The organism is Raoultibacter timonensis (genome assembly GCF_900240215.1).
Classification (GTDB): Bacteria; Actinomycetota; Coriobacteriia; order Coriobacteriales; family Eggerthellaceae; genus Raoultibacter; species Raoultibacter timonensis.
In genome coordinates this window covers 2,459,446-2,517,116 of the sequence record NZ_LT964679.1, presented here as the reverse complement: position 1 = coordinate 2,517,116, position 57,671 = coordinate 2,459,446, and the positions used below count along the sequence as shown (strand labels likewise).

At 58.9% G+C, this 57,671-nt stretch carries 45 protein-coding genes and 1 tRNA gene (1 of these 46 running past the window's edge); 34 read left to right on the top strand and 12 right to left on the bottom strand.

The features are described 5' to 3' along the window. Nucleotides 1-878, bottom strand: the 5' portion of a protein-coding gene (locus C1722_RS10960; protein ID WP_219724297.1) for an FAD-dependent oxidoreductase. It extends 1,012 nt beyond the left edge of the window; only the first 878 of its 1,890 coding nucleotides appear in the window; its start codon is at nt 876-878; the stop codon falls past the left edge of the window. 284 nt (nt 879-1,162) lie between these two features. On the opposite strand from C1722_RS10960, the gene C1722_RS10955 reads away from it, so the two are divergent. Beyond that, entirely contained in the window at nt 1,163-2,638 is a 1,476-nt protein-coding gene (locus tag C1722_RS10955) for a helix-turn-helix transcriptional regulator (RefSeq protein ID WP_180995159.1), read from the top strand. A gap of 89 nt (nt 2,639-2,727) precedes the next feature. On the opposite strand, the gene C1722_RS10950 is transcribed toward C1722_RS10955, so the two are convergent. Beyond that, a complete protein-coding gene (locus tag C1722_RS10950; RefSeq protein ID WP_102379265.1) occupies nt 2,728-3,162 on the bottom strand; it encodes a hypothetical protein in 435 nt (144 codons plus the stop codon). Between the two features lie 198 nt (nt 3,163-3,360). Here C1722_RS10950 and C1722_RS10945 point away from each other — a divergent pair, with 198 nt between their 5' ends. The 6 genes from C1722_RS10945 to C1722_RS10920 all read left to right on the top strand — a co-directional run bounded on the left by C1722_RS10945 (nt 3,361) and on the right by C1722_RS10920 (nt 11,860). Further along, nucleotides 3,361-3,726, top strand: a complete 366-nt coding sequence (locus C1722_RS10945) for a hypothetical protein (RefSeq protein WP_102379264.1) — start codon at nt 3,361-3,363, stop codon at nt 3,724-3,726. A gap of 744 nt (nt 3,727-4,470) precedes the next feature. After that, nucleotides 4,471-7,323 (top strand): InlB B-repeat-containing protein, encoded by a 2,853-nt coding sequence (locus tag C1722_RS10940; protein ID WP_180995158.1) that lies wholly within the window; start codon nt 4,471-4,473, stop codon nt 7,321-7,323. 273 nt (nt 7,324-7,596) lie between these two features. Continuing rightward, entirely contained in the window at nt 7,597-8,742 is a 1,146-nt protein-coding gene (locus C1722_RS10935) for a GGDEF domain-containing protein (RefSeq protein ID WP_180995157.1), read from the top strand. Between the two features lie 181 nt (nt 8,743-8,923). Next, nucleotides 8,924-9,010, top strand: a tRNA-Leu gene (locus tag C1722_RS10930). A gap of 73 nt (nt 9,011-9,083) precedes the next feature. Continuing rightward, nucleotides 9,084-10,313, top strand: a complete 1,230-nt coding sequence (locus C1722_RS10925; protein WP_102379261.1) for an ornithine cyclodeaminase, nickel-pincer nucleotide-dependent — start codon at nt 9,084-9,086, stop codon at nt 10,311-10,313. Between the two features lie 233 nt (nt 10,314-10,546). Next, complete coding sequence (locus C1722_RS10920) at nt 10,547-11,860, top strand: NCS2 family permease (RefSeq protein ID WP_102379260.1); 1,314 nt, start codon at nt 10,547-10,549, stop codon at nt 11,858-11,860. Nucleotides 11,861-11,989: 129 nt separating this feature from the next. Here C1722_RS10920 and C1722_RS10915 read toward each other — a convergent pair whose 3' ends face one another. Further along, the gene (locus tag C1722_RS10915; protein WP_102379259.1) at nt 11,990-13,387 is read right to left on the bottom strand and encodes a GGDEF domain-containing protein; all 1,398 of its coding nucleotides are present in this window, start codon (nt 13,385-13,387) and stop codon (nt 11,990-11,992) included. A gap of 321 nt (nt 13,388-13,708) precedes the next feature. Between C1722_RS10915 and C1722_RS10910 the strand changes: the two genes are divergently transcribed. Beyond that, nucleotides 13,709-16,681, top strand: a complete 2,973-nt coding sequence (locus tag C1722_RS10910) for an EAL domain-containing protein (RefSeq protein ID WP_146040654.1) — start codon at nt 13,709-13,711, stop codon at nt 16,679-16,681. 132 nt (nt 16,682-16,813) lie between these two features. On the opposite strand, the gene C1722_RS10905 is transcribed toward C1722_RS10910, so the two are convergent. After that, nucleotides 16,814-18,349, bottom strand: coding sequence for a helix-turn-helix transcriptional regulator (locus tag C1722_RS10905; RefSeq protein ID WP_102379257.1), 1,536 nt, complete (start codon nt 18,347-18,349; stop codon nt 16,814-16,816). Nucleotides 18,350-18,511: 162 nt separating this feature from the next. On the opposite strand from C1722_RS10905, the gene C1722_RS10900 reads away from it, so the two are divergent. Then, complete coding sequence (locus C1722_RS10900) at nt 18,512-20,194, top strand: FAD-dependent oxidoreductase (protein ID WP_180995226.1); 1,683 nt, start codon at nt 18,512-18,514, stop codon at nt 20,192-20,194. Nucleotides 20,195-20,307: 113 nt separating this feature from the next. On the opposite strand, the gene C1722_RS10895 is transcribed toward C1722_RS10900, so the two are convergent. Beyond that, entirely contained in the window at nt 20,308-21,474 is a 1,167-nt protein-coding gene (locus C1722_RS10895; protein WP_102379255.1) for an ankyrin repeat domain-containing protein, read from the bottom strand. 453 nt (nt 21,475-21,927) lie between these two features. On the opposite strand from C1722_RS10895, the gene C1722_RS10885 reads away from it, so the two are divergent. Continuing rightward, a complete protein-coding gene (locus tag C1722_RS10885; RefSeq protein WP_102379253.1) occupies nt 21,928-22,989 on the top strand; it encodes an NADH:flavin oxidoreductase in 1,062 nt (353 codons plus the stop codon). A 280-nt stretch (nt 22,990-23,269) separates the two neighbouring features. Beyond that, entirely contained in the window at nt 23,270-24,436 is a 1,167-nt protein-coding gene (locus tag C1722_RS10880) for a 3-phosphoglycerate dehydrogenase family protein (RefSeq protein WP_102379252.1), read from the top strand. A gap of 107 nt (nt 24,437-24,543) precedes the next feature. Here the strand turns inward: C1722_RS10880 and pdxR are convergent, their stop codons facing one another. Further along, entirely contained in the window at nt 24,544-26,067 is a 1,524-nt protein-coding gene (gene pdxR, locus C1722_RS16995; RefSeq protein WP_180995156.1) for a MocR-like pyridoxine biosynthesis transcription factor PdxR, read from the bottom strand. A 150-nt stretch (nt 26,068-26,217) separates the two neighbouring features. On the opposite strand from pdxR, the gene pdxS reads away from it, so the two are divergent. The 3 genes from pdxS to C1722_RS10860 all read left to right on the top strand — a co-directional run bounded on the left by pdxS (nt 26,218) and on the right by C1722_RS10860 (nt 28,517). After that, nucleotides 26,218-27,141 carry a pyridoxal 5'-phosphate synthase lyase subunit PdxS gene (gene pdxS / locus C1722_RS10870; protein ID WP_102379251.1) on the top strand — a complete coding sequence of 308 codons (924 nt, stop codon included), beginning with the start codon at nt 26,218-26,220 and terminating at the stop codon, nt 27,139-27,141. 7 nt (nt 27,142-27,148) lie between these two features. After that, complete coding sequence (gene pdxT / locus C1722_RS10865; RefSeq protein ID WP_102379250.1) at nt 27,149-27,814, top strand: pyridoxal 5'-phosphate synthase glutaminase subunit PdxT; 666 nt, start codon at nt 27,149-27,151, stop codon at nt 27,812-27,814. Between the two features lie 340 nt (nt 27,815-28,154). Beyond that, on the top strand, nt 28,155-28,517 hold the full coding sequence (locus tag C1722_RS10860; protein ID WP_102379249.1) for a response regulator transcription factor: 363 nt from the start codon (nt 28,155-28,157) through the stop codon (nt 28,515-28,517). Nucleotides 28,518-28,589: 72 nt separating this feature from the next. Here C1722_RS10860 and C1722_RS10855 read toward each other — a convergent pair whose 3' ends face one another. Next, nucleotides 28,590-29,813, bottom strand: a complete 1,224-nt coding sequence (locus C1722_RS10855; RefSeq protein WP_102379248.1) for a hypothetical protein — start codon at nt 29,811-29,813, stop codon at nt 28,590-28,592. Between the two features lie 427 nt (nt 29,814-30,240). Between C1722_RS10855 and C1722_RS10850 the strand changes: the two genes are divergently transcribed. The 17 genes from C1722_RS10850 (at nt 30,241) to fdhD (ending at nt 49,223) form a co-directional block, all read left to right on the top strand. Beyond that, the gene (locus C1722_RS10850) at nt 30,241-31,911 is read left to right on the top strand and encodes an amidohydrolase (RefSeq protein WP_180995155.1); all 1,671 of its coding nucleotides are present in this window, start codon (nt 30,241-30,243) and stop codon (nt 31,909-31,911) included. Between the two features lie 357 nt (nt 31,912-32,268). Then, nucleotides 32,269-32,835 carry a DUF4256 domain-containing protein gene (locus C1722_RS10845; protein ID WP_102379246.1) on the top strand — a complete coding sequence of 189 codons (567 nt, stop codon included), beginning with the start codon at nt 32,269-32,271 and terminating at the stop codon, nt 32,833-32,835. 485 nt (nt 32,836-33,320) lie between these two features. After that, nucleotides 33,321-33,806, top strand: coding sequence for a 4Fe-4S dicluster domain-containing protein (locus tag C1722_RS10840; protein ID WP_180995154.1), 486 nt, complete (start codon nt 33,321-33,323; stop codon nt 33,804-33,806). 14 nt (nt 33,807-33,820) lie between these two features. Further along, entirely contained in the window at nt 33,821-36,007 is a 2,187-nt protein-coding gene (gene fdhF, locus C1722_RS10835) for a formate dehydrogenase subunit alpha (RefSeq protein ID WP_102379244.1), read from the top strand. Nucleotides 36,008-36,037: 30 nt separating this feature from the next. Further along, nucleotides 36,038-36,628, top strand: coding sequence for a 4Fe-4S dicluster domain-containing protein (locus C1722_RS10830; protein WP_146040653.1), 591 nt, complete (start codon nt 36,038-36,040; stop codon nt 36,626-36,628). After that, a complete protein-coding gene (gene hyfB, locus C1722_RS10825; RefSeq protein ID WP_102379630.1) occupies nt 36,625-38,652 on the top strand; it encodes a hydrogenase 4 subunit B in 2,028 nt (675 codons plus the stop codon). The genes C1722_RS10830 and hyfB overlap by 4 nt, the downstream gene beginning before the upstream one ends. Nucleotides 38,653-38,663: 11 nt before the next feature. Next, complete coding sequence (locus tag C1722_RS10820; RefSeq protein ID WP_102379242.1) at nt 38,664-39,593, top strand: respiratory chain complex I subunit 1 family protein; 930 nt, start codon at nt 38,664-38,666, stop codon at nt 39,591-39,593. A gap of 36 nt (nt 39,594-39,629) precedes the next feature. Beyond that, nucleotides 39,630-41,069: a hydrogenase 4 subunit D gene (locus C1722_RS10815; protein ID WP_244411577.1), complete on the top strand. Its 1,440-nt coding sequence runs from the start codon at nt 39,630-39,632 to the stop codon at nt 41,067-41,069. A gap of 8 nt (nt 41,070-41,077) precedes the next feature. Beyond that, entirely contained in the window at nt 41,078-41,731 is a 654-nt protein-coding gene (hyfE, locus tag C1722_RS10810) for a hydrogenase 4 membrane subunit (RefSeq protein WP_102379240.1), read from the top strand. A gap of 3 nt (nt 41,732-41,734) precedes the next feature. Beyond that, complete coding sequence (locus C1722_RS10805) at nt 41,735-43,303, top strand: hydrogenase 4 subunit F (protein WP_102379239.1); 1,569 nt, start codon at nt 41,735-41,737, stop codon at nt 43,301-43,303. 9 nt (nt 43,304-43,312) lie between these two features. Further along, nucleotides 43,313-45,049 (top strand): hydrogenase large subunit, encoded by a 1,737-nt coding sequence (locus C1722_RS10800; protein WP_102379238.1) that lies wholly within the window; start codon nt 43,313-43,315, stop codon nt 45,047-45,049. Between the two features lie 12 nt (nt 45,050-45,061). Beyond that, on the top strand, nt 45,062-45,589 hold the full coding sequence (locus C1722_RS10795; protein WP_102379237.1) for a formate hydrogenlyase complex iron-sulfur subunit: 528 nt from the start codon (nt 45,062-45,064) through the stop codon (nt 45,587-45,589). Continuing rightward, nucleotides 45,586-46,368: an NADH-quinone oxidoreductase subunit B family protein gene (locus C1722_RS10790; protein WP_102379236.1), complete on the top strand. Its 783-nt coding sequence runs from the start codon at nt 45,586-45,588 to the stop codon at nt 46,366-46,368. Before C1722_RS10795 ends, C1722_RS10790 begins: the two co-directional genes overlap by 4 nt. A 1-nt stretch (nt 46,369) precedes the next feature. After that, on the top strand, nt 46,370-46,801 hold the full coding sequence (locus tag C1722_RS10785; RefSeq protein ID WP_102379235.1) for a formate hydrogenlyase maturation HycH family protein: 432 nt from the start codon (nt 46,370-46,372) through the stop codon (nt 46,799-46,801). After that, a complete protein-coding gene (hycI, locus tag C1722_RS10780) occupies nt 46,794-47,282 on the top strand; it encodes a hydrogenase maturation peptidase HycI (RefSeq protein WP_244902530.1) in 489 nt (162 codons plus the stop codon). The genes C1722_RS10785 and hycI overlap by 8 nt, the downstream gene beginning before the upstream one ends. An 11-nt stretch (nt 47,283-47,293) precedes the next feature. Beyond that, complete coding sequence (locus tag C1722_RS10775) at nt 47,294-48,463, top strand: iron-containing alcohol dehydrogenase (protein WP_102379233.1); 1,170 nt, start codon at nt 47,294-47,296, stop codon at nt 48,461-48,463. Nucleotides 48,464-48,470: 7 nt separating this feature from the next. Then, a complete protein-coding gene (fdhD, locus tag C1722_RS10770) occupies nt 48,471-49,223 on the top strand; it encodes a formate dehydrogenase accessory sulfurtransferase FdhD (protein ID WP_102379232.1) in 753 nt (250 codons plus the stop codon). A 171-nt stretch (nt 49,224-49,394) separates the two neighbouring features. Here fdhD and C1722_RS10765 read toward each other — a convergent pair whose 3' ends face one another. The 3 genes from C1722_RS10765 to C1722_RS10755 all read right to left on the bottom strand — a co-directional run bounded on the left by C1722_RS10765 (nt 49,395) and on the right by C1722_RS10755 (nt 51,507). Next, on the bottom strand, nt 49,395-50,702 hold the full coding sequence (locus C1722_RS10765) for a trigger factor (protein WP_180995153.1): 1,308 nt from the start codon (nt 50,700-50,702) through the stop codon (nt 49,395-49,397). A 179-nt stretch (nt 50,703-50,881) separates the two neighbouring features. Next, on the bottom strand, nt 50,882-51,268 hold the full coding sequence (locus tag C1722_RS10760) for a type II toxin-antitoxin system VapC family toxin (protein WP_244902529.1): 387 nt from the start codon (nt 51,266-51,268) through the stop codon (nt 50,882-50,884). Beyond that, nucleotides 51,241-51,507: a type II toxin-antitoxin system RelB/DinJ family antitoxin gene (locus tag C1722_RS10755; protein WP_102379229.1), complete on the bottom strand. Its 267-nt coding sequence runs from the start codon at nt 51,505-51,507 to the stop codon at nt 51,241-51,243. The genes C1722_RS10760 and C1722_RS10755 overlap by 28 nt, the downstream gene beginning before the upstream one ends. A 274-nt stretch (nt 51,508-51,781) precedes the next feature. Here C1722_RS10755 and C1722_RS10750 point away from each other — a divergent pair, with 274 nt between their 5' ends. Both C1722_RS10750 and C1722_RS10745 read left to right on the top strand, forming a co-directional pair. Continuing rightward, on the top strand, nt 51,782-52,318 hold the full coding sequence (locus tag C1722_RS10750) for an AmiS/UreI family transporter (protein ID WP_102379228.1): 537 nt from the start codon (nt 51,782-51,784) through the stop codon (nt 52,316-52,318). Between the two features lie 124 nt (nt 52,319-52,442). Beyond that, nucleotides 52,443-53,447, top strand: coding sequence for a formamidase (locus tag C1722_RS10745; protein ID WP_102379629.1), 1,005 nt, complete (start codon nt 52,443-52,445; stop codon nt 53,445-53,447). Nucleotides 53,448-53,584: 137 nt separating this feature from the next. Here C1722_RS10745 and C1722_RS10740 read toward each other — a convergent pair whose 3' ends face one another. Beyond that, nucleotides 53,585-54,361: a hypothetical protein gene (locus C1722_RS10740; RefSeq protein WP_146040652.1), complete on the bottom strand. Its 777-nt coding sequence runs from the start codon at nt 54,359-54,361 to the stop codon at nt 53,585-53,587. A gap of 311 nt (nt 54,362-54,672) precedes the next feature. Between C1722_RS10740 and C1722_RS10735 the strand changes: the two genes are divergently transcribed. Continuing rightward, nucleotides 54,673-55,209, top strand: coding sequence for a glutathione peroxidase (locus C1722_RS10735; RefSeq protein WP_102379226.1), 537 nt, complete (start codon nt 54,673-54,675; stop codon nt 55,207-55,209). 230 nt (nt 55,210-55,439) lie between these two features. Here C1722_RS10735 and C1722_RS10730 read toward each other — a convergent pair whose 3' ends face one another. After that, the gene (locus C1722_RS10730; protein ID WP_180995152.1) at nt 55,440-56,999 is read right to left on the bottom strand and encodes a GMC family oxidoreductase; all 1,560 of its coding nucleotides are present in this window, start codon (nt 56,997-56,999) and stop codon (nt 55,440-55,442) included. Between the last annotated feature and the right edge of the window lie 672 nt (nt 57,000-57,671).

The following is a 57,671-nucleotide window of genomic DNA, read 5'->3' as shown; positions in this document are numbered from 1 at the left end:
CCGACGATGCCGACAGCTTCTTTGAACTTGAAGCCCGAATCGACGAGCCAATCGCCGAACTCCTTCTCGCGCACCGTCACCTGATGGGAGTTGTCGAAATCTTCGCAGTCGGGAAGGTTGTATTCGACGGATTCGAGGATCGTCGAATCGAAGCACCGCGTTTCACCGGATGCTAACCAGTCGGCCCACTGCTGCTTGAGCTCGTCGAGGTAGGTCGCGGGAATGGCCGATTGCTCGGCGGCTGCGATCTTCGCGTCGACCTCGGCTTTCTGCGCGTCGGTCATGGTCGGACGCAACTCGACGGGCGTTTCAGGGTACTCGAGGTAGCCGCCGCAGACGAGGCCGTTGCCGCCGATGTTGCAGCTCTTCTCCACGACGATCACCTTGGCGCCCCGTTGCGCGCAACAGACTGCTGCCGCCATGCCCGAGGCGCCGGCGCCGGCAACGACGACGTCGGCTTCGAGATCGACGACCTCGGTCGACTTCGCAGGCGCTTCGTAGTTCGCTTTGAGGGCCTTCGCATCGCCGCCCGCTTGCTTCACGCAGTCTTCGGCGGCGGTCAGAATCGCCATACTCGTGAGCGTGGCTCCCGTGATGGTGTCGAGGTTGAGCGTTTGGTGTTCGGCGATGAGTGCGGGGATTTCCTCGATGGCGCGATCCGAGATGTACTCGGTTTCTTCGTGCTTGGCTACCTTGGCGCTTGCGATGCTGTCGCTCTCGAACGTCATCTCGACGGTAACGGGTGCAAATTTGCCCTGGGCCGAAGCGGTGTAGGTGCCCGCCGTGAAACTCGTCTGCTGCTCGCTCGTTGCGGCGGGCGCACAGCCGGAAAGCCCGAACACGGCTATCGATACGCCGGCTATCGTTGCTGTTTTCATGAACGTGCGACGGCTCATCGGCGTTCCGTTTGAAGCTGATGAATGGTTTGATTCCATAATGTCCTCCCAAGTTGATGCGGTGCAATTCCTGCCTCAGCCGAACGGCCGGCATCGGCAAGCCGCAGTATGCAGACAAATCGAATTGCGCACATCTCCCCATGGCGCAGCGTGGGGTGTATTTTTGTAACCCGCATGTAAACCGCTGCTCGAAAACCCATCCCTCTGTATATAATGCTTGCGGGGGTGGGAGCGTGCGAACCGAGACAGTGCAAGACGATAGAGCGGTGAACAATGATGATCGGCCTTTCGCTACCGGGCGAAAGCTCGGCGATCTCAAGCACTTGTCGCTGTGCTTTTTCGGATTCGCTTTCATCCGCGCATGGGACGATATGGCGTTCTACCGATTTTCAGCGCTGGTGCCCGGTCAGGCGTGGATCGGGCAGGATCTGTTTCTCCTTGCGATGATCGCCGTGTTCGCGCCGCTGGCCGTTTTCGCGCGCAAGGTCGCACCGCTCTACGAGAAGCCGTGGTCTATGCCTACGGCAACGGCTGCGCTCATCGCGTCGACGGTGCTTTGGGTTGCAAGCGGCGTTGGCGGCGATGCGGGATTCGCGCTCATGATCGCCTCGATCGTATGCGCGGGTGCGGGCGCGTCGCTCTCCATTCTTATGTGGGCGGAGCTCCAGAGCTGCTTCAACCCGTTCCGTGTGGTGATCTACGTGTCGGGTGCGTTCTTCCTCGGCGCCATCATGGGGTGGCTCTTCGTGGGGATGGGCCTTGAGCGGCTATCGTTCGTGCTGGTTGTACTCCCGCTGCTCTCGCTCGTTTGCCTGAAGATCGGGTTTGCGAAGATCCCGAAGGCCGATCTGCCGAAGCGGACGTGGGGCAAGATGCGCTTCCCGTGGGGCCTTATCGTCGTGCTCGGCATCTACCAGTTCATCTTCGGATTCCATGCGGCCGACGATATCTCGATGGTGAGCCCCTCGGTATGGGGCACTATCATCGCGGCGGGCGCGCTGTTTCTGGCCACGTACCTCTTGTCTCATCGCTTCGACTTCACGTTCATCTACCGTACGCCGTTCGTTCTCATGACGTGCGGTCTGCTCATAACCCTGCTCGCCTTCTCGAAAAGCAATGTGGTGGGAAGCCTTTTCATATCGACAGCCTACACGTCGATGTTCTTGGTAATCACGATTCTCCTGTGCGACATATCGCATCGCTACGGCATATCGGTACTCGTTCTGTGCGGCATCCAGGAGGTTGCGACGGTAACCGTGGTGGGGGGAGATCTGCTCGAAAGCTCGATGAACGCAGGGCTTCTGCCCGTGCGCGCCGATGACACCATCGTAATCGTGGTGCTGACGATCCTCGTGGTCATTGCAACGGTAGCGCTCCTGTTCGAGCGGAAGGCATCGGAGGAATGGGGCCTCGCGTTCTTCGGCGCCGATAAGATCGCCGAAGACGGCGACGAGGCGAGCCGCTTTGCGCTGCGCTGCGCCGAGATCGCCGACCGCTATCGGCTTTCGCCGCGCGAGAAGGAAGTGTTCTGGCTGCTCACTTCCGAGAAGACGCTTCCCGAAATAGCGAAAGAACTCTACATTGCAACGGGTACGCTCAAATCTCATACGCGTCGCATCTATCAGAAGCTCGATGTGCACAGCCGTCAGGAGATGATGGATTTGATCGAGGTCGAGGCCTATGACGGTGCGGTCGACGGCAGCAAAAAGCCTGCGGGCAAAAGCGATGCCGCGCAGGTTTGACGGCCCGTAAGCCCGTAGGTCCGTAGGTCCGATGCGTTGTGATGGCTTGAATTCCCAGTTCGGCCCCAAGGCCGGGGGAGCGGATCGGGCTAGAAAGCTCCGAGCGCTTTGCGAGATGCGAGCACTTCGTCTTGCTGGTTCAGCACATCTTTGCGCATGCGCTGGAAGTTCCAGATCGTCAGCACCAGGCACGTAAAAGTATAGGCGAGGGTGACGATGCTCTTCTCTGTTTCGAACAGCGGGACGATGTTCGCCTTGCTGGCGAAGGCGTACGCCATGATCAGCAGATAGGGAACCAGCAGCAGGTATTCGAACCGGTAGTACCGGGCTACGATGTAGGTGCAGTTCTTGAACAGGCGTTTGCTGATAATGAACAGCGCGATACCGCAATGCATGGCGATAAGCGCACCGAAGAACCAGGGCATGGGCGTAAACTGGAGCAAGGTAATGAAACCGAACGTGAGCAGCGCGGCAAGTGCGAACAGCGCAAGGCCCGTGTTCGTGGTGCGTGGTAAATCGGCCATGTCATCCCTTTCTTGTCGATCAGAGAAGATATACCCTTTTTCGGCTTTGTTCCATGCACCGCTCGTCTGATATCCGCGAAAAACGCATCATTCATCGGGATTTACCCTTGCCATGACGTAACGTCATGGGGGTAGAGTGCTTCGTCGCGCAAACATGATCTTTGCGCTTGCATATCGAGAAGCGAGGAGAAATCGAACATGCCCGTACCCGTAATGATCGGAGCGCTGCTTGCCACGACAGCGCTTATCCTGTACACCGTCGGCATCTTGATGACGGTGATAACCGGGAAGGTGAAGAAACGCAACGTCATCATGCAGACCATCGCCGTCGTATGCGATGCGATTGCGACGGTCTGCATGATGATCCAGGCGCAAGGTCTTATTCCGGCGGATTTCCACGGATGGATCGGCTATACCGCGCTCGCGCTCATGGTGGTCGATCTCGTGTTCGTGATACGCCATCGCGCAGATGGCAAGGCGTCGAGCCCGATGCGCATCTACGCGGCTATCGCTCTCGTGTTCTGGATCGTGTCGTACTCGCTCGGTTTCATGAAGATGGGATAGCTTCGAGGCTGTTGACGGCGTCCGCGCGCTTGCTGGTTGGCAGGTGGGCGTGCGGCATTCGATTGGAGTTGGGGTCGCGGGTTTGATGTTGCCAGAGGCCCGTCTCACCTACGACCCTGTCGGTCGGATTGCCATGAGGTCGAGCAGAAGAGGCAACTCGACCCGAGGTCGGTTGGGATGCAGCACTCGTTCGGGTCGAAGGCGAACCCGCCGAGCGGTACGGTGCCGCTACCAAACCCTGCAGGCCGAGAATCGGCTTTCGCACCGCTGCTGGCATGGACGCGTTGCGAGGAAAAAATCGAAAATCTCTGCCAAACTCGAGTGGTTTTACCGAAAACCCCCGTTGTGCGTGTTCCGGTGAGGCAGCGGGAGCCTTGTCGGTTTTGCTTTGGCAGCGAAAGGGCGGCTTCTGGAGTATGCTCGCAAGAGCGCAGTACCGTCGGTCTTCGCACTCGCAGCGGCGCGGCATCTTCGGCTTCCTTCGCTTGCGGCAGGCGGTATTCGCCCAGTTCCTCCTTGCGGTGGCTCAATCCGGCTTTGCGATCAATCCAACAACCAAATAACCAAATAACCAAATAACAAGCTCTCAAATTGCGATCTTGTCGGTATCATAAAGGAATATATTACATAATAATTGTGGAATATATTACAGTACTAGTTTGGTCACGTATTATGAGAACTTATTACATACCTGATGCGCCAAAGCACGGGTGTAGAACGGTTATGCGAGAAAAAGGATTGCGTATGCGAACGATGAGAGGCATATCGAATGCCCTGGTGGCGGCATTGCTGGCGTTGCTTCTCGTGGCGGCTTTGCCTCTGGCTGCCGCTGCGGAGGGAATTGCTGATTCCGCACGAGGGCAGCGAGCCGAAGGTGCTCAGGCCGAATCAGGTGACGGCTCCGATGTGGCGCCGCAGGCAGGCGAGCCGAACGGTAGCGAAAGCGGAGCAGATGCTGAGGGCGGGGCGTCCGGCGAGGGCGCGCAGAGCGATACCGGAGCACCGAACGGCGAAAGCGGTGCGGGGGCTGGCACCGAGTCCGACGGCGGTACCATGCTGCCGGAGGCGAGCGATGCGATGCCCGCCGACTCCCTTTCGACCCAAGGTGAAAAGACCGACGATTCCTCGCAGGCTGCCGATCTTCGCGAGCAGCCCGATGCCGTTATTTCGATCGATGCTTCGGGGGATACGATGCTCGAGCTCAAAGACGACGGAACGTACGAGCTGACGGGAGCGGTTACGGGGTCGGGTTCGTACGACGCATCGACCGTCCTTGCAATGGCTTCCGATTCGGCGGGAACCGTGACCCTCAAGGGTACGGGCTCGCTTGCGAGCGCAATTTTGATGGAGTGGCCCAACATGGGATGGGAGCCTGCCGGGTTCAACCTCGTCGTTGCGGCGGGCGCATCGGTTGCCTTCGGCGACGTGGTGGAATGCATGAACCTGACCGTATACGGAACGCTGAGATCCCAATGGTCGTTTTCGGGTGACGATCATCGCTGGTACGCCGTTGGGTGCTACGGGGCTTTGGTGATCGATGGCGGATCGATCGACGTGGCGGTTAAGCAGGGTTCGGTCAACGTCGATCCGGTTGTGAGCGTCGATTCGGGATACGGGCTCGATTACGACGAGCCCGTTGTCCCCCAGTCTCGTATTGCGAACGGCGGCAGCCTTTCGATCGCGAATATGGAAGGCGAAGGATGGGGCAATCTCCTTTCTTTGAACAATGCCGATCTTCTGATCGAGAACGGCTCCCTTTCTCTGGTGGCTTCGGACAGCTCGAATATGAGCGGTATCGGCGGATACAGCAGCAAGCTTACCGTCGACGGTGGGAGCGTGAACATCGATGTTCCGAACGGGAGCGGTGCTTCCCTTTACGATATGGTCCTCGGCACGGAAGCATCGGTTGAAGTGACTGCCGGGTATAGCGGCATTGCCCTCGCCACTCTCCAGATCGGTGCCGAGGACGCTCCGAGCAGGGGGACCATTTCAGTGAGCTCTATCGGAACGGGTCTGGAAGTTACCGAATCGACGGAGATATTCGGCGCAGGCAAGGAGCACACGTCGATTACCGTTGCGGCGGGCGATCCTGAAGAGTACGGTTGGATCGGCGGCATATTGCGGGGCGCTCGCATCGCCGATACGAAAATATCGTCCAGTATCGTTTCGAAAGAGGCGGTCGGCCTGCTGATTTCGTGCAATAGGCAGATAATTCCAACGATGGCCACCGCAAGCATCGATTTGCGCGATGAAGCCGAACCCGAACCCGAGCCTGAAATACCGACGGTGACCATCGATAACTCGACGATTATCGCACATGGGACCGAGGTTGGTTTGGAAACCGAAGGAGAGCGATTCCTGATCTCCGACACCGATATCGAAGCGGTCGCCTCGGGTGACGCCCTCGAGGGTCTTGTTGCGCCGCTGGCGACCCCGGTGACCTACCCGTCTGCCGCCATTCGCAGCAGCGAGGGGCAGATCGATCTCTCCAATACGACGGTCGACGCCCTGGGCACCTATTATGGGTGGCTCGGCATAAACTACACGCAGCCCGAAATTCCCTACGATCCTTACGATGTCGGCGACGAAGACGGCGACGACGAGTGGGACTGGGGCAATACGCGCATCTTTGCGCACGACGGTTCTCGCGTGAATGCGGAAGGCGATATCGCGGGCATTGCGCTGGCGGGCTCTCTCGCAGCCACATCGGCCGCGAGCGTTACGGGAACCGCCCGTCTGACCGACCCCTACGAGCCGGAAGCAAACGATGTTGCAGCCATCGTGATCTCGAACTACAAGGCGGGTAAAAACGAGATCAAGGCCGACGGCGGCACGGTGACCGAGCGCTACGTTGTTCCGGTGAGCGAAGCGATAGCCGACAACGAGGCCGATGCCTTCAACCCCTATGCCGGGGCGTGGCACATGGCGAGCCCTGCGCATTATTCGTGGACAGCCGACCATCCCGCCGTACTGCTGGCATCGAACGAGAGCGGCGTGTACACGACGTCGGGGACGGGCAATGCCGAAACCGGCCTTTCGCTGACCGCTGCGAGGACCGCGCCTGAAACGGGCGAGAAGGTGGTGCTCGGCCCGCAGGGTTCGGCGCACAACGTGGTTTTGCTCGGCGACATCAAGCCCCAGGATACGGTGAAGTACCTCGTGCGGTTCGAGCCGAACGGGGGTGCGCCGAAGCCAGCCGACCAGACGGTCGCGCGTGGTTCGGTAGCCGCCGAGCCGACCGGAGCCGAAAAGCCGGAGCTCGAGGGGTACACGCTCGAAGGCTGGTATACCGATCAGGCGTTGACGACGAAATGGAGCTTTGCCGAAGCGGTCATGGGCGATATGACGCTGCATGCCAAGTGGATCGAAAACGATGTGCCCGTGCCTCCGGGGCCGGAGGATCCCGATCCCGAAGACCCGAAGCCGATCGATCCGAAACCGGTGGATGCGAAGCCCGCGTCGACCGGCAAGACCCTGGCGCGTACGGGGGACAGCCCTGTTCTGCCGATCGTTGCAGGTGCCGTGCTGCTTGGTGCGGGCGGCGTTGCCCTCGCCCTTGCAGCGAACTCCAAAAGGGCAGGTCGCATGAACAGGTAGCCGCAAGCAGTCCCGACCGATGCGATCGGGACTGCTTTGATTGCTCGGGCGTTCGGCGTGCTCGCTGCATTGTCGGGTGCGAAAGCCTTTGCGTTTACCGTAAAGATGACCGGTTAAGACATATTCAATGCGGCACGGGTGTAGAATTCGGAAGGACGCGCGTTCGCTTGCGGCTTCTCGGAGTTCGGCTGCGCGCGTTTCTTCTGGGCGAACCCGATGGTACGGTTCTGCCGCGCGATGAGAGCCTGCGTAGCAAGGGGTGAAACGCCGCTCGTGAATATCGATAGCAGCATAGCGCTCGATCTTCTTTCCATCGTCTTCATGCTTGTGACGATGGGAGGTCTGAAAGCTTCGCGTACCAGGAAAACGTCGGGCCGCCTGTACTTCGGACTGGTCGTATTCGTTATGGCGTTTCTCTTGCTCGATATGCTCTATCTTGTTTTTTCGGGGTCGTCCGAAGGTCTTTCGAGGGATGTCGCATTCGCGGCGAAAAGCGCGTACTTTGCCGTAAATGCCGCAATCGTTTGGATGTGGGCGCGCTATGTCGATTGCGCGCTGTTCGGGCGAGGCGGCAATCGCGCGTTCAGGGCATTCTACACGTGCGTGCTGGTGATAAACGAGGGCATCGTGCTGGTGAATCTGGCCTCGAAAGACATGTTTTTTATCGGCCAAGACGGCAGCTTTGTTGTGGGATTTGCGCTCATGTGGGCGTTCACGCTGCTCAACTACCTGAGCGCGCTCGCCGTAATCGCGGTGCTCTTCTCGCAGCGCAAACGGGTTAAGCGTGGAATCATTGTGCCGTTCGCTTTGTTCCCGCTGGTTCCGTTTGTCGCCGAAGTGGTGCAGCTGTTTGATCGGAGCGTCTCGCTTGCCTGCGCATATGCGGTATCGGCGCTCATGATCTATCAGGTTTCGCAGAGCGATCTGATGTACACGGATGAACTGACCGGACTGGCTACTCGCCGTGCTCTCGCGGATCGACTGGACAAGTGGTTTTCAGGCGCGCGGCATGCGACGTTGCGCGGCGTTATGATCGACCTCGACGATTTGAAGCGCATCAACGACACGTTCGGCCATGCGTGCGGCGACGAGGCGCTGAAGACCTTATCGGCGATCATCCGCGCAAGCGAACCGAAGGAGGCCGTTTCGGCGCGCTACGGCGGAGACGAGTTCATCATTGCTTGGAATGCGGGGGATGGGCCGATGGCGTCTGAGGTGATCGCCCGCTTGGAGGCGGGCAAGGCCAAGGCGAACGAACATCCTGCGCCGTGGGGGAGCATCGACTTCAGTGTAGGTGCGATCGAGTGTGCGGCCTTCGACTGCGACGGGGCCGATAGTTTTCTCAGGCAGCTCGATGAAAGCATGTACGAGGAGAAGCGGCGAAAGAAGACGGGCATGGAGACGCGGGATGGGGCATGAGACGTTTTTCGCGGTTTCAGGCGGTTTTCCGATGGCTTGCTGCTTGAGAGGGAAAATTTGACGGCGATTCGAATCTTGCGGAGGACGGGCCGATCGGAATTGCATCGTTGTTTCTGCTTGCCAGCGAAGGTCAACTGGGGTATCATTTTCACTTGCTTTCGGCTGAGGCCGGAAAGCGCATGCGGGTGTGGCGGAATTGGCAGACGCGTACGGTTCAGGTCCGTATGGGGGCAACCCCGTGAAGGTTCAAGTCCTTTCACCCGCACCATTCAAGGATAAAAGCCAGGTCTCGTACCTGGCTTTTTCTGTACGGTTCGCAACCGTTGCGGGAGGGATGAGCTATGCCAGAACAACGACGCCTGTACGAAGACGTGACCGCCCAAGGGCATCTGATCGATTCTAACATCCTGTCGAGCATCATGAACGGGATCGTCGAGCTCGACGGCGAGTTCGAGGTGCTTTCGCTCGATATCGGACGCGGCAACGAAAATCCCTCCAAGCTGACGATGCGCGTGTTCGGGCGCGACGAGCAGCACCTCTACGAGATATTGAGAAGCATTCACGAACACGGTGTCGTGCCCGTCCACCTTGAGAACGCCCACGTGGAGCCCGCCCCGGCTGACGGCGTGTTTCCCGAAGGCTTCTATTCCACCACCAACCTCGAAACGTATATCCGCATCGGCGGACATTGGGTGCACGTCGAGGGCACCGAAATGGATCTGGGTATCCGCGTCGACGAAGTGACGCAGACGGCCTGCGGCGTGCCGATCTCTCAGGTGCGTGCGGGCGACCGCTATGTGGTCGGCCAGGCGGGGCTCCGCGTGATCTCGCAGGAGCGGCCCCGTGAGAAAACGGCGTTCGAGTTCATGAATTCAACGGTGAGCAGCGAAAAGCCCAAAGCGCAGACCATCAAGCAAGTGGCATCGCTCATTCGGGAGGTGCGCGACGATGGGCGCAAGACCATTGCCGTGGCAGGCCCTGCGGTGATCCATACGGGTGCGGCCGAGCACCTTGCGCGTTTGGTGAACGCGGGGTACGTGAGCGTCCTGTTCGGCGGTAACGCTGTTGCGACGCACGATATCGAGGTTGCTCTTTTCGGCACCTCGCTCGGCATCGACATGAAGAGCGGAGTTCCCGTCCCCGGCGGTCACGAGCATCATCTGCGCGCCATCAACCGGATCAGGGCTGCGGGAGGCATTCGCGATGCGGTTGAGAAGGGCGTGCTCGCAAGCGGGCTCATGTACACGCTCGTGAAGACCGGCACCCCCTATATCCTCGCGGGGTCCATCCGCGACGACGGTCCCTTACCCGACGTTATCACCGATGTTATCGAGGCGCAGGATGCGATGCGCGCCTGGTGTCGCGAAGCGGGTGCGTGCATCATGCTTTCTACCATGCTCCACTCCATCGCCACCGGCAACCTCCTGCCCGCTTCGGTTACTACCGTGTGCGTGGACATCAACCCCGCGGTCGTCACCAAGCTCGCCGATCGGGGCAGCTTGCAGACGATCGGCGTGGTAACCGATGTCGGGTTGTTCCTGAAGCAGCTCGCCGACGAGCTGGGCTGCTGAGGCTCTCGCCACGCAGAGCTGCCGCCCGTGGTGCCTGCATGGGCAAAGGAGGCGGTAGCCTGCAGAAACACATGGAATCGCACGCCGCCGCCTTTCCGATGCGGGGGTCGGCAGAAAAAGGCATTCCCTTACCTCTTTGTCGGCCCAAATTTTGCTTTCGGTGCTATCATTTTCGCATTGTTGGCTTATTCCCGCTGTCGCAGGCGGGACGAAGGATTGGTGGGTGATTCTGGGTGGATAAGTTTTTCAAGATTTCCGAGAGGGGTAGCACGGTCTCCACGGAGATCATCGGTGGCTTGACGACGTTTCTCGCCATGTCGTACATCATCGCCGTGAATCCGGCAATGATGGAGGCGGCGGGAATTCCGTTCAACGCCGGTTTGACTGCAACATGCTTCGGCGCTGCTATCATGACGGTCGCGATGGGCCTGTTTGCCAACCGGCCCATCGCGCTCGCTTCAGGTATGGGAATCAACGCGATCGTGGCCTACACGCTCTGCTTGGGTCTTGGCATCGACTGGCGCGTGGCGATGGGCGTTATTTTCCTCGAGGGTATCCTCATCCTCGTTCTGGTGCTCTGCGGTTTGCGCCAAGCGGTCATGGATGCCATCCCCGTTTCGCTGCGTCGGGCGATTGGCATCGGCATTGGTCTGTTCATCGCCTTTATCGGCCTCAAGGGCGGCGGATTCATCGCTGCTGACGAATCGACGTTCATCGTGCTCGGCGATCTGACGAGCCCTGCTGCGATCGTCGCCGTCGTCTCGCTCATCGTCGCGGTGATCTTCACAGCACTCAAGTTCAAAGCGGGCCTGCTCATCTCGATCATCGTTGCTACCGTTGTGGGCATTCCGCTCGGCGTGACGCCCCCGATCACCGACTTCACGTTCGTACCGGACTTCTCTGCTTTCGCGGCACCGTTCCAGATGACGCCCAACGGCGTTATGGGCATCGTGGAAGTGTTCATGCAGCCCATCTTGCTGCTGTTCGTGTTCAGCTTGCTCATGAGCGACTTCTTCGACACCATGGGCACCGTGGTGGCCGTTGGCAGCCGCGCCGAATTCGTTGACGAAAAAGGCGATGTCGAAGACATCAAGCCCATCCTTACGGTCGACTCCGCTGCGGCGGCTGTGGGCGGCTTCGTGGGTGCGAGCTCCATCACGTCGTTTGTCGAATCGGTTTCCGGTGCTGCGGCCGGCGCTCGTACCGGTTTGTCGAACATCGTGATCGGCATCGCGTTTGCCGTGTGCGCGTTCCTTGCTCCCGTTATCGGCATGGTGAGCGGCTCGGCAACCTGCGGCGCGCTCGTGGTTGTCGGGTATCTCATGATGACCGAGATCGGCGAGATCGATTGGTCGGATATCGCCTCGGCGTTTCCCGCGTTCGTCACGATCATCGGCATCCCCTTTACCTACTCGATCGCCAACGGCATCGGGTTCGGTTTCATCTCCTACTGCATCATCAAGGTGGTTCAGGGCAAGCCGAAGGATGTCAAGCCGCTTATGTGGGTTGCGGCGCTTGCGTTCTTGGCGGCGTTCATCTTCGCCTAAACGGTTCGCTCTACTGCCATTCGCATGCGGGTGCACCCGGTCGCTTCGGCCGGGTGCACTGCTGTATCCCCTGTTTTCGGAACAGAGGATACACGGTCGGCGGCTTCCGCTGCTTCGCCCTCTGCGCCGCTACCGCCTGAAGTGGTAATTCCTCTTGTCTTCGTACATGAGTGCATCCGCCTGCGCGACGAGATCGCGGGGAGCGCAATTGCCGTCGTCCCATACGGCGCCTACCGATACGTTGACAATGCTGTCCCGGGCAATGCTCTCTTTGAAGCTTTCGATACGGCGGTCGAACTCGTTGCGGGGCAGATCGATAGCGAACGCGACGAACTCGTCGCCGCCGATGCGGAACACGCTGCCGGAAAACGATTCGTTGAGGAGTTGTCCCGCCCGCTGGATGATCCTGTCCCCGAACGAGTGCCCCTGGGTGTCGTTCGCGATTTTGAGGTCGTTGATATCCACGAATACGACCCCGAAGGCAGCGGGCCGATTCTCGGAGAACTCGACGAGCTTTTCGAGGTAGCTGGTACGGTTTCCTATTCCCGTAAGGCTGTCGACGTGCGAGAGCTCGTTGAGCCGCTCGAGCATCTGGCGCTTCTCGAGATCGTTTTGCACGAAATACGTGAGGGAACGCAGCAGCCGGTCCTCTTCGGTGTTGCGCCGTGGATTGTCGACGCCGAGCATGCCCCTCATCACGCCGCCCCCCTCGTACAGCGGCACGACGATCAGGCTGTCTATCCCCTGAGGTGCGAGCGTGCGGTATTCTTCCGTATCGTGGTCGAGCGTGCTTCCGATGTCGATGAGGTGAACCATGCCGATGGAATCGAACTGCTGTATCCAGCTGTCGAATGCATCGAGGGGCACATTGCGAAGACTGTCTATTTCCGGGGATATTGCGGCTGCACACCACTCGTAGGTATTTGTCATGGCGATGCCGCTGAGCGTCGATTCGAACACGTAGGCGCGGTCGGCATTGTAGAATTCCCCGAGGATGCGAAGCAGCTCGTCGATCCCCGATGCTTCCTCAACGTTTCCCGAAAGCGTGCGAGCGCAGCGCACAAGCGTTTCTTCGACGGCCAGGCGCGCTTCGAGACTGCTGCGCTCCTCGACTTCGGGGGTGGTGTCGTCGGCTATTTGGAGCCGCACGGGCTTGCCGTCTACTTCGATGAGCTTATCACGGCAAAGAAGATAGCGCCCATGTCGTTCGCTATAGCGCTGGTAGCAGTGCGTTTCGTCGAGAGAAAGCTTGTCGTTCGTGCAGAACGGACACGGCTCCTCGAGGCCGTATAGCACGCGATGGCACGCCTTGCCACGGTAATCGTTGTCTGCGGAGCCGAGCAGATCGCGCGCTGCTTTGTTGAGGTACAAAAGCTCGTTGGTGCATGTGTCGGAAACGTAGATGAACCCGTCGCTTTCTTCGCATATGACGGCTGCGATGTCGCTGCCGTCCATGGTCGACTCCTCGCTGCGGGAATCGGGCGAGGAATTAGTGGCGTGCTCCGAACGGTTTTGCTTTGACGCCATGCTCGCTCCCAAACGGATCGAATGCGTTAGTGCATGCCAGTATAGCTTATATAAAACTAAAATACTTAGTTATAAAGGGTGCTCCAGCGAAAACCAGGCGGGTGCCCATAGTCGCAGGACGAACGTTTGGTTGATGATGCGCCGCATCGTGCGATGGCGATGCGACGCAGATAAAGATACGTGATACACTCATACAATACTCTTGCATGCGCGTATGGGGTTCGCGCGTGCGGCATCGAACGAGCCGAATCGTGCGAGCAGGGCTTTGACCGCTCGCCCGAGGCCGAACGGTGCGGTAAGCTCGTGAGCGAAAGGCGGGGTATGGCTGAGATAACAGCTCCCGACGGCAGGCAGCGGTGGAACGCCTATGTGGTAGACAGCCACCATCGGCTGGTCTACCTCGATCAGAATACGATGAAAACCATGCCCGAGGCCCGTCTCGGCGATCGTTGCTACGAAGTTGTTCGGGGGGAGAGCGCACCGTGCCCGGATTGCCCATGGCGCAGCAAAAACGACGACCGCCTCGGCCGCAGCGTGCTGTACAACCATCACAAGCATGCATGGTTCGAGGCGACGTGCATCGATATCGATTGGCCGGATCACGGTCCTTGCATGCTGATGGCGAGCAGGGAAATCGACGAGTCGGACAAGAATCTGCTGCTCGAACTCGACGGCAGCTCGGCCTACGATGAGCTTATCGAGATCGATGTTGTGCGCAGGACGTTTCGCGTGCTGTACCACGAGCCGGGGAAGTACGTCATGCCGAGCATGGGCGGAGCATTCAGCGACGACGAACGCGACGCGCGTCTGTCCGCGATTCACGAAGAGGATCGGGATCGGTACCGAGCCTTATGGAGCTACGAAAGCCTTGTACGGGTGCTCGAGCGCGGCGCGAAGGTGTCGGGCGGCGAGTTTCGAACGCTGAAGGAAGACGGCACGTGGAGCTGGGTTTCCCATTCCATCGTGCCGCTTATCGGCGAAGAGCGCGAAGACCCTTCGCTTCTGTGTTTCATCACCGATGTCCAGCGCAGGAAAGACCATGAGGCTGCACGAGTCGGCGATGACGGCGACCTGGCTGCGCGTGACGAACGCGATTCCATCACGGGTCTTTGGGGTGCCCGCCCCTTCCTCGACGAAGTGGAGCGCAGGATTGCGGACGCCGATCGCGCAGGCGGATACGAGATGGTCTACATCGATATCGAGCACTTCAAGGTGCTGAACGATTGGTACGGTCGCGAAGTGGGAGACCGCATGCTTCGCGCGCTCGCGGATCGACTGGCTTCCTTCTGCGAACGGCACGAAGGTTCGGTGGGCTATTTCGGGTCGGACGATTTCGTTGCGTTGCTGCCTGCGGGAATCGCCCGCGATAGCGATCTCGAATCGGCGATCGGTACGATCGCTCCCGATGAAACCATGGATGTTCGCTTCTATCCCGCTATCGGCGTGTGCGGCGTAGACGGCTCCGATGTGCCCGTCAGCGCATTCTGCGATCGGGCCATGATCGCCATGAACACGGTGAAGGGAACCTATGCGCGCCGTATCGCGTGGTACGATCGAGGCATGGGGCTCGAGCTCGAGCAGGAACCGAAGATGCTCGCCGCCATTCAGCGCGCGCTCGATCAGCGCGAGTTCGTTTTGTACGCGCAACCGAAGTGCAACATCCGAACGGGTCGTATCGTGGGGCTCGAAGCGCTCGTCCGCTGGAACCATCCTGAAAAAGGGCTGGTCGGCCCTGGGGAGTTCGTACCGTTTCTTGAAAAAACGGGTTTCATCGTCTATCTTGACCGCTATGTATGGGATATGGCGTGCGGCCTGCTTGCGTCGTGGATCGCCGAAGGCAGGCATCCTATTCCCGTGTCGGTCAACGTTTCGCGCGCCGACGTGCGCGCCATCGACGTGGCCGACGAGCTCGAGCGCATCGTCGAGCATCACGGGATCGAGCGGAAGTTGCTCGAGGTGGAGATCACCGAAAGCGCTTACGCCGAAGACGAATGCGTAACGCATCTGGTCGACGATTTGCAGCGGCGGGGCTTTACCGTTCTCATGGATGATTTCGGAAGCGGCTATTCTTCGCTTAACATGCTGAAGAACATCGGAGTGGATACGCTGAAAATCGATATGGGTTTGCTGCGCGAAGATGCCGACGACGCGAATCGAAGCGAAGGCATCCTGGAAGCCGTGACGAGTATGGCGCGGTTGATGGATATGCCCGTCATTGCCGAGGGTGTCGAAACCGTAGAGCAGGTAGAGTTTTTGAAACGAATCGGGTGCGATTACGCGCAGGGGTTCTACTTCTACCGTCCGATGCCGCAGAGCGAATTCGAAGCGCTTATGGAAACCGAAGGGCTCATCGACTATCGCGGTGTGCTTCCGCGCGTCGTCGACGATATCGATCTGGCCGATTTGGTGCAAGACGGGGGCACGGCGAGCCGCACCATCCTCGAAAACCTGCTAGGCGGTATGGCGGTATACGCCGTCTATTCCGACCGTTTCGAGCTCATGCAGGTAAACAACGGTTACTACCGGGTAACCGGATGCAATCCGGTCGATCTCGGAGAGCGCCAGACCTGGATTTACCGCATGATCCATCCCGATGATCTGCCGATGATCCTCGATATGTTCGATCGAGCCGAACGCCATCCCATCGCCGGCGCGGAAGCGACGTTTCGGCGGTACCGCCTTTCGGGCGAGCTCGGCTGGTTTCATATGAAGGCGTACTTTCTCAAAAGCGAGGGCGAGCGGCGTATCTTCTACGCGGGGATATCCGACGTGACCGAGCAGAAGCTGCAAGAGGAGGCGCTGCTCTCATCGCAGGCCGTACTCGATAGCGTGCTTGGCATCACTTCGATCAACGAGGGCATCGACGCTTTGACCGAAGAGTACCGCAGCATCGCCTCGCACTTGTTCGCGCAAACGGTTCCATGCGGTTTGATCGGCGGTTACTGTGAGGATGGGTTCCCCCTCTTCTACGCGAATCGCCAAATCGTCGAGATGCTCGGATACAGTACGTTCGACGAGTTCGTAGCCGGCATCGACGGGCATGTGATCAACACCATTCATCCCGACGATCTCGCCCAGGTGATCGAAGATATCGGGCCGACGTACTACGAGGGGCTGTACTACGAGGCTATGTACCGCATGCCCCGCAAGGATGGAAGCTGGTTCTGGACGGTCGACCGCGGTCGCGTGCTACGTGTCGAAGACGGACGGCTTGCGATTGCGAGCGTTTGCTGGGAGATCGAAGACGTAGCTCGTTTCAGGGACCTCCTTTCGGGGTTGGGCGAAGCGGAGTGAGGATACCGCTCCCGCTCGGCTCGCGCGGCCTGAAGCTTACCGCCGTGTTTCTGCGACGGGGCTTTCTGCGGGATTTGTGCGGTCGGGCTGCCCGTATGGGCGCAATGCCTCTGCCAGGCTCAAGCCCGTCTGTCAGGCTAAAGAGTATCCATCCTGTTCGATCCGGTCGATGAGCTCTTGGCGCCCGCCGGTGATTTCCATCTTCGAATAGATGTGGCGTACATGGGTTTGCGCGGTGCTTTTGGCAATGAACAGTTCGTCGCAGATGTAGGGGATGCTTCGCCCTTTGAGCAGAAGCGCAAGCACCTCGACTTCGCGCGGGGAGAGACGGTACCGTTCGGCAACGCGATCGAGGTCGGGCGAGCCGGAGCTGTCGTCTTCGTCTCGCATGGACGCATCGGGCTCGAAGAACTGGCCGCCCATCTCCTTCGTCTCGTTGGCGAAGCGCGATCCGTCCGACATCTGCCACGCCATCGCGACGAGCAGAAACAGCGAAACGATGCTCAGCGTGGCCACGTAGTCGAAGCCGGGTTGTCGGATCAGAACGAGAAGCCAGGCGACGAGTTCCCCGGCAGCGATACCGGCCAGCAACGTGAGGAACCCCTGTGCGTACACGCGCAGATACGGGAGGCGCCACTTCTGGCTGATGTTGCCCATCACGATCCAGAAGAACACCATGAAGCTTCCGAATCCCGCAAACGCGATGGCCATGCAGGCGAGCGACAGTTCCGAACTTGAAAACGGCAGCAGCAGAAACGCAATGGCCACGAGTATGGTGGCGGGTCGGTAGGCGACGACGGGGTTTTCCCGGTGGATGCGCTTGACCATGTACAGCGTAAGCGCGATTTCGATGATGAGAAATGCTGCAACGTTTACAACGCCCGGCACAACCGAGAGGACCCACGTCGACTCGGTTTCGGGTAACACGTGCCCGGCGAGCACGAACAGCATCCCGTACAAGGCGATGGCGGCCGAGAGTTCGCGTCCGAACGGATGGAGAACGGCTCTGTGCGTCTCGATGCCCTGCGCAGGATCCGCACCAGAACCATCGCGTGCGATGCGATCCGCCGATTGAAGGTGAAAGCCGGTTTCGGATTCGGCATCGTCGGGAGCGGCGCTCGCACGCAGCACCATCCAGCAAGCCGCCGAGGCGATCGGCAGGCATGCTCCGACGAACAGTGCGAACGGCTGGGGTATGGCGACGATGGCGAAGTAGAGAATGCATCCGCAGATAGCTCCCGCGGCGGATGCCACAACGCGCTTTCTCAGGCGAATCATCGAAAATGGCTGCGCCCACCCCAGGCATAGCCCTGCCACGCCGCAGGCAACGAAGACCGCAGCGAGAAAATCAATCGCGGCACTCTCGGTAAAGCGATGGAGCAAAACGCCGAGAAACGCTGTCGCGCCCGTGAAGGCCACTCCCGAAGAAAGCGCCTTTCCTTCCGGGTTCTCGCCCTTTGCGCCAAGGACGAGCGAAATCACGAACAGGACGACCGAGCAGAAGACCGCAACGATGCGCCACGACAGCCCTTGGGCGATCAGCGTCGGCGCAGTTGAGAACACCGGCGAGATGGCAAGCAGGAGCAGCCAGCAGACGGCGGCCGATGTGCCTGCCATCATGCGCATATCGCAGCTTTCCCTCAGATTGTCCCACCATACGGCTATCATCGCCACCTCCGTCGATTCATGGTCGCATAGCGCCCAATTCGGGTCAATCGTTGCTTTTTACCGATGCGTTTTCCTGCGAATACTCACTTCGCATCGATGGTGCGGCGCGCTCGGGAGCGACACACTATCGGTATGGACGCAGACGTTCGATGGGAGGAAACCATGGAAGGGCAGAAAAAGGGATTGAGCAGAAGGAGCTTTCTCGGTCTTGGCGCGGCATCGGTAGCCGCTATGGGAGTGGCGGGGCTCGTGGGATGCGCTCCGCAGGAATCGGAGGCGGTCGCTAACGCGAAGGCAGGCGTGAAAACCTACAGTTGGGAAACCGAACCCGAAGCGATCGGATCGGTTGAAGGCGCCGAATCGGTTGACGTTGTGGTCGTTGGTGCGGGCATGGCCGGGCTTTCGGCTGCGTGCTCGGCTGCCGAGAAGGGGGCGAGCGTGCTTGTCCTCGAAAAGACCGGCATCGCAAACTTTCGCGGCATCGATTACGGCGCGATCGGCGGTTCGTTGCAGAAGGAGGTCGGCATCGATCTGACGGCGCGCAAAGAGGACGTGTTGCAGGAGGTTCTGCGCTGGGGCGGGCACAGGGGAGATTACCGTGTGGTTAAGGCGTGGGTCGACCATTCGGCCGAGGCGCTCGATTGGGCCGCAGGCATGCTCACCGACCACGGCATCACCGTTGCGCCGATGCCCGAGGAGATGCAGGTTATTCCCGATGCATGGTATGAGCATTTCGCAACCGACGCATTCCAGATCGTGCCGACCGACGATCTTCTGGCCGAAGGAGCCGAAGCGGGCTACGAGCCTCCGTTTGCGATCGGGTGGGCGAAGGCTTTTACGGCCTATGCCGAGGAGCTCGGAGTGGAGATCCGTTTCAACGTGACGGCCGAGCAGCTCATTCGCGGCGAGAGCGGACCGGTGACCGGCGTCGTGTACAAAGACGGCTCGAAGCACTACCAGGTTGATGCGAAGAGCGTGGTTTTGGCAGCGGGCGGCTACGGAGCCGATACCGAAATGATGGACGCGTTCGTTCCGAACCACGAAGAGGATATATACAACATCACGACTCCCGCGCACAACACCGGCGACGGCATTCGCATGGGAGCGTGGGCGGGCGCCTCGATCGACCCTGCGCCGCATTGCCCGATGTACTTCGACGAGGGCGTCGAGGGGCTTGAGCATATGCCATCGATCCCGCTGACGCGCCAGCCGTGGCTGTACCTCAACGATTTCGGCGAGCGATTCTGCAACGAGGACATGCCGTACGCCTACGTCTGCCGTGCCCATAACGCCCAGCCGAGGCACATGAAGTGGGTCATCTGGGATGCCAAATGGGAAACCGACGGCCCCGCCATGGGCATGGTGGTATGCAAGGATTTCCGTTCGCCTTTGCACAATCCCGAAGAGATACAGCAGTTTATAGAAGAAGGCCAGATTCTTTCGGCCGACACGATCGAAGGGCTGCTTGCGAAGATGGAAGGCATCGACCAGGAAACGGCGAAGGCGACCATCGAGCATTACAACGAGCTGTGCGCAGCGGGCGTCGATACCGATTTCGGCAAACGTGCGCAGTGCCTGAGCTCGATCACCGAGCCGCCGTTCTACGCGGTGCATTCGGGAACGACGCTGCTGATCACGCTCGGCGGACTGGAAATCGATGAGAACCAGCAGGTGCTCGATGCCGAGAAGAAGCCCATCGAAGGTCTATGGGCTGCCGGTAACTGCTCGGGCAGCTTCTTCTTCGACGATTATCCGATCACCGTTTCGGGCGTGAGCCACGGCCGCGCCTGTACGGGCGGACGTCGTGCCGGACAGTTCGCAGCAGATCGGGCAAAAGGAGCGTAAAACAAGCGGCATCGGTTTCTCGCATGGCCTCGCGCCTCTTCGGGTGCGAGGCCATGCGCGTTTCTTTCCGTCGCGTAAGGCGTGCATGCGCTGCGGACGGCACCTGTTGGATGCTATCTCCGGTAGGTCTGTTTGCCGAGAGGCATCGGATCGGGGTTGGCGAGGACCCATCGCACCGCAAGCTCGCTGAGGCGGTCGGGCTCCTTCTCGCCGAAGCCGTCTTTGAGGGCGTCTACAAGCGCGTCCGCCTCGTCTGCTTCCGTTTCGCTCAACGGGTTTCCGGAGCGAAAGAAACGGGCGAGGGCGCCGAGCATCTTGTTGAAATCGGCATCCCAGTTGATGCCGCCGTTATCGAGCACCTCGTAGGCGACTTTGCCGGTGATGCGTATGGCTTCGCCCTGGGCGGTGGCTGCGTGGCCTTTGGCAGGGACAAGATAGTCCCACAGCTCGGCGTGTTGCTTCTGCCAGGTTTCGGCGTCTACGGCGATGGGGGATACGCCATCGTGGATGCGCCTCCTTGCGGCGGGAGCAACCCCGAACAGCTCGTAGAGATGGGAGAGCGCCGCGTCGGTTTCCTCGAGCGAATCCTTGTTGAAGCTATCGCGGTAAAACTCGAAGGATTTTCCGATGCTTTCGACGGATCGTTTTGCCGCCGGTGCGGTACCGTCTCCGGCTTCAACGAGGAGGTCTGCCACTGCGGCAACGTTCACGATATCGGCGTTTCGGCATTCGCGAAGGCTCTGTTCGAGCGGCGTCCGCTCCTCGTTGTTCCTTGCAAGCGGATCGGCGCCGAGTGCGAGCAGCCGTTCGACCGTTTGGGCGACGCCTTTGCAGGCGGCGCGATGCAGCGGCGTATTGCCGTCGTTGTTTTTCGCTTCGATATCGGCACCGAGTTGGACGAGCAGCTCGGTATTTCCCTGCCAGCATGCAGCTTCCTTGTGCAGGGGCGTGTTTCCGTACAAATCCTTCGCGTTGATATCCGCCCCTTGGGCGACGAGCCACCGAACGGCTTCTTCGGGCATGCCGGCAAAGGCAAGTGCCGTCTCTTTGGCGTAGCCGCTGGTTGCATCGATCCGGCATCGATCGAATACCGCCTTGATGGCGGCAACATCGCCGGCTCCGACGGTATCGGCGAAATCCTTCGGAAGCGTTGTGCGCAATCTGTTTTCAGGCGAGGCGGTTTGGGCGGCGGTGCTTTTGCTGGCGGATGCAGCTTTCTGTGTTTGAACAGGTTCTTTTGCTGCAGTTCGCTTTTTCTTGAAAGCATCGAACAATCCCATGGGCAAGTCCTCTCGATGTGCGGTTGCATTGCCGTTCCCCTTCTCATGATAGCGGGTGTTGGGATTTCTTGGAAGGAAGACGGTGCTGCGGCAGAGAAATGGGAGCAAAACAGCAACATGCTCGCCGAAAGGGCGACGGTGGACAAGGATTCGTGTCCAATCGATTTGCTTGCCGCCGCTACACGCTGCGGGCGCCCGCCCGCAGCTGCGCGCCGAGACCCCGGTTCGCCTTTCTGGCTCCGCGTCGGAACCGACGCCTCGCGCGGATTGCCTAGCAAGCATTTGACGCTTCGGGGTCTCTAGCGAAACCATATCAATGGTGGTTTGTCGGCGGATCGACGTCGCGCCCCCTCGGCCTATGTCAAAGCTGATCCGCGCGCCCTATCCCATTCCCGAGTGCGCTATCATTACTTCGTGCGAAAGCGAAAGGGAACCGAGCGGAGGCAGGGTGCGATGAGCCGTCTATTCGAAGAGTTGACCATGGGAGCTATGCGGGCGAAAAACCGCTTCGTGCGGGCGGCGACGTACGAGGGGCTTGCCACCGATGACGGGCATCTGACGCAAGAGCTGACAGCGATCTACGAAGAGCTGGCCGAAGGCGGCGTGGGAACCATCATCGCGGGGTATGCGTACGTCACGGCCGATGAGCACCCGAATCCGAACATGATGGGAATCTACGACGACTCCTTTGTTCCCGAATACCGAGCACTTGTCGATGCCGTGCACGAACGAGGAGCCAGCATCGTCTCGCAGATCGTGTACGGAGGCTCTGCGAGCAGGCTCGATCCGCCGAGCGAACGCATTCTGGGACCTTCGGCCATCGCGAACCCGAAGACGGGTATCGTGCCCGTTGAGGCGTCGCAGCATGATATCGAGATGCTGATCGAGGCGTTTGCCGCCGCAGCGCGCCGTGCGAAGGAGGCTGGATTCGACGGCGTCGAGCTGCATGCGGCCCATGGATATCTGCTGAGCCAGTTCTTGAGTCCGCTGCTCAACCATCGCACCGATGAGTACGGCGGCTCGATCGAAAACCGCGCCCGCATCATCGTGGAGGCGATGGCTGCGATTCGCGACGGGGTGGGGCGAGGCTATCCGCTTATGGTGAAGCTCAACAGCTCCGACGGCGTGGACGGGGGGTTGTCTGAGGAAGACAGCCTTGCGGTGGCGAAGATTCTTGTTGCAAGCGGCATCGATGCGATCGAGGTGAGCGGTGCGTGGCGCGCATGCAAGGTGAGAGGGGTCGCGGGCGAGCCCTTTTTCGCCGCTTACGCGAAACGGTTGGCCGAGGAGGCTTCGGTGCCGATCGTTCTCACGGGCGGCAATCGGAGTTTTGCCGTAATGGAGCGAATGGCGGCTGAGGACGCTGTCGCTGCGTTCGGGATGTGCCGCCCCCTCATATGCGAACCCGATCTCGTGAATCGGTGGGCTGCCGATCCTGCGTATGGCCCGCGTTGCATCTCGTGCAACAAGTGCGATGCGACGCGCGGGCACCGCTGTATTCTGCCTGCGAAGTAAACGGATGCCCGAAAGCATTCGGGCTTCCGTGACCGTTGGAGCCGATCGGCCCGTCGTTATGCGTTTGCGAGCGCGCTTCGGCCGTTCATGCCAAACAGGAGCTCATCGATCTTGTCGATGAGAAGTGCGGTTAGCCAAGCAAAACGGCCGCTATGCACGACGTGCGCGGTCGGGCGGGTGTTTTGGGGTATCATACGTTCATTATTGGGATGCCGGGGACGCGAGCTCCGACAAGCGGGAAAGCACGCGACATCAATCATTCGTGCGCGAAGGAGAATCCATGCATTACATCCATTGCCTGAACAACATTTCCAAGTACGGTACCGATCTGCTGCCTGAATCGTATGAGCTTACCGACGAGTTCGACAAGGCAACGGGTATCCTGGTCCGCAGTGCGGCAATGCATGACATGGAATTCCCCGAGAGCCTACTCGCCATCGGGCGCGCCGGTGCCGGTGTGAACAACATCCCGATCGATCGTTGCGCCGAAGAGGGCATCGTGGTGTTCAACACCCCTGGTGCCAATGCGAATGCCGTGAAGGAGATCGTGCTTTGCGCGCTTCTGCTCGGCAGCCGCGGAATCGTCGACGGCATCGAGTGGTGCCGCGAGAACGCCGATGACGAAAACATTGCCAAAGCAGCCGAAAAGGCGAAGAAAGCGTTTGCGGGACGCGAGATCCTCGGCAAGAAGCTCGGCGTCATCGGGCTCGGAGCCATCGGCGCCGAGGTTGCGAACGCTGCCATCGATCTAGGCATGGATGTATACGGCTACGATCCCTACGTGTCGGTTGGCGCTGCATGGCGCATGTCGAGTGCAGCGCACCACGTGACGAACATCGACGATATCTTCCGCGAGTGCGACTACATCACCATCCACGTTCCCGCGATGGAAAGCACGATCGGGATGATCGATTCCCATGCGTGCTCGCTCATGAAGGACGGGGCGGTGTTCTTGAATTTCTCCCGCGATACGCTTGTCGATAACGCCGCCATGGCCGAAGCGCTCGAATCGGGCAAGGTCCACGCCTACATCACCGATTTCGCGGTCCCCGAGGTTATGAGCATGGAAGGCGCAATCGTTCTGCCGCACCTCGGTGCCTCGACGGCTGAAGCCGAGGACAACTGCGCGATGATGGCGGTGCGCGAGCTCGTGGACTACATCGATAACGGCAACATCAAGAACTCGGTGAACTATCCGGCGTGCGACATGGGGGTGTGCCCTGAAGGCGCAAGCCGCGTAGCTGTTTTCCACGACAACATCCCCAACATGGTGAGCCAGATCACCACGGCATTCGGCGAGGGGGGCGTAAACATCGACAACCTTACGAACAAGTCGAAGGGCGATCACGCCTATACGCTGCTCGATCTCAGCCAGGCCGCGCCCGACGAGGCGATTGGCAAGCTCAGGGGCATCGAGGGCATTCGTCGCGTTCGCGTGGTCAAATAGCCCGAAAGCGATGGGGCAATGCAAGGGCTCGGGTCAAGCGATCCGGGTCCTTTTTTCTGTTCTTGCCTAGCCGATGCCCGTATCGATCGCTGCGTGTCGTGCGATGCTTATACCGAAGCGATTGCCTGCGCTATCGCTTCAGCTGCGGGAAAGATCGCCGACCGTTCGATGCCGTCGCAGTTCACGATGAACCGGTGCTCGTAGCGCTCCCGCTCAAGGGGTGCGCACGCGGCGAAGTCTCGCTGGAAAAAGCCCGAGAGAGGATCGAGGGCGACGCCGTGCTTGCGAAACGCCGCAGCGAGCGCATCGTCGTCGGCAAGCGTGTCGACGTGCATGATGAAGTGCAGTCCCGAATCCTGCGCTTCGATGGCGATGCGGTCGCTTGCGGCGCTTGCTTTGAGTGCGCAGGCAAGTTCGTTTTGCACCGTGCGGTAGTGGCTGCGCATCCGGTTGATGTGGCGCTCGTAATCGCCGCTCTCGATGAAGCGAGCAAGGGCGAGCTGATCGATGGCGCTCACCGTGCAGGAATAGAAGCCGAGTTCGGCGGCGAACCGTTCGGCCAGATGCGGCGGCAGCACGAGATAGCCGATGCGGAAGGCGGGGCCGAGGCTTTTTGCGAAGGTGTTGACGTAGATCACGCGCTCGCTTGCGTCGATGGCTTGCAGCGGCGGTATGGGACGCCCTGCCAAGCGGAACTCGCAGTCGTAGTCGTCTTCGACAACGTAGCGGTTTTCATGTTCGTTTGCCCAGCCGAGCAGTTCGTAGCGGCGGCTGATCGGCGTGACCATGCCGGTGGGGAACTGGTGGGAGGGCATGATGTGAACGACGTCGGCGGCGCTCGCGCGAAGGGCTTCGACGACGATGCCGCTCTGATCCATGGGCACATGCGAGAGCGCTGCTTCGTTGCTGCGGTATATCTTCGTGAGACGCGGGTAGCCCGGATCCTCGACGGCGAAGCGACAAGACCTTCCCAGAAGTTGGACGATCATGATGTAGAGCAGTTGCGCTCCTGCCCCCACGATGATCTGCTCGGGTTGCACCTGCATGCCGCGAAAACCCTTGAGGTAGGAAGCGAGCGTTTCTCGCAGCCGATACGATCCTGCGGCCGATGATTCGTTGAGCAGCGTCTGCTCCGATTCGCAGGTGAGAGCTTCGCGCACCGTTTTCGCCCACGTGTTGTACGGGAAGAGGCCCGCGGCATGCGATCCACTGGAGAAATCGGCAACAGGGCATTCGGCGGCGTTTGCATCCGAAGCGGCATCCGCGGGCGTTTCGGCGTTCTCCGATGCCCTATGCGGGTTTGCTTGTGCCGTGGCGCGTGCCAGGGGCGCGCGCAAATCGTTTCGCGGCGCTTTCCATACGGGGGGCGGCGAAGGCGTAGAGCCAATCGAGAGCGGGCATGCGAAATAACCTTTGCGTTCGATGGAGTACAGATAGCCTTCGGCAGCGAGTTGGGCGTAGGCGCCTTCGATGGTGATGAGGCTGACGCCGAGATGCTTTGCCAGCGTTCGTTTCGAAGGCAGCTTTTCGTGTGCGGCGATTGCGCCCGATTCGATATCGGCGCGGATGCACGTGTAGAGGTATTCGTACAGGCTGGCCGTTCCCCGCTGGTCGAGTTGGTAGGTGAGCACGAGCGTCCTTTGCGGATGTCTGAACCGAAGGCGTCTTCTGAGGCGCCGCTGGTTCTATTCTGGTCTTATTCAAAACTAGTATTTTGATCATACCACTATATCCATATGGGCAGTAGGATTCGATGGGTTCTTCAACGAAAGGAAACCGCTATGCCAAACTCCCATCCCGCTTTTAAAACCGTTGTGCCAAACGAGCAGCCTACCGAGGGCCGCAGCGTACTCAACCGCGCACTTGCCCAGATGCTCAAGGGCGGTGTGATTATGGATGTGACCACGCCCGAGCAGGCGCGCATCGCCGAGGAGGCGGGAGCTTGCGCGGTTATGGCCCTCGAACGCATTCCTGCCGATATTCGTGCGGCGGGCGGGGTGTCGCGCATGAGCGATCCCGCCATGATCAAGGGTATCCAGGCTGCGGTGAGCATTCCCGTTATGGCGAAATGCCGCATCGGGCACTTTGTCGAGGCGCAGGTACTGCAAGCCGTCGAAATCGATTACATCGACGAGAGCGAAGTGCTTTCGCCAGCCGACGATACCTATCATATCGACAAGACGGCGTTTGCGGTGCCGTTCGTGTGCGGTGCGCGCGATCTCGGCGAGGCGCTGAGGCGTATCGCGGAAGGCGCCTCGATGATCAGGACGAAAGGGGAGCCCGGTACGGGCGATGTGGTACAGGCGGTCCGCCATATGCGCATGATGAATGCGCAGATCGGCAAGGTGGTCTCGCTGCGCGAAGACGAGCTGTTCGAGGAGGCCAAGCAGTTGCAGGTGCCCTACGATTTCGTGCGGTTCGTGCATGATGAGGGAAGGCTGCCCGTGGTGAACTTCGCTGCAGGCGGCGTGGCAACCCCCGCCGATGCCGCACTTATGATGCAGCTCGGTGCCGAGGGCGTATTCGTAGGTTCGGGCATCTTCAAATCGGGTGATCCGGCAAAACGCGCTCAGGCCATCGTGAAAGCCGTTGCCAACTTCGAGGATGCGGGCATGATAGCTGCGCTTTCGGAAGACCTCGGCGAGGCTATGGTGGGCATCAACGAGCAAGAGATCGATATCCTCATGGCGGAGCGCGGGAGGTAGGCTCGTCGTGAATCAAACGGTACGGACGGACGGCGCGGCGTCGTGCGGCCAAGGGCAAACGGTTGGCGTGCTGGCCGTTCAAGGGGCTTTCGTCGAACACGAGCGCCGCTTCGAGCGGCTTGGGTGCCGGTGCATCGAGCTGCGCCAGGCAAGCGATGCGGCAAAGCCGTTCGATCGCTTGGTGCTGCCCGGCGGCGAGAGCACCGTGCAGATCAAGCTGTTGCACGAGCTGGGCATGTTCGAACCGCTCCTTGAGCGCATCGCGGCGGGCATGCCAGTTTTGGGAACGTGCGCAGGGCTCATCCTGCTTGCCGCGAGGGTCGGGAATGGCGGCGCTGGCGGCTTCGGCACGCTGCCCGTAGCGGTACGCCGCAACGCCTACGGCCGTCAGCTCGGCAGCTTTCATGCGAGTGCCGCTTTCGCGGGTTTGGAGCATGTGCCCATGACGTTTATCCGTGCACCCTTAGTCGTCGAAGCAGGCGAAGGCGTCGATGTGCTCGCGCGAATCGACGGCAGCATCGTAGCCGTACGATACGGAAACCAGCTCGGGGTTGCGTTCCATCCCGAGCTGGACGATGACGATCGGGTGCTCGAGGCGTTTCTCGCCATGGGCGGCGCCGAAAGCGCTCGGGCTTTCTGGAAGAGCGCGGAAGCCGTCCGGTCTATCGGATAAGCGAAAGAGCGCATTCTTGCCGCCGGGCTTCCTGCGAGGCCCTGCGTGCGCATCGGCTCGAGGGTGAACAGCATGGTTCCGGAAACGGTTGGGGCAAACCGATCTTCTCGTTTTCGTCGCAGGACGAAACAGCGGTTGATCTCATAATTTGAAAAACGAGACGACCTTGTCGACGGCAAGTCAACGTGACCTGCGGTTTTTTAACGCTTTAGTTGGCATGATTCATGCATGAAGTATAACGGAGCGATAAAAAACGGTCAGGCGTCGGGCGCCTGCCAATGCGGGTTCCCAGAGCCGCGCTTGGCTGCGCCCGTGCTTGCAAGAAGGGAAGGAAGTGCCTATGCATGAACCCCATCACGCTGATGCGAAGGGAAAGAGCAAGCTCGTAACCTTTACGACAACGACGGGATCGGAATATCGCATTTGCATAGCTGACGATCCTGCCAATGCCGAAGCCTGCATTATCCGCGTGGAGCCGACTGAGCGGCTTCGTGCGGGCAACGATAGCTTTCCTCTCGACTCGTTTACGGGAAGAGAGAAGGAGATTTTCCAGCTGGTGCTCAAGGGCTACACCAATGCTGAAATCGCCGCAACGCTGTGCATCAGCTTGTCAACCGTCAAGTCCCATATGCAGAAAATATTCGATAAGGCAAAAGCGGCCAACAGGGCAACTCTTGTTTCGAAATTCTACTGCGGCTGCTAGCGGAGGCTGCTTTCAGGCGACATTCGCGTCGCGGCGGAAAGCCCCCCTCGAGCTTTCCGCCGCGACTGCGCATCAAGCTGCGAACAGCGGAAGCAATCCGTACATGATCACAAACGACCAGACAATGCACACGGAGAATATGCAGAGCTGGATCAGGGCGATGACGTGGTAGGACCCCTTGTAGCGGAAGAGCGCCATCACCTTTTCGACCATGGGGGCGAAGATGACGGCCCCGATGGCGATGGTCAGCACCGCGATCACGATATCGCTTACCGTACCGGTTGCTGCATAGCTTCCGACGATGGCGGATACGAGCACGATGCCGGGGAAGGTGAACGCCCATCCCTCTTTCTTCCATTTCGGATACCAGATGAAAATCGCGAGCGCAGCAACGGCGATCTGGGAAGCGATGAGAAGCGGGAAGTTCCCCGCGCCGTACGCGGGCTCGAGCGGGTTGAGCACCCAGCCGATGATCGCACCGACGTACATGGCGACGGTGGCGATGGAGCTACCCCAGATGGCGAGCTCGCCAACGTCGCCGAACACGCGGTTGAGGAAAAACGAAGTCGGTGAGGATTTGGATTGCTCTTCTTCGATTTCTTCTGCCGGCGGCGTTTCGGGCTCTTGTATCTTCATCCAGGGGAACAGCTTGAACAGCGCCGTGCAGAGCGGAACGACGATGAATACGCCGATCGAGACGGCGACGAACAGGGGGAGCCCAAGCGGTCCGACGAGAAAGATCTGGAGCACGTAGACCACCGGAAACGTGATGAACGTTCCGAGCAGCACCGAGGTTGCGATCTTCGCGGCGCTGACGCCGAAGAAAAGCACGAGAACCTGTACGGTAAGGACTACGGCGAAGGTGGGAACCCATCCCGTCCATCCCGGGTAGAGTTCGCCGAAGACCAGCATCCCCAAAAGGATAGCGGCTGCGGTTGCGAAGAACATGCCGCTGAAGAGGTGTCCGTGGCCGTCTACACCGGTCCCGGCGAGGCGGGACTTCTTCCGCTCGAGGTAGGCGGCCACGAACCCGCCGACGATCATGAAGATCGATGCGGGAACCGAGGCGATGAAGGTGGCTTCGGTGAAGTCTGCGAAATACCACATTACCTTGTAGAATACCGTGCCCTCCATGCAGCCGGCGAGCATGGTGCCGAAATCATGGATGAAGTGATTTTCCATCAACATTGGCTGGAGTGCGTTCATCGCAAGGAACAGAACCACTGCCCCGATAAGCGTCCCTGCGAAAGCGGGCAGTATCTCTTTGCGAGAAGCGTGGGTGGAGTCTTGATCCATGCCAGCTCCTTTCCTGTATGCAACGAGGGTCGAAACCATGCGCAACGCACGGATTCTCGTGTCTGACCGCACGGTAATCGACCCAGCGGATATGCTGTTGTGCCAAGGGAAGGGGTCTTTTAATCATAACGGCGCAGCTACTGAGCGCAATGAGCCGAAAGAACGATTTACCGGGAGCCGTGTTCGACGACGCCTGGGTAAAAAACGAGGTATTAGCTCTACGATCAGGGGGCAAACGCAATACGGCCACCGGTACGGGGAGGAGAAATATCACACTTTCGGACACTGTGCTTGATGCGGGGGTCGCATCATACTGATGCAAGGGCCGAGGAAGCGAGGGGTACGAGGCGCGGGCGAGCACGCTGGCGCGTGCTTCGGCGCTGTCTGCATGCCTGCATTAACGGGCACACCTACAAGGAGGTACGGCATGAAAACTTGGTATCCCGAAGCCGATCTGGTTATCGCGCATCCGAAAATCTATACCGTCGCGATTACGTGCGACGAGGTTAAGCAGGGTAAGACCGATTTCCCCATTATCGAGGACGGCGGTGTTGCGGCGAAAGACGGCAGGATAATCGCCGTTGGCACAGCTGCTGAAATGGATCGGTACATCGGCGACAACACGAACGTCATCGATGCGACCGGAAAGATTCTCACTCCGGGCTTCGTCGAGTGCCACATGCACTGCAAGTGGACCGGCGAGCAGATGCTCAACCTCGATTTCAACGGCGTGACGAGCCGCCAGGCCATCCTCGATGCCGTGGCCGAGAAGGCTGCGAACACCCCCGACGGCGAATGGATCGAAGGCGACGGCTGGAACGAGCTCATCTGGGAGGACAGCCAGGAGGTCATCACGCGCCGCGAGCTCGACGAAGTCGCTCCGAACAACCCGGTCATTCTCCTGCATATGTCCGTTCATACCATTGCTGCGAATTCGCTTGCGCTCGAAGCGTGCGGCTACACGAAGGACACGCCGCAGCCCGAAGGTGCCGAGATCGGGCATTACGACGACGGCGAGCTCGACGGTCTCCTCTACGAGAACGGCGCGCTCCAACCCATGCTCAAGGCCAAGCCGCCTCTGACCGATGCCCAGCATCTCGAGAGCCTCGAGCTTATCGGGCGTCGTCTCAATTCCTTCGGCATTACGAGCGCTATCGACGCGAACCTCAACTATAAGCAGATGCATATCTACAACGAGGCGAGAAAGCAGGGCAAGCTTTCCTATCGCGCCAACCTCATGTTCTACCTCGATCCGCAGTTCGGCTCCTTCGAGGACAACCTGCGCCGCCTCGAAGAGATGGATTGCGTCACCGGCTTCGGCGACGAGATGCTCAAGCTGAACGGCTGCAAGGTGACGCTCGATGGCATCACCGCTGCGTTCACCGCCGCCATGAGCCGCCGCGAGTACCGGCAGCGTCCGGGATATTACGGCGACACCATCTACACGCAAGAGGAAATCGACGCCCTCGTCTGCAAGGCGACCGAGCTCGGTTGGCAGTTCGGCATTCATACGATCGGCGATGCGAGCGAGGACCGCGCGCTGCACGCCTTCCAGGAAGCCAACAAGATCAGGCCCGTCAAGGAACTGCGCCACTACCTCATCCACTACCAACTCCCCTACGAGGACCAGTGGCCCATCATGAAGGAGCTCGGCGTAGGCGTATGCTTGCAGCCGACGCTCGTCTCCCAGATGGGCGAGGAGCCGCTGTTCTGGCCCGAGCAGGTCGAGCGCTTCCAGTCGCCGGGTCTCATGTTCAAGAACGGGATCCTGGCAGGCGGAAGCTCCGATAGCCCGGTGGTGTCTCCCAATCCGATGCTCGGCATGTACTACGCCATCACGCGGCTCGACGAGACGACGGGCAAGACGCTCTCCAAGGGCGATGAGTCGAAGGTCACGCCCATCGAGGCCCTGATCATGTGGACGAAGAACTCAGCGTTCTTCAGCCACGACGATGACAAAATGGGTTCGGTCGAGGTGGGCAACTTCGCCGATCTGTGCCTGTTCGACAGCGATTTCGTGATCGGCGACGTCGAAGCGTACCGCGATACGAAGGTGGCAAAGACCATTCTCGGTGGCAAGGTCGTGTACGAGGGCTAAGCAAACAATGAGGAGCGCTCGACGGGTGAGGGTGCGTCGATTGCTGTAGCGCCGACTGCGTATGCGGTCGGCGCTTTTTTTGTTAATGCGAGGCAAACCCGAGCGATATCGAGCGGCTCCTGACGTATCTGCTAGCCGGTCTCGTTCCGCCCCGAGCTGGACCGTGGCGATCGGGTGCATGCGATGCGTTCGGGTGGCCGATGCGACGCTCTCGCTGCGGGGAATTCCTTCGTAAAGGCATCGGGTGCCTTACGAACGAATGTCAAATGGGACGTTAACACTAGCTTTTACATGCATGATTCTATACTGCGATGGAAATAGAGCGTCCTTACGGCGCGACAACGTAGAGGAGCAAGCATGAAACGGGCTGCTGCGGCATTGAGCGAACAACAGAAAAACGATCTTATCGAACTACTCGAGGCGCGATTCGCTTCGCACCCCGAACGCCATGCGACGATTGCGTGGCCCGAGGTGCACGCGCGGATCGACGGGAACGAAGATGCTCTCCGCTCGCTGTACCTTATGGAGCGGACCGAAGGCGAACCCGACGTGATCGGCATGGACGTGGTTACGGGCAAAGCCGTCTTCGTCGATTGCTCGCCGGAGAGCCCCCTTGGGCGAAGGAACCTATGCTACGACCGCGCGGCCCTCGAGGGGCGAAAGAAGAACAAGCCGAGCGGGAATGCGGTTGACGAGGCGCGGGCTATGGGGATCGAGCTGCTCGATGAAGACCGGTATCGAAGGCTGCAAGCGCTCGGTGAATTCGATAGGAAAACATCGAGTTGGATCGAGACCCCGGAGAGCATCAGGGATCTCGGCGGTGCGCTGTTCTGCGACCGTCGGTACGACACGGTGTTCGTTTATCACAACGGTGCCGATTCGTACTACGGTGCGCGCGGTTTCCGCGGGGTGCTGTACGTTTAACTCTCAGCGATGTTTAAGCGCCGATGGCCCCCATCGGCGCTTCTTTTTTCTATAATGCCTAAAACTTTTCCGGCGAAGTGTCTGCCGTGTAGCCTTACCCTGCCGTTTTCCATGTAAAAAGAACATATTTGTATAACATGCGTGATACGCTCAAAAACGCAGATATTTGCATGAGGCGATTGTGCCAGCAGAAGGCGAACTTGATGCCAGCAATGCAAACGGCCTGATAAGTATTCGATAACCAGCAAAAACACTACTGTTTCACGGCATCTTGCCGCGTTCTCTCCTTTCCTTGACAAAGGGGGTTGGCGGCTGATTAGATGTGAAAACCAACTTGGGTGATCGTGAATAATTTGTGTAGTTGTTAATGTAATTGTTGGTTTCCCGCTGGGTGTGGCACCCGACATAAAGGGAAGGATACGCTTATGAGTTCCAGAAGTTTCGTCTTCGCAGACCCGAACAGATGCATAGGGTGTAAGACATGCATGGTCGCATGCATCCGATCGCATACGGGAAGCGAGGTGACCGGCCCGCGTCTGCAGCTCGTAACCACGAGAAAGGTGTCGGCACCCATCAGCTGCCATCACTGCATAGATGCTCCGTGTGTGAAATCCTGCCCGACAGGATGTTTGTATTCCGATGGCTCTCGCGTGGGAATCCGCGAGGAAAAATGCATCGGTTGCCAAAACTGCGTTCTCGCCTGTCCGTTCGGAGCCATTGCAATCGGATCGAAGCCGAAGGTCGAATTGTTCGGCGGCATTTCTTTCGGCGCCGGGCAAGAACCCGTTGTCGTCAAATGCGATCTCTGTGTCGGACGAAACGGGGGGCCTGCCTGCGTCGAGGCGTGTCCTACCGAAGGCCTGTATCTTGCCGATGGTGCGTTTCTCTCGTCGGAAGCCGCCTTGAAGCACAGCAAAGCTGCAAAGACCGCCGAGTCGTTCATGGAATCGTTTTCGAACGCAACGTTTTAGTGAGGGGTTGCCTTATGGAAAAGCACATGACCGTATGCCCGTACTGTGGTGCCGGATGCAAGATGAACCTGATTGTCGAGAACGGCGTGATCGTGGACGCCGAGCCTTTGGACGGAGTCACGAACGAGGGGAACCTGTGCCTCAAAGGCCTCAGCGGATTCGATTTCGTGAACGATACGAAGATACTGACTCCGCGGATACTCTATCCCATGATCAGAAGAACCAAGGGAGCGGATCTCAAGCGGGTGACCTGGGATGAGGCTCTCGACTTTACGGCTCAGAAGCTCCTTGAGATTAAGGAGAAGTACGGACCCGATTCGATCATGCTCACCGGATCGTCGCGCGGTCCGGGTAACGAGGCGAATTATGTGATGCAGAAGTTTACGCGGGCGTGCGTGGGTACCAACAACATCGACAACTGTGCGAGAACCTGCCATGCGCCTTCGGTCATCGGGCTCATGGACACGATCGGAAGCGGTGCCATGAGCGTGAGCATTCCCGGCCTCGAGGAGGCGGCGTGCATCATGCTATTCGGCTATAATCCGGCGGCCAGCCATCCGATCGTTGCCCGAAGAATCGTGAAAGCGCGGGAAAAGGGCGCTCGCATTATCGTGTGCGACCCCCGCGTCATTGAAACGGCACGCATCGCCGATATCCATATCCAGATGAAAAACGGTTCGAACCTGGCGCTTCTGAATGCCATGGCGTATACGATCGTGGAGGAGGGGCTGGTTGACAAGGCGTTTGTCGATGCCCACACGAAAGGCTACGAGTCGTGGCTTGATGTGGTCATGCAGTATTCGCCCGAGGCCGTCGAGGATACCGTCGGCGTAAGCGCCGATTTGATTCGAGAAGCCGCGCGGACGTATGCCCAGGCGGAAACATCGATCATCGGCTGGGGCATGGGGGTTACGCAGCAGCGCCAAGGCGTGCAGACGGTCCACGCCATCGCCTCCCTCGCCTGCGTGACGGGCAAGATAGGAAAGCCCCATTGCGGCGTTGCTCCCGTACGCGGCCAGAACAACGTGCAGGGAAGCTGCGACATGGGCATGCTTCCGAATCTGTATCCGGGCTATCAGAAGGTTGGGGATTCCAAGGTTCGTGCCAAGTTCGCTAAGGCGTGGAACGTTTCGGTCGAGCAGCTTTCCAACAAAGAAGGATACAAGCTCACCGATCTTCCCCACGGCGTAAAAGACGGCACCATCAAGGCCTTTTACAACTTTGGGGAAGATCCGCTGCAAACCGAGCCGGACTCCGCCGATATGGAAAAGACCCTCAAAGATCTCGAGTTCTTCATCAGCCAAGACATCTTCATGACGCAGACGACCGCACTCGCCGATGTTGTTTTGCCTGCAACTTCGTGGGGCGAGCATGAGGGCGTGTTCACCGCGTCGGACCGCACCTTCCAACGTTTCACGGCGGCTGTGCCGCCGAAGGGCGAATGCAAGCATGATTGGGAGATATTCCAAGAACTGTCGTGCCGCATGGGGTATCCGATGCGCTATCGCAATACCAAAGAAATATGGGATGAAATCCGAGAGGTATGCCCCCAATTCTACGGAGCCACCTACGAGAAGATGGAAGGCCTCGGGTATGCGCAATGGCCGATTCCCGACGTTGATGGCGAGGGTACTCCCGATTTGTATCTCGGAGGCACCTTCAATACGTCCGACGGACGCGCCCTTTTGCTCTCCCATCGCTGGGTTGCTCCCACAGAAGAGCCCGACGACGGATATCCGCTCGTTCTCTGCACCGTCCGCGAAGTGGGGCATTACTCGTGCCGATCGATGACCGGCAACTGCAGGGCGCTCGCTCAGCTTGCCGACGAGCCCGGCTACGTGCACATCAACCCGATTGACGCTGAGAGCAGGGGCATTCGCGACGAAGAGCTCGTCTGGGTATATTCGCGGCGCGGAAAGGTGATCACTCGGGCTTCGATCGACGAGCGGATCAACGCGGGTGCCGTATATATGACGTATCAGTGGTGGATCGGAAAATGCAACGATCTCACCATGCATGTAACGGATCCTCTTTCGGGCACGCCGGAAGACAAGTTCAGCTCGTGCGACGTCGCTTCGATCGGAGATCAGGTTTGGGCGGAACAGCATATGGAGATGCTGTACAACGAGCTGAAGGCGCGCCTTGCTGCCGAGGCCGCTCATCAGGATGAGCCCTTGCCCTCGTACGCCGAGATCCAGTAGCCGCTGAGAGTAACGAGCTTGGAGGCGGATGTGAATCTCTACATTGTTATAAACCCCGACTTGTGTATAGGATGCAGGACATGCGAAGCGTCCTGCATCGGGGTTCACAAGAAAGCGGGACTGCAAAGCGCTTCCCGTCTCGCGGTTGTGGAAACGAAGCGCGTTTCAGCTGCCGTCATGTGCCACCACTGCGAGAGCGCACCCTGCCTCGCCGTGTGCCCGATAGGCGTTATCAGCCGCGAGGACGGCGTTGTCCGCGTCGACGAGCAGCGTTGCATCGGATGCAAGATGTGCGCGATAGCCTGCCCTTATGGGGCGATTACGCCCTCGGGCACGTCCGTTGCGGGCGTTGAGGGCATACGCTATCGGACGCCGACGTATTCGGCTTCGATCAGTCCTTTGCTCGAGTGGGAGATAGGGGTTGCAACCTGCGCGGTGAAATGCGATCTATGCGCAGGTTTGTCGGCGAGTCCCCGATGCGTCGAATCCTGCTTAACGGGCGCCCTCTCCCTGATCGACCAAGGGGATTTGAATGCCGAAGTGCGCGGTAAGAGACATCATGCTGCAGAGGAGCTCGAATCCGTGTCGGTGGAATGCTCGAAGGTTCGGAGGTCGCAATGAATTTGACGCTACTGAGCGCGGCGGGTGTTTTCTCGATTGCGGGCGCGCTTCTCTCGCTTGTGCTGTACCGCCGAGAAAGCGTTGCCAAGATTCTCTCATGTTGCTGCGGAGTCGCCTCATCGGTTCTCGCTCTCGGCTTCGGGCTGCTGTCGATGTTCGGGCCGGCGCAGGTTTTTCGCATGGCGAGCCCGTTCGAGTTCGCCGACTTCTCGGTTTCGTGCAACCCCTTGTCGGGTTTGCTGATCGCGGTAATCGCCGTTCTGGCTATCGCGGCATGGATATACGGGTTCTCGTATTTCGACGAGTATCGAGGTCGCGGCATCGGGAAAATCGGGTTCTACATGAACCTGTTCGTCATATCGATGATTTTCGTTGTGGCGGTCGACAATGCGTTCTGGTTCCTCGTGTTTTTCGAGCTCATGTCTCTGACGTCGTATTTCCTCGTCGTGTTCGATCGGTCTGAGCAGGCGCAACGGGGCGGGTTCGTGTACTTCGTCATGGCTCATATCGGGTTTCTTATGATCATGATCGCCTTTCTTATCATGGCGAACGCTGCGGGGGGAAGTTTCGAATTCGCTGATCTTAGGGCGGTCTCGGTAGCTCCCGCTGTTGCTTCGGTGGTTTTCATGCTCGCGTTTCTCGGGTTCGGCATCAAAGCCGGCATGGTTCCCTTCCATTCATGGCTTCCGCTCGCTCATCCCGAAGCGCCCTCAAACGTTTCGGCCCTCATGTCGGGCGGCATGGTCAAGATCGGTATTTTCGGTATCGTGAAGGTGTGCTTCGACCTGCTCGGCGCATCGGGCTGCCAGCTGTGGTGGGGCTTTATCGTCGTGGTGTTCGGCGCGGTGTCGGCGGTGTTCGGCATTGCGTACGCCGTTGCGGAACGGGACATCAAAAGAACGCTCGCGTACTGTTCGGTTGAGAATATAGGAATCATCCTTATCGGAGTCGGCACGGCGATTGCGGCAACGGCTCTCGATCAGCCGGTGATCGCTGCACTGGGGCTTCTGGCGGGGCTGTATCACCTTCTCAACCACGCGATGTTCAAAGGAGCGCTCTTTTTGAGCGCTGGGTCGGCGATCTTCAGGGTGCACACGCGTTCCCTCGACGCTATGGGCGGTCTCGCCCATAGGATGCCCTGGACGGCGGCGGTGTTCCTCATCGCATCGGTTGCCATATGCGCCATACCTCCCCTGAACGGATTCGCTTCGGAATGGATCACCTATCAGTCGCTGCTCAGCATTTCGTTCGATGCGGCGCCTCTTGTGAAAACGGTCGCCGTTCTGGCTGCAGCGTCCCTCGCCGTTTCGGGCGCGTTGGCCATCGTGTGTTTCGTGAAGGCGTACGGCGTCGCTTTCACGGGTGCGCCGCGATCCGATCGGGCGCGCGCTTCGCGCGAAGCGCCTGCATCCATGGTTGTGGCAAGCGTCTTGCTTGTCGTTATCTGCATCGGGCTCGGCGTGGGAGCTGCTTGGGTTGCGCCCGCTATCCAGGGCATTGCGGCATCCGTGCTCGGTACGGCTGTTGGGGCAAGTGCGGTGGCGGTGGGCTCGGAGCTCGTGAATCCCTTATCGGGTACCGGGGTATCCCTGATCCTTATAGCGGCGTTGCTCGCGTTGTTCGTGTTGTTGCTTGCGGGGTTGCGTTCGCTCGCTCGATACAGAGCGGGGATTGGGTTGAGGGACGATCCGTGGGATTGCGGTTATCTCCCCGAAGCGGAAATGCCCGCGGCAACGACGTCTTTCGCTTCGGCTGCGCGGATGTTTTTCGAAGCCCTGTACCGCATCAGAGAGCTGGCGTCCGCCCAGAAGGAAAAAGTCCTCTGTCTGTACGAGCGCTTCGTCGGGGGAATCAGAAAGGTCGAACCGTTTGCCGACCGGTATGTCGTCGACGGGGTGATCAAGGTTGTCGATCGATTGAGTCAGGTGGCGCAAAAGGTCGAAGGCGGCGATTACCGCGTGTACATATCGTACGTCGTCGGGGCGCTCGTTTTCTTTCTGATACTGACCGTCGTGATCGGGTAAGCGGGGAAACCATGAACGAGATACTGTTAGCAATCATTCAGCCCGTGCTCCTTCTGCTCGCGGCACCGTTGTTCTCGGGTGTGAGCAGGGTATTGCGTGCCAAGATGCATACGAGGAGGGGGCCGAGCGTCTTTCAGGATTATTACGATTTGATCAAACTGTTCAAGCGGGAAGACGTGCGTACGCGAGATTCGGGTGCACCGTTTCGGATCATGCCCGTGCTCTTTTTGGCAACCGTGCTGCTCCTTGCCATGGGCGTGCCGATGATCACGCGGTTCTGCCCGATCCCTGCGCTCGGCGATTTCATCGTGGTCGTGTACCTGCTCGCCCTCCCGCGCTTCTTCTTCGCTTTGTCTTCCATCGACAGTTCGGGGTCGTATCCGGGCGTCGGCGGTATCAGGGAGTTACTTGCGAGCTCCCTGATCGAGCCTTCGATGATCATCGCGCTGTTCGCCGTGGCGATCGCCACGGGGTGTTCCAATATCGGGGATATGGGCAACGCTCTTGCAACGCTTTCGTTTACGTCTCCCATAGCGATGGTCGTTGCGGCTTTCGCGTTCTGCATTGCCTGCTATATGGAATTGGGCAAGCTTCCCTACGACGTGGCCGAGGCGGAGCAAGAGCTCCAAGAAGGACCCCTCGCAGAGTATTCAGGCCCTTCTTTGGCCATGATCAAGCTGGCGATGTCGCTCAAGCAGATCATCGTGATCAGCATGGTGCTCGCCATTTTCTTCCCGTTCGGGAGCGCTGTCGATATGGCGCCGGCTTCCTTGGCGCTCGGCTTGCTGGCTTTCCTTGTGAAGATGTCGATCGTGTTTACGGTGTGCGCCCTGATCGAGAACACGGTCGTGCGCGTACGTTTCAAACTGCTTTCTCAGCATACGTGGATGGTGGTGGGCTGTTCGGTCCTGTCGCTCGCATTCCTCGTTATGGGCATTTAAGTGGAAGGGGTGATGGGGATGGTTTCGGGAGTCGAGATGGCGATATTTCCTCTCTTGGCGATATTGGTGCCCTTCGCGGGCATGGTGCTTATCCTTGCGCTGCCGCGGAAGGCGGCGCGGTGGATATGTGCGGTTGCTGCGGGAGCTTCGCTGCTCGCCTGCTTGGCAGCCGCTGCGCTTTATGCCCAAGGCGGCATGCAGGCTGCATCGATACCGTGGTTTTCGTTCGGTTCGGTGGTTGCATTCGGCTTCACCGTCGACGGCATGAGCACGCTTCTGGCGTCGGCGTTCGTGGGCATCGGCTTTTTGGTGACCGTATACTCGTTCGCCTATCTGAACAAGGGGAACAGAGAGCATCCCGACGAGCACAAGAAGCGGTTCTATGCGGTTTTCATCGCATTCATCGGCGCGATGGCCGGTCTTGTTTTCAGTTCGACGATACTCGGCCAGCTCGTGTTCTTCGAAATCACCGGTGCGTGTTCGTGGTCCCTTATCGGCTACTACAACAACGACACCTCGAAAAAGTCGGCGATGAAAGCGCTTATCATCACGCACATCGCATCGCTTGGGCTCTACTGCGGTGCCGCCGTGCTCTTCCTTCAGACGGGCTCCTTCGAGCTTCAGGCGATCGCGCAGCTCGACGGGGGATGGAAGATGTTCGTCCTCATCGCGATCCTCGTCGCCGCATGGGGCAAATCGGCGCAGCTTCCGTTCTACATGTGGCTTCCCTCGGCCATGGAGGCTCCGACGCCCGTTTCGGCGTATCTTCACGGTGCGTCGATGGTGAAGGTGGGCGTGTATATTTTTGCCCGGGCTCTCTTGTGCGCGGGACCCGTTCCCGTCGAGGTCGGTTGGGTCGTGGTCGTCGGCGCCATCGTTACCATGGTGTTCAGCTTCCTCATGTACCTGCCGCAGAAAGACATCAAGCGGCTCTTGGCGTATTCGACCATCGCGCAGCTTTCGTATATGTTTCTCGGCTTCGGGTTCGCCATCTTCGGATCGCAGCTTGCCATGCAGGGCGGTATCGCCCATATCTTCAACCATGCGTTCGCCAAGACCCTGTTCTTTTTGGTGGCGGGTGCGCTGAGCTACACGATGGGAACGCGTTTGCTGACGAAATTCAGAGGCCTCTCATCGAAAATGCCGCTTTTGGCGATCGCATTCGCTTTCGGTGCGCTGGCGATCGGCGGCCTTCCCCCGTTCGGTCCGTTTTTCAGCAAGTTCATGATACTGGCCGGCGGGTTCGAAATCTCATCACAAAGCGTGTTGTTGCTGGTGATCGTTATCGTTGCGATCGTTGAATCGCTCTGTTCGTTCGCGTGGTTCCTGAAATGGATGGGTTCGGTTGTTTCCGGCACCCCGTCCGAAACGGTTGAGGAGGCAAGCCCGCTTCCGAAGCCCATGGCCGTGGTGTTTGTCGTGCTTATGGTAATGACGGTCTGCTCTGGGTTCATTGCAGTAGCTTGGTTGGGTTAGGTGATGTCATGTCTGCATATGCTTGGGTAAACGCTTTGGGGGGCCTGCTCATTGTCACGTCGACGATGGTGGTCCTTGCCCGATCGGTCAAGAAATCGGCGATTCTCTATGCGCTGCAATCGTTTGTTCTCGTGCTGCTGCTCGTTTCGCTTGCGTTTGCGACCGACTCGGAAGTTTTGTTCATGTGGTCCGCGTCGGCCTTCATCACCAAGGTCGTTCTCGTGCCGGGTATGCTGCTGTTCCTGCAAAGGAAGCTTGGAGCCGATTCGCAAGATCTCGGCGAGCGCCTCTCGCCGTTCAAGAGCATTACGCTCATCGCTCTTGAGGTGCTGATCTGCTTTGCGGCGATTCAGGGCGTCGACCTCTATACGGCAGCAGAGGTGAAGCCGGCGCTCGCCATATCGCTTGCGCATTTCTTCATCGGTTTGACCTGCATCGTTTCGCAACGCAACATCGTGAAGCAGATTTTCGGGTACTGCCTGATGGAAAACGGCTCGCATGTGACGTTGGCGCTCCTTGCGCCCCAGGCGCCCGAGCTTGTTGAAATCGGCATCGCAACCGATGCCATCTTCGCCGTTCTTATCATGGTTCTCATGGTCTTGAAGATCTACAAGACGACGAAAACGCTCGATACCCGCGACCTTATGGAACTGAGGGGATAGGAAATGGATACTTCAAGCTTGCTGCTGATTACGATGGCAACGCCGCTTGTGGCCTGTCTGCTGATAGCGGTTCTTCCCCTCAAGCTTCCCCGTGCCGTGTTCGAAGCGATTCACGTCGTATCGATTGCGGTGACGTTTCTGGCGAGCCTTTTTATCGTGGCTTCCGTGTTCGCAGGCGCAGGCTCCGTGGAAGTCATCGACGTGTGGTTCCAGGTCGATGCGCTCAGTGCGGTCTTCCTCGGTTTGGTGAGCACGGTCGTGTTGCTGACGGGCTTATGCTCGGTTTCCTACATTCGGTTCGACAGCAGGGAGGGGCGGCTCGATGCCTCCCAGGTGAAGCGGTTCTATGCCTTCTTCAGCCTGTTCGTGTTCACCATGCTTTTGGTGGTGACATCGAACAACGTGATCATGATGTGGGTTGCCATTGAGGCGACCACGCTGTCGACCGTGTTTCTCGTGGGGTCGTACAACACCAAGATCTCGCTTGAGGCGGCGTGGAAGTACCTGATCGTTTGCACGGCGGGTGTTGCGTTCGGTCTGTATGGGACGCTGCTTGTGTACGCCAACGCGGCCGATATCATGGCCGATCCGCACCAGGCCGTGTTCTGGACGTCGCTCGTGCCGTATGCCGCCCAATTCGATTCGGCGCTCATCAGGATAGCCTTCGTGTTCGCCGCCATCGGATTCGGTACCAAGGCGGGGTTGTTCCCCATGCACACCTGGATGCCCGATGCCTATTCGCAGGCTCCGAGTCCTCTTTCGGGCTTGATGTCGGGCGCGTTGGCCAAGTGCGCGATGCTCGTGCTCATCCGATTCTATATTCTGGCCGTTCAGGCGGTCGGCCCCGAGTTTCCCCAAACCGTGATGCTCATACTGGGTGCGGCTTCGATCGTCTTCAGCGCGTTCGCTCTTTTCTCCCAGTCCGATCTCAAGCGCAAGCTTGCCTACAGTTCGTGCGAGAACATCGGCATCGTCGCCCTTTGCCTTGGCTTCGGTGGACCGCTCGGCATCGCCGCCGCGCTGCTCCACTGCATATTCCACGGCTTGGCAAAGGCGCTCATGTTCTGCCTGTCCGGAAACGTGGCGATGAAGTTCAAGACGAGCAATCTCGAGAAGATCGGCGGTATCGTGCAGGTGGCCCCCGTTACGGCGGTTCTGCTCGGTGCGGGATTGTTCGCCCTTTCGGGGTTCCCGCCTTTCGCGTTGTTCCTCAGCGAAGTATTGACGGTGATATCCGGGATTTACGCAGGATACCTTTGGCTCGTCATCCCGATATGCTTGGCGCTGACCGTTGTGATAGCCGCCTTCAGCCTGGTATTTTTGCGCTCCGTGCTCGGGAAGGCTCCCGACTCCGTGAAGAAGAAGGATGTGGGGGCATTGATGATTGTTCCCGAGATGGTATTCATCGCTTTGCTTCTGTGGTTCGGTATCGCCTTGCCCGCGCCGGTGATAAGCGGCGTCGGGTCGGCTACGGCGATAGTCATGCAGGAGGATGCGTCGCACCTCTACGAGATACCGGTTCTCGGAGAAGTGCTTTATGCGGCAGACGCGGCAACGCAACCGATCGAATAGGAGGCTCTCGTGAGCAAACGAGGCGGAAACAAAGACAAGCGATGCGGCTCGACCCACGTCGAAGTGATACGCAGGCAGTTCCACGGCGCTCTCGTAAGCGAGGAATGGCAATCGGAAGAGCAGGTAACGATGACGATTCGGGCGGATTCGGTGCCCGATGTCGTTCAGTTTCTGTACTACCGCAGGGGCGGTTGGCTGTCGGTCGTGGTCGGCAACGACGAGCGGCCGATCAATGGCAACTTCGCCCTCTACTACGTGCTGTCCATGGAAGAGGTCGATCGGTGCATATGCGTGATCCGGAGCGAAATATCCCCCGAAGCGGGAGCATTTCCGTCCGTTGCGGCGCGGGTTCCCGCGTGCGTTTGGGGCGAGCGCGAGGTGCGCGATATGTTCGGCCTCACGCCTATCGGCTTGCCCGACGAGCGCAGGCTCGTCCTTCCCGACGATTGGCCGGAGGGGCTCTACCCCCTGCGCAAAGACTCGATGGACTACCGTCATCGCCCCGAGCTTGCGGCCGATCTCGAGAACTATGAATTCCTGAACAGGGCGGAGCCGGGAACGACGACGGTCATCCCCATGGGTCCCTTGCATATTACCTCCGATGAACCCGGGCATTTCAGGCTGTTCGTCGAAGGCGAGCATATCGTCGATGCCGACTATCGGATGTTTTACGTTCATCGAGGTATGGAGAAGGTCGCCGAAACGCGTATGACGTACGATTCGGTTCCGTTTTTGGCCGATCGCATCTGCGGTATTTGCGGCTGCGCCCATTCGGTTGCTTACGCCGAATCGGTCGAGAACTCGCAGGGAATCGCGGTGCCCGAGCGGGCCCAGGTGATTCGCTCGATATTGCTTGAGGTTGAAAGACTGCACTCCCATCTGCTCAATCTGGGGCTCGTGTGCCATTTCTGCGGGTTCGATACCGGGTTCATGCACTTCTTCCGCGTAAGGGAAAAAGCGATGGATCTTGCGGAGATGCTGACAGGTGCGCGCAAAACGTACGGTTTGAACTTGATCGGCGGAGTACGGCGCGACATCCTCGCCGATCAGAGCATGAAGACGATCGCGATGCTCGCCGAGCTTCGGCGGGAAACCGAACAGCTGGTCGAAGCGCTGCTGTCGACCGCCAACTTCGAGAGCCGTACGGCGGGCATCGGCATTCTGGATCCCGCAGTAGCGCGCGACTACAGTCCCGTCGGGCCGACGGTGCGGGGGAGCGGGTTCGCGCGGGACACGCGTTTCGACCACCCGTTTGACGGCTACAAGCGAACCGACAAGGTTGCCCGCGTGCACGACGGATGCGACGTGAAGAGCCGTACGCTCGTCCGGGTCGAGGAATTCTTCGACAGCCTCGACATGATACAGTCGTGGCTTGAAAACACCCCGTCCGGCCCCATCCTGAACGAGTCGTGGGAATATAAACCGCATCGGTTCGCAGTCGGTTTCACCGAAGCTCCTCGCGGCGAGGATTTACATTGGTCCATGACGGGCGATAACCAGAAGTGCTATCGCTGGAGGGCGAAGGCCTCTACCTATAGCAACTGGCCCGTTCTCCGGTCGATGCTCAGAGGCAATACGATAGCCGACGCGGCGGTCATCGTGGGCAGCATCGATCCCTGCTATTCATGTACCGACCGGGTAACCGTTGTCGATATCGGGAAGAAATCGCAGGTGGTTATAACGAAGCAGGAGCTTGAGGACTACTGTCGGGATCGAAGCCGATCGCCGCTTTCGGGTCGGGGATAAGGAGTCGCGGCAATGTTGAAAACCCTGAAAGGAATTCTGAAAACAGGCGATGCCACCGTCAGATACCCCTTTGCGCCTATCGAGCAGGCTCCCGACGTTCGGGGTAAGCCGGAGCATGATGCCCCGAACTGCATCGCATGTGCGGCTTGCGCCGTGGCATGCCCGCCGAACGCCATTCAGATGAAAGTCGATGTGCATGCGGGCACGGTAACGTGGACGATCAACTACGGCAGGTGCATTTTCTGCGGACGGTGCGAAGAAGTCTGCCCCGTTGACGCTATCAGGCTCGGATCCGAATTCGAGTTGGCGGTTATGAGCAAAGCCGATTTGCAGGATTCGTGCACCTATCGGCTGCAAAGGTGCTCCGATTGCGGCGAATACTTCGCTTCGCGCAAAGAAGTCGAGTACGTTGCCGCCGTTTTGGATCGGATCGGCGGCAACGGCGCTTCGGGTGATTCGATCGACAGGTGCCTATTGTGCAAGCAGAAAAACGATGCGCTTGCATGCAAAGACCGTATTCGAGAGAGGAGGCAGGCATGATCGAGCAAGGTATTCCCACTCAGCTGCAAGCGCAACTCGAGCCGAAGAAGCTCAGCGAAGATATCGAGCGCGCCAAAGCTACGCTGTTGAAAAGCATCAAGCGATCCGTGTACGTGTACCGAGTCGACTGCGGGGGATGCAACGCATGCGAAATCGAGATATTCTCTTCGATCACACCGGTTTTCGATGTGGAACGTTTCGGCATCAAGGTGGTTCCCACCCCGCGCCACGCCGACATTCTCGTGTATACCGGAGCGGTGACCAGGGCTATGAGGCTGCCGGCCATGCGGGCCTACGAAGCCGCCCCCGATCCGAAGATCATCGTTTCGTACGGTGCATGCGGCTGCACGGGCGGCATCTTCCACGACAATTATTGCGTTTGGGGAGGCACCGACAAGCTGTTTCCCGTCGACGTGTACATCCCCGGATGCCCGCCGACTCCGGCGCAAACGGTATACGGGTTCGCCATGGCGCTCGGGATGCTCGATCAGAAACAGCACGCAGTCAACGAGACGGAGGCCGAAGGCGAGCGCGCTTCGCTCAAATTCGAACGTATTCCCTATCGTCTCAGGGTCGAACTCGAACGGGAGGCGCGTCGCCTTTCGGGGTACCGCCAGGGTGGCGATATGTGCGATGCGTTCCTTGCCGCGCTCGACAACAGCGAGACCGACGCCATGAAGGAAGTCGCTTCGCTGCTGGCGGCACAGAAGGATCCGCGTAAGGTTGAGGTGCTGACCGAGCTCAAGAATCTGCTTGAGTCGAGAATCGTGGGAGGCTGACATGGGAGGCCAGGTTGTCATATACCAACTTACGGCAAAGCTGGTCGACAGTGAGATAGATATCCCGAAAGATGCTCAAGACATCATGTACTACACGTTGTCGGTGGGGCACCATACGGGCGTTATGGATTGCTTCGCTGCGAAGCTGTCCTGCCCGATCGAGACCTTCCGATCGGTTTTAGACAACATATCCGATAGCTTGGCGCGTTCGAAGCTCGAGGGGATATTGCGGTTCGGTGAGATCCAGATCGACAAAAGCCACCTGCCGGTGCTCAAGCCCGCGATCAAGCACACGTTGCGTGAGCTCTATGTGAGAAAGGATACGAATCCCTACTCGGCGGAAATCTCGTGGATGAGCGATTTCGCGCAGCTGCTCGATGCGACGGAGCGGGAGACGGCGATGTATCTTATGGGGAGGAGGATCGATGCCTGACAAGGTCTTGCTCACGGTCGGCAGCGTTCTGCGCGGAGACGACGCCCTGGGGCCGATGCTCGCAAAGATGATGGTGGACGGCCCTGATACGGGATGGACCGTCATCGACGGCGGCCAGACGCCCGAAGACGAGTTGCGGACGATCAGGCGCATGGTCCCCGAAGTCGTCGTGGTGGTAGACGCCGCCGATATGGGTCTCGAGACGGGTGCGATCCGTCGTCTGACGGCCGCAGACGTTGCCGAAAGCTTCCTCATCACAACCCATGCGCTTCCCATGACGTTTCTTCTTGACCAGCTGAACCAATCGGCTGGCAACGTCGTTTTTCTCGGAGTCCAGCCCGAGGATACGACGTTCTTCAATCCTTTGACCCCCGCTGTCAAGCGGGCGGTCGAAGAGCTTTACGACCGCTTTGCGGACGGGGGGAACCTCGAGACGTATCCCCTGTACAAGCAGGCGACCTCAGACAAAAACAGCAGATGAAAGGAACGGCCATGATGATAGATGCCCAGATGCCGACACGGATCGTTTTCGGAGCGGGTCGATTGGACGAACTGGCGTCGTTGGACCTTCCGGGATCCCACGCGCTTGTATGCACAACGGGAAGCGCAAGGCCCGAGAGAAAGGCGTTGCTCGGAAGGGTCATCCGCCTGCTCGACGGAGCCGAGGTGGAAGCAACGGTGTATGAGGGGATAACGCCGAATCCGACGATCGGCGAAGTGAGGGAGGCGTGCGCTTTGGCAAAGGAGCGCGGCTGCGACTTCGTGGTGGGCCTCGGGGGCGGAAGCAGTATCGATGCAGCCAAAGCGGTTGCGATGATGATGAGGCAAGACGGCGATCTTTGGGATTATGCCTATACGGGCAGCGGCGGAAAGAAGGAAATCGTCGACGCCGCTCCCGTGGTCGCCATATCCACGACGGCGGGAACCGGGACCGAAACCGATCCGTACAGCGTTATCACAAAGACCGAAACGGGTGAGAAGCTCGATTTTGCAGCTGATGCCCTGTACCCGACCGTCTCCATCATCGATCCCGAGCTTATGCTTTCGCTGCCGAGAGATCAGACCATCTATCAGGGAATCGATGCGCTGTTCCATGCGGCGGAGTGCGCGATCACCAACAGGGGAGTGAACCGGCTCGTCGATGTATTCGCCCTCGAATCCATTTCGAGCGTTCTGACTTGGTTGCCGGTCGTCGTGGAAGATCCGAGCAACATCGAGGGCAGGACGATGCTCGCTTACGCGGCCGACATCTGCAGCGGCTACACGCAATCCCTCATCAACACCACCTCGCACCATATCATCGCCCAAACGATCGGCGGCATGTTCCCCTCGGTCGCTCACGGTGCGAGCCTGATCATGATCGCGGAGGAATACTACAGGCGCATCGCCGCCTTTGTTCCCGACGAACTCGATCGGGTCGGCATGTACCTCGGCGTCGATTCGTGCGGTTATCCAGCGGGGCAGTCCTTCGCGGTTGGCTTGGCAGGCTTTTTCGACCGCCTCGGCGTACGCGGGCTCTCGATGGCGGACTGCGGCATCGCGTGGGACGATCTGCCTGCTATAGCCGATGCAGCGGTTAACCGCACCGGCATCGCCGATGTCGATTTATACACGCTGACCGAAGAAGACGTGCTGGGAATTCTGCAGAGATCGTATCGCTAGGGGTTCGATGGACGGCAGCGGATACAGAGAGATGCACGAGGTCTGGTACGTAGAGGGAACCAGCTGGTCGCCGGTTGTCGAAGCCGTGGCGCGCGAGGAGGCTGTCGGAATCTATTGCGATGGCCTCCTCGTTGAGGAAATATCGTGCACCCCCGAGGACTTGGAAGATCTCGCAGTCGGGTACGTGTTCACTTCGGGAGTGCTTGCCGACCTCGACGAGTGTTCCTGTATCGAGGCTGTTTCCGGGAATCGCCGCTTCGAGATCCGGCCGTGCGACCTCCGAGCGCTTTGCGCTTCAAGAGCCGCTCAGGCGCTTCGATCGCGCGGCATCGAAGCGGACGGAGCGCCGTTCGGCGTTTCTCCCGAGGCGGTGCATCGGGCAAGCTTCGCGCTGCTCGACGCACAGCGTATGCATCGAGGTACGGGTGCCACCCATGCTGCGGCCTTCGCCGATTTCGAAGGCCGGTATCGCTGCGTGAGGGAAGATATCGGCAGGCATAACGCGGTCGACAAGTTGATCGGTGCTTTGCTGCGAGAAGGAGTCGACCCCCTCAGCGGATTCGTTCACCTTTCAAGCAGGTGTGCCTTGGATTTGGTGAGGAAGTGCGCAACGTACGGAATACGGCTCGTCTCCACCGTTTCGGCACCCACCTCCGCCGTTCTCGAATTTGCCGATGAGCGAGGAATCACGCTTTGCGCTTTTGCCCGAAACGGGCACTTTACCGTCTACACCCATCCGGAAACCCTCGTGCGCCGATAAGCCGGTTGCGCGGCTTCCGCTTCGCATGCGCATTCGGCGGTGCTTCGTGCCGCATGTCCGATTGGGCATGGTGCGCCGGCCCGCCTTGTCACGCCGGCTAGCTGCGATTCGCTGCAGATCCGGGCGAGGGCTGGCGCTCTGCGCCCGGATCTGAGTTCGGCCGGTGCCAGGTCAGTCAATGCGCATGACGGAGTGCTCGGTAACGTAATCGTTTGCTTTCAGCCTGAGTGCGGAGAGCCGCGCCTCGTGCATTCTGCCGTTCCGCTCGAAATCGAGCCTGATCATGGCTTCGAGTCCGGGGGAAGCGGCAGCTCTGAAATATTCGTCGAGATCATCGTCGTCGACTTCGAGCTCGAAATGCTTTGCGACGGCATCAAGGGCGAATTGTCTGACGAGCTGATCGTTTACCTGGTTCGAAAAGTGAGCCATCAGCTGCTGTTCGGTTATGCCCTGCTGACGCATGAACGCTTCCTTCGTCGTGCCCTGTTGGGCAAGCTGCTCTTCGAATGATCGTAGGATGTCGTCGACTACGGCATCGAACACCGCAGGCGATATTTCGCCCTCGAATCGCTTCACGAGCTCGTTTACGCTCTGCAGGTTCTTGTAGTGGCGGTACTCGACCGATTTACGCGCGTAGATCGTCTCGCGAGCGTTTTCCCTCAGACCCTCGACCCCGTCGACATCGGGCATGTTCTCGCTGATCCACTGGTCGTTCAGCTTGGGAACGACCACCTTCTGTACTTTTTTGGCGGTTACCGTCGAAGTGTAATGCTCGATTTCCGGTTCGCAATTCTCGTCGAGGGTGAACCCGGGGTATTCGTAGGCGATGGTTCTGGTTTCGCCCACGTGCATCTTCAGGACCTCCTCATCGAATCCCGGAGGCATCATATCGGCGCCGGTGGTGTAGGAGCGGCTCTCCGAGCAGAGCTGATCGCACCGTACGTCGTCCTTGAACGTTTCGATCTCGAGCTCTACGAGATCGCCCCTTCTGATTTCTGCATGACTCGTGTCCTCTTCGAGATACGAGTGGCTCTGCGCAAGGGCTTCCAGATAGCGCTCGACATCCTCCTCGGTAACCTCTAGGGGCGGCACCGAGATGTGCACCGGCTCGTAGGACGAAAGCTCGAAGGAAGGCTTGAGCGTGCAGAGCGCCTTAAAGGAAAAATCGGCATCGCGAGCGAGGGTGCCGTGTTCAGTGAACGACGGTTTTCCAACGATCTGGATGCCGTTTCCCTCGGCAGCGAAGGGAAACGAATAGCTCATGACGGAGGTTGTCAGATGGTTTTCGACGACGTCTTTGCCGAGTTTTTGCGCGGCGGCTTCTTCGAGCTCTTGGCCTTCTTTCGGCGTGATGTTGCTTTGATAGGCTAAGGCTATGATGAACTGGTCGATGAGCGTATTCACATCGTTCGCGGGGATGGTGATGCCGAGGGCGGCGTGATCGTCGTCGATACGATCGTAGGTTGATTGCAGCTCCATGCTCATACTCCTTTGTATAGGGTCAAGCCATCGAGGCATGACCTCTCGACCAAGATCGCACGCGCGATTGGCCTCTACGGAACATATAGTCATCGGATGCCGCACGTATCGGAAAAGATACTCGTTCAGTATACCACAGCGGGGCGCGCATCGGATGGTCTATTATGCGTATAGGCAGGTTACATCATGTTTTTCATCAACGGCTTATCGAAGCTGACGATCTCGTGGCTGTACAGATGGTTGCGGGCTACGAGAAGGCAATCGATGTAATCGAGCATGCTGGCGCCGAACAGGCGGGTGGCGTAACGGACGATGTCCTCTTCGCTGACGCGAATATCATCGAGAAGGTTGAGGAGCGCCTCGCTCACCAGCGATCGGGGTACGCCGTACACGTCTCTGAGGGTGACGGCGACGCGCGCGAAAATCTCCGGATAGGAATACGCGTGGCCGTCGGAGATGATAGCTGCAGCTTGCTTGGCCTTTTTCTTGTCGTCATTGAGCAGATAGCGCAAGATGACGCTCTCATCGATAATCGTAATCATTTTTTGGCTAACGACGAGATCCATGCTTCGCGTTCGGTTTCGCGCGCGATGGGCTTCGAATACAGATTGAGAAAGCCGAAAGCTCCGTTCCCGCCCTTTTTCTCGAAGCTCTTAATCTGGAAGGGGAACTTTTGGTCGAGCGTGCATTGCGTCAGGAAGATTCTCACCGCTTCAGACAGGCTCGTGCCCATCGAAGCGAATAAAACTTCCGATTCCGACTTCAAATCGGCGTCGATTCTCACGTGCAAAATGGTTTCTTTCATAAAACCCCCCGTAAAACGAGAAAAACGTAACACAATTGTACTACATTTGAGGAGCGGATTGATTTGAGAAACCAGGGTTTTCAGGGTGGGGAGATTTTTGCGAAAAACAGATTAAAATTAGTAATTCATCAGGCAAAATAAAATTATTAGCAAATCGCTGTGATTTCGGGCTCTCATCCTTGACAACCCATTTGGCACCAATGTAATAATGGACGGGCATCGGATGCACTATCGTTATCAGAATCCAGACTGAAATTGAGGGGGTGTAATCCGAATGACCTTAGGACTTGGTTTGCTCTATGTCGGCTGCGTTCTCTTCATGAACGGGGTTGGAACGCTTCAGAAGTGGGATCCAAAGGCTATGGCGGTGATGAATTTCTTTACCGGCGGTCTGCTCGTGGTCATCAATGCCATCAACATTGCGTGTACGGTTATGACCGTTGGCGCGAGCGGTATCGGTGCCGATTTTTACGGAATCGCTACCAACATGCTTTTTGGTTTTACCTATCTGTTCGTGGGGTGTACGAATCTTTTCCAGCTCGACGGAAGGCCGCTCGCGTGGTATTGCCTGTTCGTTGCAGTGAATACGCTGCCGTGCGCATACCTTTCGTTTATGGACGCCGATCCGATCTTTGGAGTCATATGGCTCATCTGGGGAACCTTGTGGTTGGCGTATTGGTTTGCTGGAGCAGAAATGAAGATAACCCTCGGCCCGAAGTTCATCGGCTGGTACACCGTGGTAGTGGGAATTATCACCTGTTGGATCCCTGGATACATGCTTTTGGCGGATTGGTGGAAGTTCCTGTACTAAAACGTACCGAAATCAGGGTTTTTGGGAAAACGAACCTGTTTTCCCTGTAAATCGAAGGCGAGTGAAGGCACTTGCCGAAGCGTACGGCGAAGCATGCGGCTTCGTCGAGACAGGAGGAAGAGTTATGGGCAGCATCGGAAGTATGAACAAACCTGAAAATGGCTTCTTGACAGCACTGATCCAGTTCCCCGTTCCTATCGTTAATTCACGTGCCGACATCGACAAGCAGATTGAGAGCATCGTTCGCACGCTTCACGCGACCAAGGCCGGCTATCCGGGCCTCGAGCTCATCGTATTCCCCGAGTACAGCACTCAGGGCCTCAACACCGCCAAGTGGCTGACAGAGGAATTCCTGTGCGACGTTCCCGGTCCTGAGACCGACACGTTCGGCCAGGCATGCAAAGAAGCCGGCGTCTACGGCGTATTCTCCATCATGGAGCGCAACCCCGATCCGACCAAGAACCCGTACAACACCGCCATCATCATCGATCCGAACGGCGAAATCTGCCTGAAGTATCGCAAACTGTTCCCGTGGAACCCGATCGAGCCTTGGTATCCCGGCGATCTCGGCATGCCGGTATGCGACGGCCCTGCAGGTTCCAAGCTCGCCGTATGCATCTGCCACGACGGCATGATTCCCGAGCTTGCTCGCGAAGCCGCTTACAAGGGCTGCAACGTGTACATCCGCATTTCCGGTTACAGCACGCAGGTTAACGAGCAGTGGATCCTCACCAACCGCTCCAACGCGTGGCACAACCTCATGTACACGCTGGCCGTCAACCTGGCTGGTTACGACAACGTGTTCTACTACTTCGGCGAAGGCCAGATTACGAACTACGACGGCACCGTCCTCGTTCAGGGTCATCGCAATCCGTGGGAAATCGTTACGGGCGAAGTGTTCCCGTGCCAGGCCGATCAGGCGCGTCGTTCTTGGGGTCTCGAGAACAACATCTACAACCTCGGCCATCGCGGCTACGTTGCCCTTCCCGGCGGCGAGAGCGATGCCGGCCTGACCTACATCAAGGATCTCGCGGCTGGCAAGTACAAGCTTCCTTGGGAAGACGAGATGAAGATCAAAGACGGCAGCATCTACGGTTACCCGACGACTGGCGGTCGCTTCGGTCAGTAGTTGTTGCATCAGGCGCCGAGCTCCCGATGTAGGACTCGTGCGAGCAGGGAAGGGGCGCCCGCATATGCGGGCGCCCCCATTTTTGGAATCGATCTAAGCGCAAAGCAAGAACAACCGATCGGCGAAGCCGCGCTTTCCTACTTCACGACGATCGTGGGTACGATCCCGTTTACGGCGTTCTCCCAATCGATCTGGGTCTCAAATTGGGTGCCATCGGCTTTGGCGGGCTGGATGATCTTTTCGACGGGAACGGTACCGAGCGTCTGCAGATCGACGAGTTCGCTTGCGACCGATTGGTCGAGCAGATCGGCTTGCCATCCCTCGGGAGAGGCTTCAGGCCGATTGACGTCGAATACGACCCAGGCGAAATTCGTCATCCAAAGTTCGACGTGCTTGCCGCCCCCCAGGTCTTTGCTGTACACCATAGCGGTGTCCGCGCTGTCCTCGGCCGCGGAATCGGAAGCTTCGGTAATCTTGAGGGTAACGAGGCTCGCCTCAGGGAAGTTGTTTGCATACACCGAAACGCCGCCATCCTCGTTATACGTTACGCTCACGCGGTCGCTCCAGTACTCGGGCAGGTCGAACTCGAAGAGATCGGTGCTGATGCGGTTTTGCGGTGCGGCGGCCTGACCGCCGTTTTTGGCGGCTTGCGTTTCAGCGGCTATCCGCTGGGCGCGCGATGCCGACTCGCGGGCCTCTTCCCGAATAAGGTTCGCATGCTCGGCATCTTTGGCGGACGTTGCTTCCTGGAGGGCGAAATAATCAAATCCATGCGAGTCGAAAGAGGATGCATGGGCGGTCGGGGGTTTGGTGAGCGAAATCGCGAATCCGATTGCAATGACGATTGCCGCGGCGAGGATGCAGGAGATCACCACTCCTCGTGTACTGATGGTGTATGCAGGTGTTTCTTTCATGGGTATCGACTCCTTCGTGCTGTGCTCGAGGCGTCTTTTCGGGCGCTTCAAAATAGGTAATGTAATAAGGATTATAGGGAGCTGCGATGGGGCGGCGCGGCAGAGCGGGCAACCGTTTCGTCTGTGCAAGCGGGCGGTAAACGAACCGTAGCAACCGTTTCGAGCGCGCAAACGGGCGGTAAGCGAACCGTTTTAGAACGTCGTGCTTTTACGGTTTCGGAAGAGCAACAAAACAAGCCGGAGTCCGTGAAACCAGCTATGTTGGCAGCAAGACAACAAATGATTCGTTCGAACGCAAAAGGAGAACGACCATGAACGTACATGATTTCAAGGTGAAGGATTCAAAGGGCGGCATAGCCGACCTGTCGCAATACGACGGCAAGGTGCTGCTCATCGTGAATACGGCAACCAAATGCGGCCTGACCCCGCAATACGACCAACTCGAAGCGCTGTACAAGAAATACCGCGATCGGGGATTGGAGATTCTCGATTTTCCCTCGAATCAGTTCCTCAAGCAAGCGCCGGGAACCGATGAGGAGATCGAAGAGTTCTGCACCCTCAACTACGGCACGACGTTTCCGCGTTTTTCGAAGGTCGATGTGAATGGAAAAGACGCCGATCCCCTGTTTGCGTGGCTCAAAGAACAACTGCCTGACGAACAGGGCGATGCTGAGGCGGATTCGTTCGCCAAGAAGGTGAAAGCGCTCAAGCCGTTTTCCAAGAAAGGCGACATCACGTGGAACTTCGGCAAGTTTCTCATCGACCGCGACGGCAATCCGGCGGCCCGCTACGCCCCCGCCTACGCACCCGAAAAGCTCGAAGCCGATATCGAGAAGCTATTGGGATAAGCGACGATGGAATTGCAGCAGGATCGCGGCTGGGCAGAGAAGGCTTGCATGGCAAAATAGCGGGATCCCAGCTATCAAAATAGAGGATTGCGCGCAAAGAAATGCGGGCGGCATCGCTGTTGGATGCTCGTCCGCATTTTTTACGCGCGCTAGAGGATTTCTCGTACGAGGAACGGGTGTTACGCTCGGATGTTCGCCCTACCCGCTTTTTTGGCGGTTCGCGCCGCCTTCTATCCCTCGACCAAGTGCTTCGCGATCGTGCAGCCGATAAGGTAGGCGCAGGCCGAGGTGTTGCCGTCCATGTGGTAGGGGATGATGGAGGCGTCGGCGACAACGAGATCTTCTACTCCGTATACCTCGCCCCAGCCGTTGACGGCTGCACCCGCTTCGGCACCCATGCGTACCGAGCATTGATCGTGGTAGGTATGGATGAACGAGGTGCGCACGTAATCCTCGAGCTTGCCATCGTCGGCAAGCACCTCGGGCGCGGGGGCAACGAGGCTGTACGCCGCGTCGAGCTCGCCCATCTTCTCCGCCATGGGCGCGATGTAGGTGCGCAAGGCAGCCATGAGGGTCTTGACGTCGCGCTCGTCGGTGAGGAACCCGAAATCGCCGAGCATTGATTTCAGCGGATCGGCGCTTTGGATCTTCAAGGTGCCGCGGCTTTCGGGGTTCACGCACAGTACGCTCAGATAGAGCGCCTGGGTCGTAGCGCCGGTTGCCATTATCTGGATGGCGCGCTCGTTCGGCTCGCCTTTGCCTTCGGGCGAGGGGAGGAATGCTCCGCCGTGGATTTTCGCGTTTGCATCGTTTTCTGCCAGTTCGGCGATATCGTCAGGATTGACGGAGAGCACGGCACCCACGTAAGCGTCGTCGGCCAGGTGACGGCCAACGTGCTGGTTGTCGGCAACGAGGGCCACGCCCGCCTCGGCGAGTTCGTGCTTCGGACCGACTCCCGATACCAGCAGCAGCTTGGCGCTATGGATGCCCGCGCATACGATGACCTTCTTCGAGGCAACGGCTTCGCGCTGTTCGCCGCGCTCAATGAAGCGGACGCCCACGGCGCGGGTGCCGTCGAAGAGGATTTTCACGGCAGTCGATTCGAACCGGACATCGAGGCGTCTCGAGCCGGTGCTCGCTTCGGCCATCGCCGGCTCGAGGAAGGAAACCGATGCGCTTGCGCGCTGGCCGTCGGGCTTCTGGTAGAGCTGCCAGCTGCGGAAGGGGCCGATCGGGGTCGCCGGATCGTTGTAGTCTCCGATAGCGCGAAGCCCTGTAGAGTGCTCGAAGGCGACGGCCATCTTATCGACGAGCGCGGGCGTAGTGGGGTGGTTCTGGCGGATGTGCAGAAGGCCTTCTGTGCCGCGCACGTCAAGGCTGTTCGATTCGCCGAGGTAGTTCTCGAGCTCGATGAATCTCTTCGTGGCTTCGGCGAGCGACCATTGGGGGCCTGCAATCTTAGCCCACCGTTCGAGGATGAACGGGGTGGGGCGCACGTACATCTCGCCGTTCACGGACGAGCCGCCGCCTGCCGTACGACCGCCGGTGAGGGGGAAGTCGCGACCTTTCGTACCTTTCTGCGGAATGGAGGGTCCCTCGTTCCAGAAGTACTCGGGGAAGTGCCGGTACAGGTTGGCGTTGGGATCCTGGACGAGCGGATCGGCATCGTTGTTCGCTCCTGCTTCGAGCAGGAGTACCGACGTCGCACCGTCGTCGCTGAGTATTTTGGCCATAACGCTTCCGGCAGGGCCCGATCCCACCACGATGTAGTCGTACGTGTTCGCGTGCATAGCATGCCTCCCATTCTCTCGTTTGAGCATTACGGTAGCACCGTGTGGCGCGTACGGCCGGTTTCGCATCGAACCGTTGGCTGCCGTTCACGCAGTTGTTTCCGGGAGCCTGCGCGAGGCCGACGGGCGGCGCGGGCGACGGGGTTCGGCCTTCTTCGGAATCCGAAGAAGATGAGGTATTCGTATGCATGAGTCCGTTGTCGCGGAGTATCTCGATTAATCATACGGGTGGAGTTCCGCCGTTCCGCTGCTGCTTGGAATCGGCACGCCTCCGTTCGGAAATCCGCCGCTGGACGTTGAAAGTCGGAATCGTCGGCCTTCCGTCAAGGCTTCGGGATGCTTGATCGCCGCTGGGCGGGCGGGTGCGCATGTGCGTTGGGACGGCTGTGCGCCGGATCCCCGAGTTCGCTGTTAGAACCAATATTGACATGCGCCCGCTCGGGACTCCGGAGCGCCAGGTCGCTACCAGGTGTCATGCGCGGTCCCGGTATCTTGGCCGTGCGTCGGATTCCCAGGTTCGCGGCAAGAAACAGCCGCTTTCGCCGTCCGAAGCCCCCTGCACGGCGAAACGCGCGCCCGCCGCACGGGGCCGTCGCATCGCGCGATATCGCAGAGTTGCTCAACGTTTCGATTGGCGAGCCGTTCTCGAACGTGAGCCGACCGGTATCGCCA

Coding starts and splice junctions, on each gene's coding strand:
- C1722_RS10950 (WP_102379265.1), bottom strand. CDS start 3,162: ATGGCCGATTTACCACGCACCACGAACACGGGCCTTGCGCTGTTCGCA.
- C1722_RS10945 (WP_102379264.1), top strand. CDS start 3,361: ATGCCCGTACCCGTAATGATCGGAGCGCTGCTTGCCACGACAGCGCTT.
- C1722_RS10940 (WP_180995158.1), top strand. CDS start 4,471: ATGCGAACGATGAGAGGCATATCGAATGCCCTGGTGGCGGCATTGCTG.
- C1722_RS10925 (WP_102379261.1), top strand. CDS start 9,084: ATGCCAGAACAACGACGCCTGTACGAAGACGTGACCGCCCAAGGGCAT.
- C1722_RS10915 (WP_102379259.1), bottom strand. CDS start 13,387: ATGGCGTCAAAGCAAAACCGTTCGGAGCACGCCACTAATTCCTCGCCC.
- C1722_RS10910 (WP_146040654.1), top strand. CDS start 13,709: ATGGCTGAGATAACAGCTCCCGACGGCAGGCAGCGGTGGAACGCCTAT.
- C1722_RS10905 (WP_102379257.1), bottom strand. CDS start 18,349: ATGATAGCCGTATGGTGGGACAATCTGAGGGAAAGCTGCGATATGCGC.
- C1722_RS10900 (WP_180995226.1), top strand. CDS start 18,512: ATGGAAGGGCAGAAAAAGGGATTGAGCAGAAGGAGCTTTCTCGGTCTT.
- C1722_RS10895 (WP_102379255.1), bottom strand. CDS start 21,474: ATGGGATTGTTCGATGCTTTCAAGAAAAAGCGAACTGCAGCAAAAGAA.
- C1722_RS10885 (WP_102379253.1), top strand. CDS start 21,928: ATGAGCCGTCTATTCGAAGAGTTGACCATGGGAGCTATGCGGGCGAAA.
- C1722_RS10880 (WP_102379252.1), top strand. CDS start 23,270: ATGCATTACATCCATTGCCTGAACAACATTTCCAAGTACGGTACCGAT.
- pdxS (WP_102379251.1), top strand. CDS start 26,218: ATGCCAAACTCCCATCCCGCTTTTAAAACCGTTGTGCCAAACGAGCAG.
- C1722_RS10860 (WP_102379249.1), top strand. CDS start 28,155: ATGCATGAACCCCATCACGCTGATGCGAAGGGAAAGAGCAAGCTCGTA.
- C1722_RS10855 (WP_102379248.1), bottom strand. CDS start 29,813: ATGGATCAAGACTCCACCCACGCTTCTCGCAAAGAGATACTGCCCGCT.
- C1722_RS10850 (WP_180995155.1), top strand. CDS start 30,241: ATGAAAACTTGGTATCCCGAAGCCGATCTGGTTATCGCGCATCCGAAA.
- C1722_RS10845 (WP_102379246.1), top strand. CDS start 32,269: ATGAAACGGGCTGCTGCGGCATTGAGCGAACAACAGAAAAACGATCTT.
- C1722_RS10840 (WP_180995154.1), top strand. CDS start 33,321: ATGGTCGCATGCATCCGATCGCATACGGGAAGCGAGGTGACCGGCCCG.
- fdhF (WP_102379244.1), top strand. CDS start 33,821: ATGGAAAAGCACATGACCGTATGCCCGTACTGTGGTGCCGGATGCAAG.
- hyfB (WP_102379630.1), top strand. CDS start 36,625: ATGAATTTGACGCTACTGAGCGCGGCGGGTGTTTTCTCGATTGCGGGC.
- C1722_RS10820 (WP_102379242.1), top strand. CDS start 38,664: ATGAACGAGATACTGTTAGCAATCATTCAGCCCGTGCTCCTTCTGCTC.
- C1722_RS10815 (WP_244411577.1), top strand. CDS start 39,630: ATGGCGATATTTCCTCTCTTGGCGATATTGGTGCCCTTCGCGGGCATG.
- hyfE (WP_102379240.1), top strand. CDS start 41,078: ATGTCTGCATATGCTTGGGTAAACGCTTTGGGGGGCCTGCTCATTGTC.
- C1722_RS10805 (WP_102379239.1), top strand. CDS start 41,735: ATGGATACTTCAAGCTTGCTGCTGATTACGATGGCAACGCCGCTTGTG.
- C1722_RS10795 (WP_102379237.1), top strand. CDS start 45,062: ATGTTGAAAACCCTGAAAGGAATTCTGAAAACAGGCGATGCCACCGTC.
- C1722_RS10790 (WP_102379236.1), top strand. CDS start 45,586: ATGATCGAGCAAGGTATTCCCACTCAGCTGCAAGCGCAACTCGAGCCG.
- C1722_RS10785 (WP_102379235.1), top strand. CDS start 46,370: ATGGGAGGCCAGGTTGTCATATACCAACTTACGGCAAAGCTGGTCGAC.
- hycI (WP_244902530.1), top strand. CDS start 46,794: ATGCCTGACAAGGTCTTGCTCACGGTCGGCAGCGTTCTGCGCGGAGAC.
- C1722_RS10775 (WP_102379233.1), top strand. CDS start 47,294: ATGATGATAGATGCCCAGATGCCGACACGGATCGTTTTCGGAGCGGGT.
- fdhD (WP_102379232.1), top strand. CDS start 48,471: ATGGACGGCAGCGGATACAGAGAGATGCACGAGGTCTGGTACGTAGAG.
- C1722_RS10765 (WP_180995153.1), bottom strand. CDS start 50,702: ATGGAGCTGCAATCAACCTACGATCGTATCGACGACGATCACGCCGCC.
- C1722_RS10760 (WP_244902529.1), bottom strand. CDS start 51,268: ATGGATCTCGTCGTTAGCCAAAAAATGATTACGATTATCGATGAGAGC.
- C1722_RS10755 (WP_102379229.1), bottom strand. CDS start 51,507: ATGAAAGAAACCATTTTGCACGTGAGAATCGACGCCGATTTGAAGTCG.
- C1722_RS10750 (WP_102379228.1), top strand. CDS start 51,782: ATGACCTTAGGACTTGGTTTGCTCTATGTCGGCTGCGTTCTCTTCATG.
- C1722_RS10745 (WP_102379629.1), top strand. CDS start 52,443: ATGGGCAGCATCGGAAGTATGAACAAACCTGAAAATGGCTTCTTGACA.
- C1722_RS10740 (WP_146040652.1), bottom strand. CDS start 54,361: ATGAAAGAAACACCTGCATACACCATCAGTACACGAGGAGTGGTGATC.
- C1722_RS10735 (WP_102379226.1), top strand. CDS start 54,673: ATGAACGTACATGATTTCAAGGTGAAGGATTCAAAGGGCGGCATAGCC.
- C1722_RS10730 (WP_180995152.1), bottom strand. CDS start 56,999: ATGCACGCGAACACGTACGACTACATCGTGGTGGGATCGGGCCCTGCC.